Annotated in this window: 47 protein-coding genes, 4 tRNA genes and 4 pseudogenes (2 of these 55 only partly in view); 34 read left to right on the top strand and 21 right to left on the bottom strand. The window is 59.3% G+C overall.

The genetic code is table 11. The annotated features are described in order from the left end of the window. The 11 genes and pseudogenes from ACTG2W_RS18890 to ACTG2W_RS18840 all read left to right on the top strand — a co-directional run. Positions 1–784, top strand: a pseudogene (locus tag ACTG2W_RS18890) (ATP-binding protein) (it extends 2,653 nt beyond the left edge of the window). 415 nt (positions 785–1,199) lie between these two features. After that, positions 1,200–2,885: an ABC transporter substrate-binding protein gene (locus tag ACTG2W_RS18885; RefSeq protein WP_005353816.1), complete on the top strand. Its 1,686-nt coding sequence runs from the start codon at positions 1,200–1,202 to the stop codon at positions 2,883–2,885. A 118-nt stretch (positions 2,886–3,003) separates the two neighbouring features. Then, positions 3,004–3,987, top strand: a complete 984-nt coding sequence (locus tag ACTG2W_RS18880; RefSeq protein ID WP_005353818.1) for an ABC transporter permease — start codon at positions 3,004–3,006, stop codon at positions 3,985–3,987. Position 3,988: 1 nt separating this feature from the next. After that, complete coding sequence (locus ACTG2W_RS18875) at positions 3,989–4,909, top strand: ABC transporter permease (RefSeq protein WP_005353820.1); 921 nt, start codon at positions 3,989–3,991, stop codon at positions 4,907–4,909. Next, on the top strand, positions 4,906–5,925 hold the full coding sequence (locus tag ACTG2W_RS18870; protein ID WP_005334876.1) for an ABC transporter ATP-binding protein: 1,020 nt from the start codon (positions 4,906–4,908) through the stop codon (positions 5,923–5,925). Before ACTG2W_RS18875 ends, ACTG2W_RS18870 begins: the two co-directional genes overlap by 4 nt. Before the next feature lie 11 nt (positions 5,926–5,936). After that, on the top strand, positions 5,937–6,929 hold the full coding sequence (locus tag ACTG2W_RS18865; RefSeq protein ID WP_005353824.1) for an ABC transporter ATP-binding protein: 993 nt from the start codon (positions 5,937–5,939) through the stop codon (positions 6,927–6,929). 114 nt (positions 6,930–7,043) lie between these two features. Next, positions 7,044–8,759: a glycoside hydrolase family 9 protein gene (locus ACTG2W_RS18860; RefSeq protein ID WP_106842759.1), complete on the top strand. Its 1,716-nt coding sequence runs from the start codon at positions 7,044–7,046 to the stop codon at positions 8,757–8,759. Beyond that, a complete protein-coding gene (locus tag ACTG2W_RS18855; protein WP_106842760.1) occupies positions 8,752–9,624 on the top strand; it encodes a BadF/BadG/BcrA/BcrD ATPase family protein in 873 nt (290 codons plus the stop codon). Before ACTG2W_RS18860 ends, ACTG2W_RS18855 begins: the two co-directional genes overlap by 8 nt. Further along, the gene (locus ACTG2W_RS18850) at positions 9,609–11,474 is read left to right on the top strand and encodes a beta-N-acetylhexosaminidase (protein ID WP_106842761.1); all 1,866 of its coding nucleotides are present in this window, start codon (positions 9,609–9,611) and stop codon (positions 11,472–11,474) included. Before ACTG2W_RS18855 ends, ACTG2W_RS18850 begins: the two co-directional genes overlap by 16 nt. Before the next feature lie 213 nt (positions 11,475–11,687). Continuing rightward, complete coding sequence (locus tag ACTG2W_RS18845) at positions 11,688–13,241, top strand: methyl-accepting chemotaxis protein (protein ID WP_106842762.1); 1,554 nt, start codon at positions 11,688–11,690, stop codon at positions 13,239–13,241. Positions 13,242–13,307: 66 nt separating this feature from the next. Continuing rightward, complete coding sequence (locus ACTG2W_RS18840; RefSeq protein ID WP_106842763.1) at positions 13,308–13,664, top strand: MGMT family protein; 357 nt, start codon at positions 13,308–13,310, stop codon at positions 13,662–13,664. A 16-nt stretch (positions 13,665–13,680) separates the two neighbouring features. Here the strand turns inward: ACTG2W_RS18840 and ACTG2W_RS18835 are convergent, their stop codons facing one another. Together ACTG2W_RS18835 and topA are read right to left on the bottom strand one after the other, a co-directional pair. Then, positions 13,681–13,845, bottom strand: coding sequence for a hypothetical protein (locus tag ACTG2W_RS18835; protein WP_005334891.1), 165 nt, complete (start codon positions 13,843–13,845; stop codon positions 13,681–13,683). A gap of 108 nt (positions 13,846–13,953) precedes the next feature. After that, positions 13,954–16,575, bottom strand: coding sequence for a type I DNA topoisomerase (gene topA, locus ACTG2W_RS18830; RefSeq protein ID WP_106842764.1), 2,622 nt, complete (start codon positions 16,573–16,575; stop codon positions 13,954–13,956). A 358-nt stretch (positions 16,576–16,933) separates the two neighbouring features. Between topA and astB the strand changes: the two genes are divergently transcribed. From astB to ACTG2W_RS18795, 7 genes are all read left to right on the top strand, one after another. Continuing rightward, positions 16,934–18,271 (top strand): N-succinylarginine dihydrolase, encoded by a 1,338-nt coding sequence (gene astB, locus ACTG2W_RS18825; protein WP_106842765.1) that lies wholly within the window; start codon positions 16,934–16,936, stop codon positions 18,269–18,271. 241 nt (positions 18,272–18,512) lie between these two features. Continuing rightward, positions 18,513–18,597 (top strand) — tRNA-Tyr (locus ACTG2W_RS18820). A 38-nt stretch (positions 18,598–18,635) separates the two neighbouring features. Next, positions 18,636–18,720, top strand: a tRNA-Tyr gene (locus ACTG2W_RS18815). Positions 18,721–18,764: 44 nt separating this feature from the next. Next, positions 18,765–18,849 (top strand) — tRNA-Tyr (locus ACTG2W_RS18810). Between the two features lie 142 nt (positions 18,850–18,991). Then, positions 18,992–19,282, top strand: coding sequence for a hypothetical protein (locus ACTG2W_RS18805; RefSeq protein ID WP_106842766.1), 291 nt, complete (start codon positions 18,992–18,994; stop codon positions 19,280–19,282). Between the two features lie 277 nt (positions 19,283–19,559). Next, entirely contained in the window at positions 19,560–20,921 is a 1,362-nt protein-coding gene (gene trhP / locus ACTG2W_RS18800; RefSeq protein ID WP_106842767.1) for a prephenate-dependent tRNA uridine(34) hydroxylase TrhP, read from the top strand. A gap of 1 nt (position 20,922) precedes the next feature. Next, positions 20,923–21,171 (top strand): YfhL family 4Fe-4S dicluster ferredoxin, encoded by a 249-nt coding sequence (locus tag ACTG2W_RS18795; protein ID WP_005334896.1) that lies wholly within the window; start codon positions 20,923–20,925, stop codon positions 21,169–21,171. A 56-nt stretch (positions 21,172–21,227) separates the two neighbouring features. Here the strand turns inward: ACTG2W_RS18795 and ACTG2W_RS18790 are convergent, their stop codons facing one another. Then, complete coding sequence (locus ACTG2W_RS18790; RefSeq protein WP_106842768.1) at positions 21,228–21,620, bottom strand: DUF1090 domain-containing protein; 393 nt, start codon at positions 21,618–21,620, stop codon at positions 21,228–21,230. A gap of 158 nt (positions 21,621–21,778) precedes the next feature. Between ACTG2W_RS18790 and ACTG2W_RS18785 the strand changes: the two genes are divergently transcribed. Both ACTG2W_RS18785 and ACTG2W_RS18780 read left to right on the top strand, forming a co-directional pair. Then, a complete protein-coding gene (locus ACTG2W_RS18785) occupies positions 21,779–22,132 on the top strand; it encodes a DsrE/DsrF/TusD sulfur relay family protein (protein ID WP_005334901.1) in 354 nt (117 codons plus the stop codon). Between the two features lie 174 nt (positions 22,133–22,306). Next, positions 22,307–23,389, top strand: a complete 1,083-nt coding sequence (locus tag ACTG2W_RS18780; RefSeq protein ID WP_257701303.1) for a diguanylate cyclase — start codon at positions 22,307–22,309, stop codon at positions 23,387–23,389. A gap of 34 nt (positions 23,390–23,423) precedes the next feature. Here ACTG2W_RS18780 and ACTG2W_RS18775 read toward each other — a convergent pair whose 3' ends face one another. Together ACTG2W_RS18775 and sohB are read right to left on the bottom strand one after the other, a co-directional pair. Beyond that, complete coding sequence (locus ACTG2W_RS18775) at positions 23,424–24,647, bottom strand: MFS transporter (protein ID WP_106842770.1); 1,224 nt, start codon at positions 24,645–24,647, stop codon at positions 23,424–23,426. A 187-nt stretch (positions 24,648–24,834) separates the two neighbouring features. Next, on the bottom strand, positions 24,835–25,842 hold the full coding sequence (gene sohB / locus ACTG2W_RS18770) for a protease SohB (protein WP_106842771.1): 1,008 nt from the start codon (positions 25,840–25,842) through the stop codon (positions 24,835–24,837). Between the two features lie 222 nt (positions 25,843–26,064). On the opposite strand from sohB, the gene ACTG2W_RS18765 reads away from it, so the two are divergent. Next, positions 26,065–26,820, top strand: coding sequence for a YciK family oxidoreductase (locus ACTG2W_RS18765; RefSeq protein WP_040069067.1), 756 nt, complete (start codon positions 26,065–26,067; stop codon positions 26,818–26,820). Positions 26,821–26,952: 132 nt separating this feature from the next. Beyond that, entirely contained in the window at positions 26,953–27,867 is a 915-nt protein-coding gene (locus ACTG2W_RS18760) for a LysR family transcriptional regulator (protein ID WP_106842772.1), read from the top strand. 14 nt (positions 27,868–27,881) lie between these two features. On the opposite strand, the gene ACTG2W_RS18755 is transcribed toward ACTG2W_RS18760, so the two are convergent. Further along, positions 27,882–29,054: an MFS transporter gene (locus tag ACTG2W_RS18755; protein ID WP_005334914.1), complete on the bottom strand. Its 1,173-nt coding sequence runs from the start codon at positions 29,052–29,054 to the stop codon at positions 27,882–27,884. A 182-nt stretch (positions 29,055–29,236) separates the two neighbouring features. Here ACTG2W_RS18755 and ACTG2W_RS18750 point away from each other — a divergent pair, with 182 nt between their 5' ends. Both ACTG2W_RS18750 and ACTG2W_RS18745 read left to right on the top strand, forming a co-directional pair. Further along, the gene (locus ACTG2W_RS18750; RefSeq protein ID WP_128835187.1) at positions 29,237–30,382 is read left to right on the top strand and encodes a MalY/PatB family protein; all 1,146 of its coding nucleotides are present in this window, start codon (positions 29,237–29,239) and stop codon (positions 30,380–30,382) included. Positions 30,383–30,463: 81 nt separating this feature from the next. After that, entirely contained in the window at positions 30,464–31,909 is a 1,446-nt protein-coding gene (locus ACTG2W_RS18745; RefSeq protein WP_106842774.1) for a TAXI family TRAP transporter solute-binding subunit, read from the top strand. Positions 31,910–32,033: 124 nt separating this feature from the next. Here ACTG2W_RS18745 and ACTG2W_RS18740 read toward each other — a convergent pair whose 3' ends face one another. Then, entirely contained in the window at positions 32,034–32,948 is a 915-nt protein-coding gene (locus ACTG2W_RS18740) for a LysR family transcriptional regulator (RefSeq protein WP_042658174.1), read from the bottom strand. Between the two features lie 170 nt (positions 32,949–33,118). Here ACTG2W_RS18740 and ACTG2W_RS18735 point away from each other — a divergent pair, with 170 nt between their 5' ends. Beyond that, positions 33,119–34,375, top strand: coding sequence for an adenylosuccinate synthetase (locus ACTG2W_RS18735; RefSeq protein ID WP_128835183.1), 1,257 nt, complete (start codon positions 33,119–33,121; stop codon positions 34,373–34,375). Positions 34,376–34,537: 162 nt separating this feature from the next. Here ACTG2W_RS18735 and ACTG2W_RS18730 read toward each other — a convergent pair whose 3' ends face one another. Genes ACTG2W_RS18730 through ACTG2W_RS18720 form a run of 3 tightly spaced genes read right to left on the bottom strand, consistent with a single transcriptional unit; the run spans position 34,538 to position 38,750 of the window. Beyond that, positions 34,538–35,374, bottom strand: a complete 837-nt coding sequence (locus ACTG2W_RS18730) for a hypothetical protein (protein WP_245147615.1) — start codon at positions 35,372–35,374, stop codon at positions 34,538–34,540. Next, positions 35,371–37,179, bottom strand: coding sequence for a hypothetical protein (locus ACTG2W_RS18725; protein WP_421309416.1), 1,809 nt, complete (start codon positions 37,177–37,179; stop codon positions 35,371–35,373). The genes ACTG2W_RS18730 and ACTG2W_RS18725 overlap by 4 nt, the downstream gene beginning before the upstream one ends. Positions 37,180–37,190: 11 nt before the next feature. Next, on the bottom strand, positions 37,191–38,750 hold the full coding sequence (locus tag ACTG2W_RS18720) for an OmpA family protein (RefSeq protein WP_245147616.1): 1,560 nt from the start codon (positions 38,748–38,750) through the stop codon (positions 37,191–37,193). A gap of 494 nt (positions 38,751–39,244) precedes the next feature. On the opposite strand from ACTG2W_RS18720, the pseudogene ACTG2W_RS18715 reads away from it, so the two are divergent. Beyond that, a pseudogene (locus ACTG2W_RS18715) lies at positions 39,245–39,643 on the top strand (MGH1-like glycoside hydrolase domain-containing protein); the annotation flags it as partial. A gap of 54 nt (positions 39,644–39,697) precedes the next feature. Here ACTG2W_RS18715 and ACTG2W_RS18710 read toward each other — a convergent pair. The 4 genes and pseudogenes from ACTG2W_RS18710 to ACTG2W_RS18695 form a co-directional block, all read right to left on the bottom strand. After that, positions 39,698–40,921: pseudogene (locus ACTG2W_RS18710) on the bottom strand (IS3 family transposase). A gap of 146 nt (positions 40,922–41,067) precedes the next feature. Further along, the gene (locus ACTG2W_RS18705) at positions 41,068–41,619 is read right to left on the bottom strand and encodes a hemerythrin domain-containing protein (protein ID WP_005362195.1); all 552 of its coding nucleotides are present in this window, start codon (positions 41,617–41,619) and stop codon (positions 41,068–41,070) included. Between the two features lie 70 nt (positions 41,620–41,689). Beyond that, entirely contained in the window at positions 41,690–42,367 is a 678-nt protein-coding gene (gene ung / locus ACTG2W_RS18700; protein WP_005334934.1) for a uracil-DNA glycosylase, read from the bottom strand. 69 nt (positions 42,368–42,436) lie between these two features. Continuing rightward, positions 42,437–43,177, bottom strand: coding sequence for a substrate-binding periplasmic protein (locus ACTG2W_RS18695; RefSeq protein ID WP_042054533.1), 741 nt, complete (start codon positions 43,175–43,177; stop codon positions 42,437–42,439). Between the two features lie 369 nt (positions 43,178–43,546). Between ACTG2W_RS18695 and grcA the strand changes: the two genes are divergently transcribed. Further along, positions 43,547–43,927: an autonomous glycyl radical cofactor GrcA gene (gene grcA, locus ACTG2W_RS18690; protein WP_005334936.1), complete on the top strand. Its 381-nt coding sequence runs from the start codon at positions 43,547–43,549 to the stop codon at positions 43,925–43,927. Between the two features lie 116 nt (positions 43,928–44,043). Here grcA and ACTG2W_RS18685 read toward each other — a convergent pair whose 3' ends face one another. The 7 genes from ACTG2W_RS18685 to hemA all read right to left on the bottom strand — a co-directional run bounded on the left by ACTG2W_RS18685 (position 44,044) and on the right by hemA (position 51,138). Further along, complete coding sequence (locus ACTG2W_RS18685) at positions 44,044–45,324, bottom strand: dicarboxylate/amino acid:cation symporter (RefSeq protein WP_440016453.1); 1,281 nt, start codon at positions 45,322–45,324, stop codon at positions 44,044–44,046. A gap of 301 nt (positions 45,325–45,625) precedes the next feature. Further along, positions 45,626–46,480: a 3-deoxy-8-phosphooctulonate synthase gene (gene kdsA / locus ACTG2W_RS18680; protein WP_005334937.1), complete on the bottom strand. Its 855-nt coding sequence runs from the start codon at positions 46,478–46,480 to the stop codon at positions 45,626–45,628. 97 nt (positions 46,481–46,577) lie between these two features. After that, positions 46,578–47,378, bottom strand: coding sequence for a SirB1 family protein (locus ACTG2W_RS18675; RefSeq protein WP_005362204.1), 801 nt, complete (start codon positions 47,376–47,378; stop codon positions 46,578–46,580). Between the two features lie 12 nt (positions 47,379–47,390). After that, complete coding sequence (locus ACTG2W_RS18670; RefSeq protein ID WP_421309419.1) at positions 47,391–47,780, bottom strand: SirB2 family protein; 390 nt, start codon at positions 47,778–47,780, stop codon at positions 47,391–47,393. A 57-nt stretch (positions 47,781–47,837) separates the two neighbouring features. After that, a complete protein-coding gene (prmC, locus tag ACTG2W_RS18665; protein WP_421309420.1) occupies positions 47,838–48,677 on the bottom strand; it encodes a peptide chain release factor N(5)-glutamine methyltransferase in 840 nt (279 codons plus the stop codon). A gap of 61 nt (positions 48,678–48,738) precedes the next feature. Continuing rightward, a complete protein-coding gene (prfA, locus tag ACTG2W_RS18660) occupies positions 48,739–49,827 on the bottom strand; it encodes a peptide chain release factor 1 (protein ID WP_042061304.1) in 1,089 nt (362 codons plus the stop codon). A gap of 51 nt (positions 49,828–49,878) precedes the next feature. After that, positions 49,879–51,138: a glutamyl-tRNA reductase gene (hemA, locus tag ACTG2W_RS18655; protein ID WP_005362209.1), complete on the bottom strand. Its 1,260-nt coding sequence runs from the start codon at positions 51,136–51,138 to the stop codon at positions 49,879–49,881. A 126-nt stretch (positions 51,139–51,264) separates the two neighbouring features. Here hemA and lolB point away from each other — a divergent pair, with 126 nt between their 5' ends. The 7 genes and pseudogenes from lolB to ychF all read left to right on the top strand — a co-directional run. Next, the gene (gene lolB / locus ACTG2W_RS18650) at positions 51,265–51,843 is read left to right on the top strand and encodes a lipoprotein insertase outer membrane protein LolB (protein ID WP_005353907.1); all 579 of its coding nucleotides are present in this window, start codon (positions 51,265–51,267) and stop codon (positions 51,841–51,843) included. Continuing rightward, positions 51,843–52,713 (top strand): annotated as a pseudogene (gene ispE / locus ACTG2W_RS18645) (4-(cytidine 5'-diphospho)-2-C-methyl-D-erythritol kinase). The gene lolB and the pseudogene ispE overlap by 1 nt, the downstream one beginning before the upstream one ends. Continuing rightward, positions 52,693–52,767 (top strand) — tRNA-Gln (locus ACTG2W_RS18640). The pseudogene ispE and the gene ACTG2W_RS18640 overlap by 21 nt, the downstream one beginning before the upstream one ends. A 195-nt stretch (positions 52,768–52,962) precedes the next feature. Beyond that, on the top strand, positions 52,963–53,910 hold the full coding sequence (locus ACTG2W_RS18635; RefSeq protein WP_005343846.1) for a ribose-phosphate pyrophosphokinase: 948 nt from the start codon (positions 52,963–52,965) through the stop codon (positions 53,908–53,910). Between the two features lie 116 nt (positions 53,911–54,026). Next, on the top strand, positions 54,027–56,015 hold the full coding sequence (locus ACTG2W_RS18630; protein ID WP_106842786.1) for a bifunctional metallophosphatase/5'-nucleotidase: 1,989 nt from the start codon (positions 54,027–54,029) through the stop codon (positions 56,013–56,015). Positions 56,016–56,233: 218 nt separating this feature from the next. After that, the gene (gene pth / locus ACTG2W_RS18625; protein ID WP_058059203.1) at positions 56,234–56,830 is read left to right on the top strand and encodes an aminoacyl-tRNA hydrolase; all 597 of its coding nucleotides are present in this window, start codon (positions 56,234–56,236) and stop codon (positions 56,828–56,830) included. Between the two features lie 116 nt (positions 56,831–56,946). Beyond that, a protein-coding gene (ychF, locus tag ACTG2W_RS18620; RefSeq protein WP_005353921.1) for a redox-regulated ATPase YchF crosses the window boundary here: on the top strand, positions 56,947–57,671 show its 5' portion. Its footprint extends 367 nt past the window's final position; only the first 725 of its 1,092 coding nucleotides appear in the window; it begins with the start codon at positions 56,947–56,949; the stop codon falls past the right edge of the window.

The following is a 57,671-nucleotide window of genomic DNA, read 5'->3' as shown; positions in this document are numbered from 1 at the left end:
TCAGCAGCGCCTGCTGGCCCTGCTCGGCGAAGGGGCCGACCCCATGATCTTTATCGACGAGCAGGGCACAGTGCTGTTTGCCTCCCGGGTGATGGCACGCCTGCTGGGACAGGAGCCGGAAGCCATGGAGGGGCAGCCCCTCAATGAGTGGCTCGCCACCCCGCTGCAACAGCAGTGGCCCGACCTTGCCAGCGAGCGGGAACACAATCTGGAATTTCTGGTGGCCGGGCAAAAAGATGTACTCAACGCCCGCGCCCTGCCTATCACGCTCGGAGGACAGGCTGCTTTCGCCCTCACTCTGAGTACCGAGCTGCGTCAGGATGAGAACCGGGTAATAGCGCTGGAGAACGCACTCAAGAACCTCTCGCGGCAAGCCATCATCGAAGATGAACAACTGCTGGGCGAGCTGAGCCGCCTGGGTGGCGAGTTCCGTTCGCTGGCCGACGACCTCATTCGCCAGCAGGATGACGAGCCGCTGCGCCGGGCGCTGGTAGAGACCATGCAGCTCACCCTGGATGCCTGGCAGCAGGGGACCGGCAAGGGCAAAATCGTGCTGGCGGAGAAGAGCAAGCTGTGGCGGGTCTATATGGACAGATCCAGCCCGCAGACCCGCACCCTCGACAAATACCTGAGTCTGGACACCCTGCCCAAGTCGCCACGCTGGAAGACGGTAGTGGCCACCACCGAGTATGTGCTGGGCCACTGCCCGCTCAATGACCACCAGCGCCAGCAGTTGCAGCACAGCGCCCAGACCCTGCGTCAACTCGCCAACCGCAAGCCGTGACACGGCGCCCTAAACGGGCGCCGGCTCACAATTGGCAATCTGGTTTCTTTTTGCGCAAAACAAAGCCCCGTACAACCCCGAAACCGAGAGCAGATCCAATTCACAAATTTGTCATATACGCCATTTTCACAGCCACTTTTTACGCGAGAGCAAATAACGCAAATCAATGATTTTAAACAGATAAAAAAGCATTTTGACGAGATTGACGTAACACCGTCAATTTTTACGAAAACAACGAAATCAATAGTTGTTGTTTTCCTGTTAATTCTGGTTTGCTTAGGGCGTTGGAAAACAGAACGACAAAGGTTAGACACCTGACCAACACAGAGGGCCGATTTCATCAGCATGCGAAACCGGTGCTCACACAAAACAAGGCAAACCCTCGGGAATGCCAAAAAATAAGAAAGGAAAACATATGCTTGCCAAAGTATCCAAAATCTCTACCGCTGTAATGCTGGGAACCATGATGCTTGCCGGTGCCGCCGGTAACGCCATGGCCGCAGAAAACAAAACCGTGCTGACCATGGTCGCACAGCAGGAAACCGCCTGGGTCAAGAACTTCAACCCCTTCCTGCAAGCGGGCTTGCTGCACACCACCCGTCACTTCATCTATGAGCCGCTGGTGATCTTCAACGATATGCAAGGGGGCAAACCCGTCTATCGTCTGGCCACCAACTATGCGTTCAGCGATGACCTGAAATCCGTCACCTTCGATCTGCGTGACGGCGTGAAGTGGTCTGACGGCGAAGCCTTTGATGCCGATGACATCATCTTCTCTTTCAATCTGGTCAAGGCCAACAAGGCGCTGGATGAGCGCTCAATCTGGACCCAGATCAAGAGCGTCGAGAAGCTGGCCCCCAACAAGGTCAAATTCGACCTGACCGAGGTCAACACCAACGTGGTGAATGATCTGGTGCTGGTACCCATAGTGCCGGAGCATCAGTGGAAATCGGTGAAAGATCCGGTTGCCTTCACCAACGACAAGCCGGTTGGTACCGGCCCCTTCACCGAAGTGGACAACTTCTCTGCCCAGCTCTATACCCAGTGCCGCAACCCGCACTACTGGGATAACGCCAACCTCGCTATCGACTGTATCCGCATGCCGCAGATGGCCACCAACGACCAGGTGCTGGCTGCAGTCATGAAGGGCGACATCGACTGGTTCGGCTCCTTCGTACCGGATATCGAGCGCCTCTACGTCGGCAACGATCCGAAGAACAACAAATACTGGTTCCCGGCCTCCGGTACCGTGGCTTTCAACGTCAACTTCCAGACCAAGAACCCGGGCAATAACGAAGCCTTCAACGACATCAACTTCCGCCGCGCCTTCTCCATGGCGATGGACCGCCAGTCCATGGTGGATATCGCAGGCTACGGCTACCCCACCGTCAACGAGTACCCGTCAGGTCTGGGCAAAGCCTTTGACTCTTGGAACAACCCGGAAGTGGACAAGAAGTACGGCAAGTACAACAAGTTCGATCTGGAAGGGGCCAAGGCCCTGCTGAAAGAGGCAGGCTACAAGGATTGTGACGGCGACAAGTTCCTCGACACCCCGAGCTGCAAAAAGATCGAGTTCAAGGTACTGGTACCGAATGGCTGGACCGACTGGGTCAACACTGTTCAGATTGGTGTAGAAGGGCTGCAGGCGCTGGGCCTGAACGCCAAGACCGCTACCCCGGAAGCAACCGTCTGGACCGAGAACCTGATCACCGGTGACTTCGATGTCGCCCTGCAGGGTTACTTTGCCGGTGCCAACCCGCACAAGTACTTCGAGACTGCTTTCCACTCCCGCAACATGGGTGACCGTGGCAACCGCTTCGCCGCGCCCCGTTACAAGGATCCCGAGCTCGACAAGCTGATCGATGACTTCACCCAGACCGCTGATGCGGCCAAGCAGAAGGAGATCATGTTCGCCATCCAGGATCGTGTTGGAGCCAACCAGACCATCATTCCGGTCTTCAACAACCCGACCTGGTATGAGTACAGCACCAAGCGCTTCAACGGCTGGTTCAGTGCTGATAACCCGGTAGCCAAACCTCAGCTCCACCCGGACACCCCTGAGCGTCTGCTGCACGTGTTGTCCCTCAAGCCAAACAGCTAAACAATCCCGGCCCCCTGCGGGGGGCCATCTTCCCCGTTAATCCCCTTCTTGCCCGGCACCGCCGGGGTTGGGGTAGCTATACCCGACGCGGGGCAGACTTGCAGTAAAAGGTACTATCATGGGATTCATACTGAGACGCTTTTCCTTCTATCTGGTTGCCTTTCTGGTAGCCGCCACCATCAACTTCCTGTTACCCCGTGCCATGCCAGGGGATCCTGTCTCCGTGATGTTTGCCCGCGCTGGCGCCATGATGGAACCCGCCGCCCTGGAAGCCCTCAAAGCCACCTTCGGCTTTGTCGACGGCCCCATCGGCACCCAGTTTCTCACCTATGTGAAGAGTGTCTTCACCTGGGATCTCGGCACCTCGGTGCGCTTCTACCCGCAGCAGGTCTCTGACGTGCTGGGCCGTGCCATCGGCTGGACCCTGTTTCTGGTCGGCACCTCCACCATCCTGAGCTTCTCCATCGGTTCCATCGTCGGCATCTTTGCCGCCTGGTATCGCGGCGGCCGGATGGACAGCATTCTCTCCCCGCTCACCCTGGTGATGCAGGCCATTCCGCCGGTGGTGGTCTCCCTGCTCGCCCTGTTCCTGTTCGGGGTCAGCCTCGAATGGCTGCCCATCGGCTACGCCTACAGCCCGGAGATCAAGGCTGACTGGGGCTGGGAGCACATCAAGAGCATCATGACCCACGCCATCATGCCGGTGCTGACCCTGGCTGTGGTGCAGGTGGGGGGCTTTCTCATCACCATGCGCAACAACATGATCAACCTGCTGGGCGAGGATTACATCACCATGGCCAAGGCCAAGGGGCTCTCCAGCAACCGGGTGATCTTCAACTACGGCGCCCGCAACGCCATTCTGCCCAGCGTCACCGCCCTCTCCATGGCGCTCGGTTTCGTCATCGGTGGCTCTCTCATCACCGAAGTGATCTTCAACTATCCCGGCCTGGGCCTGACCCTCTATCAGGGCATTCTGGCCCGCGACTACCCGCTCATTCAGGGGCAGCTGCTCATCATGACCATCACCATGCTCAGCTTCAACTTCCTGGCCGACGTGCTCTACGTCTTCCTGGATCCCCGTCTGCGTACAGGAGGCAAATAAGATGCGTATGCCGACCATTCTCAAAATCCTGCTGGGCAACAAGAAGGCTGCCTGTGGCCTCGCCATCGTGGTTGCCTTCGTACTGATGGCCCTCTTTGCCCCCATTCTGGCCAGCAACGAGCCGACTAAACGGGTGGCTCGCCCGCACCAGCCGCCCAGTGCCGAGTTCGTGATGGGTTCAACCCGCATGGGCCACGACATCTGGGCCCAGTTCACCAACGGCGCCCGTATTTCGCTGCTGGTGGGCTTCAGCGCAGGCCTGCTGGTCTGCACCCTGGCCGTTGCCATCGGCATCACCGCCGGTTACTTCGGCGGTCTGGTGGATGAGTGCCTCACCTTCCTGATGAACGTGGTGCTGGTGATCCCCAACCTCCCCTTGCTACTGGTGCTGGCGAGCTTTATCGGGGAGGCGTCACCGGCAGTGATTGCCGTGATAATAGGGTTGACCTCGTGGGCCTATGGCGCGCGGGTCATCCGTGCCCAGACCCTGGCCCTGCGCGAGAAGGAGTTCGTCATCGCCGCAGAAGTGCTGGGCGAGCCGGCCTGGCGCATCATTCTGGTGGAGATCCTGCCCAACCTCATCTCCATCATCGGGGTGAGCTTCATCGGCTCCATCATCTACGCCATCGTCACCGAAGCGACCCTGGAGTTCCTGGGGCTTGGCGACCCGACTGTGGTGAGCTGGGGCATCATGCTCTACAACGCCCAGACCTCCAGCGCCATTCTGGTCGGCGCCTGGTGGGAGATCCTGGCTCCCTGCTTTGCCATCGCCACTCTGGGTGCCGGTCTGGCCCTGCTCAACTTCGCCATCGACGAGATTGCCAACCCGCAGCTGCGCTCCCACAAAGGGTTGAGCCGCTGGAAGAAACTTGCCACCCCGGTCGCAACACCACTCTCTGCCGCACAGGAGAAGACAGCATGAACAAGCATCCCCTGCTGTCAGTACGTAACCTTTGCGTCGACTACATCACCGAAAATGGCGACGTGCGCGCCGTCAACTCGGTGAGCTTCGATATCAGACAGGGCGAGATCTTCGGTCTCGCCGGTGAGTCGGGTTGCGGCAAATCCACCGTCGCCTTCTCGGTGGCCCGGCTGCACAAGCCGCCCGCCTACATCAGCGGTGGCGAGATCCTGTTCAAGGGGGAGAACATCCTCCATTACAACGACGAGCGGTTGCGCTCCTATCGCTGGCAACAGGTGTCGGTGGTGTTCCAGTCCGCCATGAACGCCCTGAACCCTGTGCTGCGGATGGAGGAGCAGTTCTGCGACGTGCTGCTGGCCCACAACCCCGGCATGACCCGTTACGAGGCGATCAAGCGCGCCCAAGAGCTGCTCACCATCGTCGATATCCACCCGAGCCGGCTCAAGGATTACCCGCACCAGTTCTCCGGCGGCATGCGCCAGCGCTTGGTGATTGCCATCGCCATGGCGCTCAACCCCGAGCTGCTCATCATGGATGAGCCAACCACGGCGCTCGATGTGGTGGTACAGCGGGAGATCCTGCAGAAGGTCTATGCCCTGAAAGAGAAGTTCAACTTCTCCATTCTGTTCATCACCCACGACCTCTCCCTGATGGTGGAGTTCTGCGATCGCATCGGCATCATGTATGCCGGTGAACTGGTGGAGGTCGCTCCCTCCAAGGCGATCCTGACTGCGCCGCTACACCCCTATACCAGAGGGCTCGGCAACTCCTTCCCGCCCCTGCACGGGCCGAAGAAGGTGCTGGAAGGGATCCCGGGCACCCCGCTCAACCTGCTGGAGGTGCCGGTCGGCTGCCGCTTTCAGGCCCGCTGCGGCAAGGTGCACGATCGCTGCCGTCAGGAGTACACCAGATTGGCCGAGATCCGCCCCGGGCAACAGACCGCCTGCCACCTCTATGAGGAGCAGGGGCTGCAACAAGATTCCGTGATCTATCTGGACAAGGCCGCTGGCTGTTAAGGATGTCTGTCATGCAAATCGCCAAAACCGATGCACCCATCATCGAAGTCCAGCACCTCTACAAGGACTTCCCCATCAACTCCAATGCCATCAAGAGTGGCAAGATGCGGGCGCTCTCCGACATCACCTTCAACCTGCACCGGGGTCGCGCCCTGGCGGTGGTCGGGGAGTCGGGCTCCGGCAAGAGCACCATCGCCAAGATCATCGCCAAGATGTACAAGCTCAGTGCCGGGCGCATTCTCTATCGCGGCCACGATCTGGAGGAGTTCAACAAGGGCACTGCCCTGCTGGACTATCGCCAGAGCGTGCAGATGGTGTGGCAAGATCCATTCGGTTCGCTCAACCCGACCCACACCATCTATCACCACATCGCCCGCCCCCTGCTGCTGCACAGCAAGGTGATCGACAAAAAAGAGCTGCCCGACATGGTCTACGCCCTGCTGGAGAAGGTGGGGCTCACCCCCGCCAAGGCGACGGCGGCCAAGTATCCGCACCAGCTCTCCGGCGGCCAGCGCCAGCGGGTCAACATCGCCCGCAATCTGGCAGTGGAGGCGGAGGTTGTGCTGGCGGACGAGCCGACTTCCATGCTCGACGTCTCCATTCGCATCGGCATCCTCAACCTGATGGAGCAGATGAAGAATGAGCTCGGTGTCTCCATGCTCTACATCACCCACGACATCGCCACCGCCCGCTATGTGGCGGAAGATCTGGCTGTGATGTATGTAGGGCACATGGTGGAGTGGGGCGAGGTGGACGAGATCCTGCACCACCCGCAGCACCCCTACACCCAGCTGCTCATCTCGGCGGTGCCCGATCCGGAGAAGAGCATCCACGCCGAGCTGGAGGGCGGCCGCAAGGGGGAGATCCCGCTCTGGACGCCGGAATCCTGTGGTTGCCCCTTTGCCGGGCGCTGCAATCAGGCGATGCCCCGCTGCAAGGAGGCGCTGCCCCCCATCACCAAGCTTGCCGACAACCACTTCGTGCGCTGCTACCTCTACGAGTGAGGGTGAGCCTTAGACCGGCCGGACAACCCTGTCCGGCCATGCCTCGATACGGGGCGGCCACAGCCCCGTGATGTGCCTCACCGCCCGGCGGTGAACCACAGGAGTAATACCTTGATGGAACTCTTGATCAATCAGGTGGGCTACGAGTGCGACGGACACAAGGTCGCCCTGTTGCAAACCTCCCCCGCCCCTGATCTCGGCGGCTATGTCAGGCTGCAACGCCTCGACGATGGCCAGATCCTGTTTGAAACCCCGCTGCAACCGGCGGGCAGCGTCCCCGGCTGGCAAGGCCGCGCTTACTGGCGTGCCGACTTCTCCGCCTTCAAGGAGCCCGGCCACTATCGGCTGGAGGCGATCACTGCCCAAGGCATAGCCCGCTCGACCCGCTTTGCCATCGGCCAGGATCTGCTGGCCAGCCGCTGCCTCTCGGACGTCATTCACTACTTCAAGGGGCAGCGCGCCAGCGGCACCTTCGATCGGGCCGACCGCAGCGCCCGCCTGTTTGGCACCGACCAGCACAAAGATGTGCACGGCGGTTGGTTCGATGCCAGCGGCGACATGAGCAAGTACCTGAGCCACCTCTCCTACGCCAACTACCTCAACCCCCAGCAGACCCCCATGGTGGTGTGGGCCCTGCTCAAGTGCCGGGAACTGCTGGCCCCGCGCCGCGATATCGACGGGGTGAACCTCTGCAAGCGGCTCAATGACGAGGCGCTGCACGGCGCCGATTTCCTCTGCCGGATGCAGGATGAGTCGGGCTTCTTCTACATGACCCTGTTCGACAAGTGGAGCAAGGATCCCGCCCAGCGCGAGCTGTGCGCCTATGCCACTCAGCAGGGGCTCAAGTCCGCCAACTGGCAGGCGGGTTTTCGCCAAGGGGGCGGCATGGCCATCGCCGCGCTGGCCCGCGCTGCCCGCGAGAGCGTCAGTGGCGACTTCGATGCCAGCCGCTACGCCGAGGCGGCCAAACGCGGCTACCTGCATCTGCGTGAGCACAACCTCTCCTATCTGGATGACGGGGTCGAGAACATCATCGACGATTACTGCGCCCTGCTGGCAGCGGTGGAACTGACCCGCACTTTCGGCGCCGAGTGGCTGAATGAGGCGAGAGCCCGTGCCAGCAAGCTCTGTGCCCGCCAGCGCCCTCATCCTGAGCTGGGTCACTACTGGTCGGCCAACGAGGATGGCTCGCGCCCCTACTACCACGCCGCTGAGGCGGGTCTGCCGGTGCTGGCGCTGCTGGAATATCTGGGCGTAGAGCCGGATCAGGGGCACCAGGCCCGGGTACAAACCGTGGTGGAGCAGGCACTGGCCGCCGAGCTGGCGCTCTGTGCCCGCGCAGGCAACCCCTTCTCCCTCGCCCGCCAATATGTGAAAGGGGTAGATGAAGCGCCGCGCGTCAGCTTCTTTATGCCCCATCACAATGAGTCCGGTTACTGGTGGCAGGGGGAGAATGCCCGCCTGGCCTCGCTGGCTGCCATGGCCTTTGCTGGCGCCCGCCACTTCCCCCGCCAGAGCCAGCCGCTCATCACTTACGGTCAGCGCCAACTCGACTGGATCCTCGGGCAGAACCCGTTCAACGCCTGCATGCTGGCGGGCCACGGCATCAACAACCCCGCCTATACCGCCGGGTATCCCAATGCGCAGGGAGGTATCTGCAACGGCATCACCTCAGGGTTTGATGACGAAAATGAGGTGGCCTTTATTCCGGAGGAGTACAGGGAACGGCTGGATCAGAACTGGCGCTGGGGCGAGCAGTGGATCCCCCACGCCGCCTGGTTTGCCCTGGCCATCAGCTGGCAAAATGCCGCAGGAGGTCGCCATGATTGAGTACTGGGTCGGGGTCGATGGCGGGGGCACACACACCCGCGCCCGCATTCGGGATCGGGCTGGCAAGCTGCTCGGAGAGGGGCGCGCGGCTGGCTCCAATCTGGAGCTGGGCATCCCCCATGCCCACGCCAATGTGCTGGCCGCCATCGCCAGCGCCCGCCTTGCCGCCGGGCTCGGCATCGAGAGTGAACAGCAGATGGGGGTCGGGCTGGCGCTCGCCTCCGCCGAGCTGGCCGACTGCTATCACGCCCTGCTCGAGATGCCCTTCCCCTTCGCCAGCGTCAGGCTCACCTCCGATGCCTTCGGTGCCTGCCTCGGCGCCTTTGGCGGCCGTGAGGGGGCCATTCTGATCGCAGGTACCGGCTCGGTGGGGCTGGTCTATCAGGAGGGGCAGATCCGCACCTGCTCCGGCCGCGGCTTCCCCATTTCAGACATAGGTAGCGGCGCCTGGCTGGGGCTGCGCGCCATCCAGCAATCCCTGCTCTGCCACGACGGCATTCTGCCCCCCAGCACCCTCACCATCCGCCTGATGGACCGCTTCAAGCGGGATCAGGCCGAAGTGGTACGTTGGGCCACCCGCGCCATTCCGGCGGACTATGGCCACTTTGCCCCCTGGGTATTCGATGCCGCCAGCGATGGTGACGAGCTCGCCAATCAGCTGCTGGACGAAACCTGCGAACAACTGCGGATCCTGCTGGAGGGGATGACCCAGCTCGGTGCCAGACAGATCGCCCTGCTGGGGGGGATTGGCACCCGCCTTGCCCCCCGTCTCGGCCAGCTCAACCTGATCCCCCCCCAGGCAGATGCGCTCGATGGCGCCATCCTGTTTGCCCAATCAGAGGATTTTCCATGTCTACACCCCTGATCCACACCCAGGTCGCCCGACGTGACGGCGAGGATGTCTGGTTCACCTTCACCCTCTCCCGCATGCCGGATACCAAGTGGAAGCTGCACTTCTGTCTGGCTCGCCATATCGACCCCGACTCCTTGCAAGGGGGCGAGCTGGAGCGCCAGAGCGGCAGCTACAAGGTGATTGTCCCGAACGCTGACAGCTGCGAGCTGCGCTTTTGCTGCCGCCAGACGCCCATCAAGAAGCTCTCCGACATGCCGCAGGGCTTTTTCCTCAGCTTGCCGGAGGCGACCACGGGTGCCCAGCTGCTGCCGGTGACGCTGGCAGCTCAGGATCTCGGACTGGAGAACCCGCCGGTAGCCCGCCCAGATCTGCCGGATATCGAGCCTCTGCCCGGTATAGTGCCGCAACCGGCCCATCTGGTACTGCTGGAGGGGAACTTCCGGCTGGCCGAGCGGGCTCATGTCAGCGCCCCTCACGATGTGCCGAAGCTGCTGGCCCACTTCAACGAGCTGACGTCGCTGGCACTGGAGCAGGATCACGACGCTGAAATCCGGCTGACCGAGGCCAAACTGGCCCCCGAAGCCTACCAACTCACCATCACGCCGCAGGAGGTGGTGATTGCCGCCACCGACGAAGCGGGCTGGCGTCATGGGCTGGTGACGCTAGCCCAGTGGTATCTGCAACATGGGGAGAGCCTGCCCTGCGTCACGCTGGAGGATGCCCCGCGCTTTGGCTTTCGCGGCATTTTTCTCGATTGCGCCCGCCACTTCCACACTCCGGCCACCATCAAGCGCCTGCTCAAACTGATGAGCCTCTACAAGTTCAACCGCTTCCACTGGCACCTGACCGATGACGAGGGGTGGCGACTCGAGATCAAGGCCTTCCCGGCACTGACAGACGTGGGTGCCTGGCGCGGCCATAATCTGGCGATCGACCCCCAGCTCAGCGGCGGCGCCGAGCCCTATGGCGGCTACTACACCCAGAGCGAGGTGAAAGAGCTGGTGAGCTATGCCGGTGAACTCGGCATCACCGTCATTCCCGAGATCGACATTCCGGGCCACTGCCACGCCGCCATCAAGGCGCTGCCCGAGTTGCTGATCGAAACGGCGGATCACTCCCGCTACCGCTCGGTCCAGCATTTCGATGACAACGTGCTCAACCCCGCCCTGCCCGGCACCTACCGCTTTCTGGAGGCTGTGCTGGACGAGGTATGCGAGCTCTTTCCCGGCCCGCAGATCCACATGGGGGGTGACGAGGTGCCGACCGGGGTCTGGACCGACAGCCCCGCCTGCCAGCAGCTGATGGTCGAGCAGGGCTACGCCGACTGCCGCGAGCTGCAGGGCCATCTGCTGCGCCACTGCCAGCGCTATCTGGCCGCCAGAGGCAAACAGATGATCGGCTGGGAGGAGATCCTGCATGGCGACAAGGTGAGCCGCAAAGCGGCCATCTGTGCCTGGACCAGCTTCCAGGCGGGGCTGGACGCTGCCGCGGCCGGTTATCCGGTGGTGATGGCGCCCGCCCAGTTCCTCTATCTCGATCTCGCCTGGAGCGCCGATATTCATGAACCCGGCCTCTACTGGGCGGGTACCCTCAATCTGGAGCAGGTTTATGCTTGCGATCCTGCCCCAGCCGATTTCCATGCCAACGATAACATCCTCGGGGTGCTGAGCCCCTTGTGGTCAGAATTGATCACCAGCCGTGATCGTCTCGACTACATGTTGTTCCCGCGTATGCTGGCCACGGCCGAGGTGGCCTGGAGCGATCCCGCCCACAAGGGCTGGGAGCACTTCGCCGCCCGCCTGCCGGGTCAGCTGCAGATCCTCGATCAGTTGCAGGTGCGCTACCGGATGCCACAGAGGTAATGTTGTCTCTACTTTGGCGGCCAATTGGCCGCCTTTTTTACGATTAGCCAACAAAACATCAACTTCCCCCCTACCATTCATCCGCCATTATTGGCAAAATCCAGCCCCCAATGAAGCTGGTCTGCCTCCTGCTGGCGCGAGCCTGCGGCCACCTCCAGATCTGCCACAATAACAACGACAACATTATCAACAAGAACATCGGAGCGTATTCCTATGGCCCGCAGAGATGTCCATACCCTGGATAGCGAAGTGGAGTTTCCTGCCGACGTACAACTGGTCTCCACCACTGACCTGCGCGGGGTGATCACTTATGCCAATCCGGCTTTTTGCACCATCGCCGGCTATAGCGCCGACGAGCTGGTCGGTCACAACCACAATCTGGTACGCCACCCCGACATGCCCAAGGCCGCCTTCGCCGATCTCTGGGCCCGCCTCAAGGAGGGCAAACCCTGGCGCGGCATCGTCAAAAATCGCTGCAAGGATGGTCGTTACTACTGGGTAGATGCCTACGTCACCCCCATCTACGAAGGCAACAGGATCAGCGGCTACCAGTCGGTACGCTGCAAGCCCGAGCCCCAATTCAAGCGCATCGCCGCTCAGACCTACCAAGCCCTGCTCAAGGCCGAGCGCGGCAACAGCAGCAACCTTCCCTCTCTTGCCAGAGTGCGCACCCCGGCCATTACCCTGTTGCTGCTCGGCATGATGGGCTGGGCCTTCGCCAGCCAAGGGGCCATGACCGTCCTGCTGATGCTGCTGCCCCTGTTGCTTCTTGGCGGAGCCTACTGGCGCGAGCTCTTTGCCCTGCCCCACTATCTGCAGCAACTGGGCCGTGAATATGACAGTCTGACCCGGTTGGTCTACTCCGGTGACAACCCCGGCGCCATTGCCGATTTTCATATCAAGATGCTGCAGGCCCGCATCCGAACCGTTTTGGGGCGGATCAACGATGCCACGGCACCTCTGCAAACCCTGGCCATCAATTTGAAGCAGGCCTCTCATCAAGCCTGTCTCGATATCAACGAGCAAGATGCCCAGACCCAGCAGATGGCTACGGCTATGACTCAGATGGCCAGCACGGCCCACGAGATCGCCCGCAACATTCAGGACTCCAACGGTCAGGTCAACGAAGCTCGCAATCGTTGTGAACAAACCAACCAGCAGTTGAACCAGACCGAGCAACAGATCGAACAACTCGCCAAACAGGCAGAGCTGGCGTTCAACTCGGCGGTAGAGCTCGCCAGCGAATCCGAACGGATTGGCAGTGTGATGGGCGAGATCCAGGGCATCGCCGAGCAGACTAACCTGCTGGCCCTCAACGCCGCCATCGAAGCGGCTCGCGCCGGAGAGCAGGGCCGTGGTTTTGCGGTGGTGGCCGACGAGGTGCGAACTCTATCGACCCGCACCCACAAGGCGACCGAGCAGATCCAGGGCAGCATCAAGCAGATCCAGCACACGCTGGGACGCTGGAAGGGGATGATGCAGGAGAACCTGCAACAGACCCGCGCATGTGCCGAGATGACCCGCCAGGGCGCCAGCAGCCTCCATACCGTGCTGGCAGAGATAGAGCTGGTCACCGAACACTCCACCCAGATCGCCACCGCTGCTGAGCAGCAACAAGCGGTCGTGGAGGAGATCAGCCGCAGCATCCACCAGATATCCGCATACTCCCACGCCAACAGTCAGAAGATGCTGGATGTCGATCACTCCAGTCAGGCTCTGCTGGAACGGGCCAAGCAACTGAAGGGGCTTAGCCAGACCTTCGGCTGAATCATTGCCAGCCCCATGACAGAAGCGCCACAATGGCGCTTCTGTTGTTTTTGACGAATCGGGTTTATGAGCATTGAACCAAGTCCATCCCCATTGAACAAAACTGCCCGTATCGAAGTGATCATCGCCTTGATCCCGGCAGGCCGGGTGGTCAGTTACGGTCAGGTGGCCGATCTGGCCGGGCTGCCAGGACGGGCAAGACTGGTAGGCAAGGTGCTGCGGGAAACCGACAAGGTACTGCCGTGGCATCGGGTGCTGGGCGCAGCGGGCACTATCTCGTTACCGAAAGGATCGCAAGGCTTTGCCGAACAGACGGGACGCCTGCAGCAAGAAGGGGTCGTGGTGATCGGTGGGCGGGTCAGAATGAAGGAGTGGCAATGGCAGCCCGATCTGGCCGAGCTGCTTTTTCTACTGCCGTTTTGAGGGGATCACCGCTGGATCACTCCAGCGGCGCCAGGATCTCGTCGCTGCGCACCTGCACCGGTATGGTCTCATCCGCTCGCTGCAGCAGCACCAGCAGGCTCTGCCGGTCAACCTCCAGCACATAGGCCGCCCCTTCACGGGTCATGCAGCTCATGCCCGGCCGGATCTCGTTAATCTCCATCTCAACCTCCTTGTCTACTTCGCGATTGATGACAGCTGCACTCCTTGCAGCTGTCTCAGTATACCGCTATCCATAAGCAAAGAGGCCCCTTGTCGGGGCCTCTTTTCATCAGGCTTTTTTAGCCTTTGGCAAACTCTCTTGCCAGGTACCGTTGTCGTAATGAGCGGTCCAACCGGTCGCCTTACCGTTGACCTCGCTCATCACGTACTGCTCCTTGGTCTTGCGACTGAAGCGTACGATGGCAGGGTTGCCGTCCGGATCGGTGAGCGGGGCACCGGCCAGATACTTGTGCTTGGCGGAGATGCGATCCTTGAAGCGCTTGAGCTCTTCCACCAGCGGCGCGCGGGTCTCGCGGGATTTGGGGAAGTTGCTGGCCGCCAGGAACAGACCGGCAGCACCGTCACGCAGCACGAAGTGGGCATCGGACTGGGTGCACTTGAGCTCCGGCAGCGGCACAGGATCCTCCTTCGGCGGCGCGATGTCGCCGTTTTTCAGGATCTTGCGGGTGTTCTTGCAGGTCTCGTTGGTGCAGCCCATGTACTTGCCGAAACGGCCGTTCTTGAGCTGCATCTCGGCTCCGCAACGGTCGCACTCGATGCTCGGCCCTTCGTAGCCCTTGAGCTTGAACTGGCCCTTCTCGATTTCGTATCCATCGCAATCCGGGTTGCGACCACAGACGTGCAGCTTGCGGCTGTCATCGATGATGTAAGCATCCATCGCGGTACCACAGACGCCGCAGCGGTGCTTGGCGCGCAGCGCTTCGGTTTCCGCCTCTTCGCCGTCAGTGGCGGAGACAAACTCGTCGGCAGAGACCAGGTTGATGGTCTTCTTGCAGCGCTCTTTCGGCGGCAAGGCATAGCCGGAGCAGCCGAGGAACACGCCGGTGGTGGCAGTACGAATACCCATCTTGCGGCCGCAATCCGGGCAGTCGATGTCGGTCATCACCATCTGGTTGGCACGCATGCCGCCCTCTTCGGGCGCCTTGTCCGCCTTCTCCAGCTCCTGGGTAAACTCGGCGTAGAAGGCGTCCAGCACCTTCTTCCACTCAAGGCTCCCTTCGGCGATGCCATCGAGCTTGTCTTCCATCTTGGCGGTGAACTCGTAGTTCATCAGCTCGACGAAGTTCTCCACCAGACGATCGGTGACAATCTCGCCCATCTTCTCGGCGAAGAAACGGCGGCTCTCGACCCGCACATATCCGCGATCAACGATGGTGGAGATGATGGAGGCGTAGGTAGAGGGACGGCCAATGCCGCGTTTTTCCAGCTCGCGCACCAGCGCGGCTTCGGTGAAACGGGCAGGCGGCTTGGTGAAGTGCTGGCGCGGATCCAGCTTGATCAGCTTCAGCACCTCGCCAACGGTCACCGCCGGCAGCTGACTATCTTCGCCCTTGCGACCCATCGGCGGCAGCGCCTTAGTCCAACCGGCGAAGCGCAGGGTACGACCACGGGCCTTGAGCTCGAACTCACCCGCCTTGACGGTCAGGGTGGAGGAGTCGTACTGAGCAGGGGTCATCTGGCAAGCAACGAACTGACGCCAGATGAGGTCGTACAGACGCATGGCATCCGGCTCCATCCCTTCCAGCATCTCGGCAGTCACCTGTACGTTGGAGGGACGGATCGCCTCGTGCGCTTCCTGAGCATTGGCCTTGGCGCCATACAGATTCGGTTCGGCTGGCAGATAGGCCGCGCCATACTGCTCGCCGATATATTCACGCACCGCCTCAACCGCCTCTTTGCTGAGGTTGGTGGAGTCGGTACGCATATAGGTGATGTAACCCGCTTCATAGAGACGCTGGGCCATCATCATGGTCTTCTTGACCCCGAAGCTCAGACGGGTAGAGGCCGCCTGCTGCAGGGTAGAGGTGATAAACGGCGCGGACGGTTTGGAGCCGGTCGGCTTGTCTTCCCGGTTCACCACCTTGTAGTCGACCCCTTCCAGGGCTGCGACAGCGGCAAAGGTCTCGGCCTGGGTCACCGGCTTGAAGTCGGCACCATTACGGCTGACCACTTCCATCCGCAGATCAGCCTTGTCACCGGTCAGCAGATCGGCATTGAGATCCCAGAACTCGACCGGTACGAACGCCTTGATTTCGCGCTCTTTATCGACGATGAGGCGCACCGCAACGGACTGCACCCGACCGGCGGAGAGACCGCGGGCCAGCTTTTTCCACAGCAGCGGGGAGACCATGTAACCCACCACGCGGTCGAGGAAACGACGGGCCTGCTGGGCATTTACGCGGTCAATATTGAGTTCGGACGGCTGGGCAAACGCCTCCTTGATGGCGCTCTTGGTGATCTCGTTGAACACCACGCGCTTGTAGCGGCTGTCATCGCCACCGATGATCTCGCGCAGGTGCCAGGCGATCGCCTCTCCTTCTCTATCCAAGTCGGTTGCGAGATAGATGGTGTCGGCTTTCTCGGCCAGACTTTGCAACTCGCTGACCACCTTCTCCTTGCCGGGCAAAATCTGGTAGTTGGCCTGCCAGCCAGCGGTCGGATTGATACCCATCCGGGCAAACAGGGCCTTGCGATCCTTGGCAGCCTTCTCGGATTCGCTCAACTTGATGCCGCGAATGACAGGTTTCTTGGGCTCGGTGCTGGCGCTGCCGCTGGTGGGCAGATCGCGAACATGACCAACGCTGGATTTCACCACGTAGTCCTTGCCCAGATATTTGTTGATCGTCTTGGCCTTGGCCGGAGACTCCACTATGACCAGTGATTTGCCCATGCTGTAACTATTATCCTCATTGCACCCGACGGGGTTGGTGTGCGGTTTTGTGGGGCTGTATAAGAGATTTGGCGCGAAAAAGCAATCTTGTGAGCAAATTTGCCTGACCAGCCCGAACCACACGGCTTCTTTTATTGCTTCAATTTTATTTATTAATGCGAAGGCAACAGGCCGGACGCAACCGCTTTTTCAATTTTCTGCCATACCGCCCCTCTTTTTATATCTGAAACGACATAAAAACGTCTGCTGGTTACCGGCTTGTTACAAAAACATAAAATCTCTTTATAATGGCCCAACCCCGACGCATTGCGCGCGGAAGGAACCGCTACCCATCATAAAAATCGAAAGGATGTACTCAATGAAGCACTTCGAGGTCAATTTCGACGGTCTGGTCGGCCCGACTCATAACTATGCCGGCCTCTCCTACGGCAACGTTGCCTCCCAGAGCAATGCCCAGGAGGCTTCCAATCCGAAAGAGGCCGCCAAACAGGGGCTGCGCAAGATGAAGGCGCTGACCGAGCTTGGCATGACCCAGGGGGTACTGGCGCCACAAGAGCGTCCCGATCTCGCCACCCTGCGCCGCCTAGGCTTCACCGGCAACGATGCCCGGGTGCTGGAGCAGGCCGCCAAACAAGCTCCCGCCGTACTGGCTGCCTGCTATTCGGCTTCCAGCATGTGGACCGCCAACGCCGCCACCGTCTCTCCCAGTGCCGATACCCAAGATGGCCGCATTCACTTCACCCCCGCCAACCTGACTAACAAGTTTCACCGCTCTCTGGAGCCCGACGTCACGGGCCGTATCCTGTGCGCTGTGTTCAACAATGATCGCCACTTCAGCCACCACCTCCATCTGCCGGAAAATGACCACTTCGGCGACGAGGGGGCAGCCAACCACACCCGGCTCTGCCGCGCCTATGGCGAGGCGGGGGTCGAGCTGTTTGTCTATGGCCGCAGCGCCTTTGACTACTCCCGCCCGGCGCCGAAGCGCTATCCGGCCCGCCAGACTCTGGAGGCAAGCCAAGCCATCGCCCGCCTGCATGGCCTTGGCGAGGAGAGCGTGGTGTTTATTCAGCAAAACCCGGAGGTGATCGATCAGGGGGTGTTCCATAACGACGTGATCGCGGTGGGCAACCAGAACGTGCTCTTCTTCCACCAACAAGCGTTCCTCAACACCGAAGCGGTGCTGACCGAAATCCGCGGCAAGTTTGGCGAGGGGGAGCTGCACTTTATCGAAGTGCCGACTGCCGAGGTATCCGTGCTGGATGCGGTGAAATCCTACCTGTTCAACACCCAGATCCTCACCCTGCCGAGCGGTGAGATGGCCATCATCGCCCCCACCGAGTGCCGCGACAATCCGGCGGTGTCGGCCTATCTTGGCAAGCTGCTGACGCAGGAGACCCCGATCAAGGCGGTCCACTATATGGATGTGAAACAGAGCATGCGCAATGGCGGCGGCCCGGCCTGCCTGCGACTGCGGGTTGCCATGAACGATCAGGAACTCGCTGCGGTCAATCCGGCCTGCCTTATCAACGACAGCCAGTTTGCCCGTCTCGATGGCTGGGTCGATCGCCACTACCGTGACCGGCTGACCCTCGACGACCTGCGGGATCCGGCACTGGTGCAGGAGTCCCGCAGCGCACTGGACGAACTGACCCAGATCCTGAAACTGGGTTCGGTCTACCCGTTCCAGCGCTAAATGTGATGCCCGGGAAGACCGCCAACGCTGGCGGTCTTCTGCTATCGGCCTTCTCTTCAGCGCGATAGCCAACTTGCACGGATGCTGTTTTGTGCAGAAAAGCAGCGCACAACTTGCTGATAAGCTTGAATTTTGAGCTGTATGTATCAAAAAATCGACGAACAGTCATTTTTTACTGCCAGATGCCTCATCAAGGGGTTCACAAAGCCTCTGGATCTGATAGTATGCGCCTCGCACTTGGGGAGGGGTTCCCGAGCGGCCAAAGGGATCAGACTGTAAATCTGACGGCTCTGCCTTCGAAGGTTCGAATCCTTCTCCCTCCACCATTCAAGTGCAAAGTAGTGACAATCAGGAAATACCTCGTGGAGGGGTTCCCGAGCGGCCAAAGGGATCAGACTGTAAATCTGACGGCTCTGCCTTCGAAGGTTCGAATCCTTCTCCCTCCACCATTTCCCTGATTGCAATGGCTGAATACAATTTGCTTTGCCCCTGTGGAGGGGTTCCCGAGCGGCCAAAGGGATCAGACTGTAAATCTGACGGCTCTGCCTTCGAAGGTTCGAATCCTTCTCCCTCCACCATCATTCAAGAAAACCCGGCCTCGCGCCGGGTTTTCGCTTTTTTCCATTCTCATCACATTTTTCCGGCCTTGTCAGATCTGACAGTTGCAATTGCGTCCGATATTGATGATTGTGGCACCATCAATAACAGGGTATTCACATCATGTTTGAAGTCTGGGACGAGCACGGTCACGCCACCGGTCTGACACTGCTGGCGCTCAAAGTCAGAATCAGCAACGACTATCAGGGCGACCTGATGGTGCGCTACAGCAACAAGCTGGGACTCCCCACGACCCTCTTTCTGACCATTCATCAGGGCGTTGCCTATCAACGCTTCAAAGCGGGCTCGCCAAAACTGGATTGGGAATGGCTGGCCAGCGCAGGCAATGGCCACAGCCCCCGCAATTTTATGAGCGAACAGTTTCCCGATTTTCAACTCGCACTGGATAATTGAACATCGGCAAATATCGCTAACCCACCATCACAGATTACCCAAAAACTGATTTTCCATTCGCATGATATTCCTGCCAAATTGCATGATGACGTGGGGGCGAGTACAATCTCGCACCCCGAATATCCGGCGCTTCTTCTTTAGATAACTCCGGATATGCCGTCATCGGATCGCGCTGCATTGAGCCTCCTCTCGGAGGGCATCTTGCACCGCAGCTCAACCACTACGATGCCATCAGGTGGCATCGTCCTGATTTGCAATCAGATATAAAGAGTCCACCATGTTTAAACCAGAATTGCTCTCCCCCGCAGGTTCCCTCAAGAACATGCGTTACGCCTACGCCTATGGCGCCGATGCCGTCTATGCCGGTCAGCCCCGCTACAGCCTGCGGGTGCGCAACAACGAATTCGATCACGAAAACCTGCAGCTGGGCATCAACGAAGCCCATGCGCTGGGCAAGCAGTTCTATGTGGTGGCCAACATCCAGCCCCACAACTCCAAGCTCAAGACCTTTATCCGCGACATGCGCCCTGTGGTGGAGATGAAGCCCGATGCGCTGATCATGTCCGACCCCGGTCTTATCATGATGATGCGTGAAGCCTTCCCGGATATGCCCATTCACCTCTCGGTGCAGGCCAACGCGGTCAACTGGGCCACGGTGAAGTTCTGGCATCAAATGGGCCTGACCCGCGCCATCCTCTCCCGCGAGCTGTCGCTGGACGAGATCGAAGAGATCCGCATGCAGGTACCGGAGATGGAGCTGGAAGTGTTCGTTCACGGCGCGCTGTGCATGGCCTACTCCGGCCGCTGCCTGCTCTCCGGCTACATCAACAAGCGTGACCCCAACCAGGGCACCTGCACCAACTCCTGCCGCTGGGAGTACAAGGTGCACGAAGGTAAAGAAGATGACGTGGGCCAGATCGTCCACCGTCAGGAGCCCATCGCCATTCGCCCGGACAACACCCTGGGCCTTGGCAAACCGACCGATGCGCTGGTGCTGCTGGAAGAGTCCAACCGCCCGGGCGAGTACATGAGCGCGTTCGAGGACGAACACGGCACCTACATCATGAACTCCAAGGACTTGCGCGCCGTCGAGCACGTCGAGCGACTGACCAAGATGGGCGTTCACTCCCTGAAAATCGAAGGGCGCACCAAATCCTTCTACTACTGCGCACGTACCGCTCAGGTTTACCGCAAGGCCATCGATGATGCGGTAGCGGGTCGTCCGTTCGACCGCAGCCTGATGGGCACCCTCGAAAATCTGGCCCACCGCGGTTATACCGAGGGCTTCCTGCGCCGTCACAACCACAGCGAATACCAGAACTACGACTACGGCTACTCCGTCTCCGACACCCAGCAGTTTGTCGGCGAGATCACCGGTCGCAAAGGTGACATGGTCGAGGTCGAGGTGAAGAACAAGTTCCTGGTGGGCAACAACCTGGAGCTGATGACCCCGCAGGGCAACGTCCGTTTCAATCTGGAGCAGATGGAGAACCGCAAGGGCGAGCTTATCGATACCGCGCCGGGCAACGGTCACGTGGTCTATGTGCCGGTCCCGAAAGATCTGGATGTGAACTACGGCATCCTGCTGCGCAATCTGGGCGACAGCCAGGATACCCGCAACCCGCACACGGCGGCCTGAGATGGCGCTGCTCATCACCGACAAGTGCATCAACTGTGACATGTGCGATCCCGAGTGCCCCAACCAGGCTATCAGCCTGGGTGAGGAGATCTACGAGATCGACCCCAGTCGCTGCACCGAGTGCGTCGGTCACTATGAGAAGCCGACCTGCATCAGTGTCTGCCCTATCGACTGCATCATCTGGGATCCCGCTCATGTGGAGACCGAAGATCAGCTGATGGAGAAGTTTGTGCGGATGCACAGGCAATAAAACGAAAAAAGGCCGAGCAATCGGCCTTTTTTGATCCTGCGTTCAGCGGCTGGCCATCACTTGCCGACCAGCCGGATCAGTTTGTCCAGCTCACGCTGGGCCTCCAGCATCCGGGTCTGGGACTCCTCCAGCCTGGCCTGCCGCTTGGCAATCTTCTCCGGTTTGCCACTGACTCTCGCCTCCTGCAGCTCGAGCAGACGCTCATCCACCTCGCCACGCAGTTTGTTAACCCGCTCTTTCTGCTCCTTAAGCAGACCTTCATCGGTACAGTTGGCCTTGATATTGCGCGCGGCCTGTTCGAGCCCGGCAATCTGCCCGGCATTGTTGTGTGCTTTGGCAAACACCAGCTGGTCGTTGACGGCCTGCAGACGAGCCTTGCAACCGACCGCCTCACTACCAAAGGCCTGACCCGCCACTAGCAGCAAGCCGGCTCCCAATACTTTCCACATCTCGATTCATCCGGTCTTGTTTGCGAGCTGACCATAAAAACCTCGATCGGCGACAGGGTCAAGCAAGCGGGAAAAAGGTGCGACAGAAGTTGTGCAACATCACGCAATTGCCACCCTGTTGGTTCTACAATGGCGCTCTTTCCAATCGGGAGTCTGTTATGAATCAACAAATTGTGGTCATTGCCAACGGTGCCCCCTATGGCAGCGAATCCCTGTTCAACGCCCTGCGTCTCGCTATCGCCCTCAACGAACAGGGTGGTGCCAGCCTGAAGCTGTTCCTGATGTCCGATGCGGTGAGCGCGGCGCTGGCCGGTCAGGCACCGGCCGAGGGATACAACCTGCGCCAGATGCTGGAGATCCTGCTGGCCCAGGGCGTCACCATTCGCCTGTGCAAGACCTGCACCGATGCCCGTGGCATCACAGCCCTGCCGCTGATCGAGGGCATTGAGGTCGGCACCCTGCCGATGCTGGCCCAATGGACCCTGGCTGCCGACAAGGTGCTGACCTTCTGATCTCCCCCTCCGGATCTCTTGCCCCTTTAGCCTTCACCTGACCCTCCATAGCCCCCGCCACGCGGGGGCATTGCGCGCGCCCCAGCCTCACTGACTACACTATCAATTGCCACACCTGCTTGTTTGTCCCACCTCACGGACAGCGTAACGCCCAGTAATAAACCGAGGACGACGATGAATCCGACCGAACAGACCCTGCTTGAGCAGATGAGGATCACCGACTTTGAAATTGCCCATCGCAAGGAGTTATTGCTGCTCAATGAACAGGATGTGGCGCGGCTGGCAAGTTATTGCAGCAAGATAGAACCACGGATCGACGCCCTGGTGGATCGCTTCTACCAGCAGCAGACGGCCATCACCGAAATCGCCCTGTTGATCGGGGATGCCGATACCCTCATACGGTTGCGCACCGCGCAACGGCGCTATGTGCTCGATCTCTTCAGCGGCCATTACGATTTGGAGTACGTCAACAACCGGCTTCGGATCGGGCTGGTTCACAAGCGGATCGGGGTCGAACCCAAGCTCTATCTGGCCGCCATCAACACCCTCAAAGCCCTGCTGATCGAGGATATGTTCGAGCAGATCCGCGATGAACCGGAGCGTCTCGTCATGCTGGCCGCACTGGACAAACTCTTTCTGTTCGACATCACTCTGGTCTTCGAAACCTACATTCGCAGTCTGGTGTCGGAAATAGAGTCCTCCAGAGAGAAGTCAGAGAACTATGCCAAGAGTCTGGAGCAGAAAGTACGCGAGCGTACCAAACAACTGGAGGAGCTGAACCGCACCGATGCCCTGACCGGATTGCTCAACGTTCGCCACCTCAACGAGCTGTTGCTGCTAAGCCTGCGCACCTGTCAGCGCCGTGCCGAACCCATGGCCATCGCCTATCTCGATATCGACAACTTCAAGAAAATCAACGATACCGAAGGTCACCAGCGCGGAGACGAGATCCTGCGCATCGTCGGCCACTGCATCCGTCAGGTCTTTCGCGCCGAAGACAGCTGCTTTCGTTATGGCGGAGATGAGTTCTGCCTGATCCTGCCCAACTGCAACGAGAGTCAGGCGCGGGATATCTATCTCAAACGATTGGTCAACACCGTCAAGGAACAGCTGGGCGATCTCACCCTCAGTATCGGCATAGTGCAGACCGGGCCGGAGCACTACGACGACGGGCTAAACCTGATCCGGCTCGCCGACGAGAGGATGTACGCAGCCAAGAAGGCGCTCAAAGAGAAGACTCCGGGTAGCACGCACTGAACATTCAGCATCACAGATCCCCGCATTAACCGGGTCAGCTCCGCTCAACCACAGACGTGGCCACAGCGGGACGCTGTACTCTGGCACCCCACTCATAAAGCGCAAAAATCGCCACACAAAGCAGCGCCATCAGCACATAGAGCAACTGACCGCTCCACTGCTCGAGGATCCAGCCTCCCAGCAGGGCGCCGGCAGCCCCTCCCAACCCGGCCAGTGCGCTGGCACCAAAGTAGCTCCCCTTGAGGTGGGTGGGGGCCATCTGGTCGATCAGCACGTTGAGCAGGGGGAACAGGATGGTCTCGCCAATGCTGAGCAACAGCACGGCGCCAAACCAGTAGCTGCGCACCGTCGGGTCCCCCAGAGCAAAGAGCAATTGGGCCGCCAGAAAGAGCGCCATGCCGATATGAAGCCGTACCCGCACCGGCCAGCGTGACAACAACCGCAGCAGCGGAAACTGCAGCAGCACCACGGTCAGGGCATTGGTCGCCACCAGCAGGGCAACCAGCTCGGCCACCTGCGGCATACCGGCTCGGGTCAGGTATTGCACCAGCGGCGAGTGAAACTGGGAGTAGACCAGCACCATCAGGAGATTGGCCATCACCAGCAGCAGGAAGGCGCGATCCGCCAGCAACACCTTGATGGCATCCCGCAAGCCGGGCCCGGCAGTCCCCGGCTTGCCTGTGCTGCCAGCCCGGCGAAATCCCCAGCCAAAGGCCAGCGCCAGCAGCAGATAGCTCACCACCAGAAACAGGAAGGTCTCCTGCTGGGCGTTGATCCCGAGGGTCACCCCCAGTAGCGGCCCCAACGCCGCCCCCAGGTTGAGCAGAAAATAGCGCAGGTGCAGTGCCAACTCCCGCGCCTTGGCCGAGGCCAGACTGTCGGCCATCAGCGCCTTGCCGGGCGCATCGATGAGCCCCGACGAGAGGCCGCTGCCCATCACCCCGACCCCGAGCCAGAACACCTCGTGCGAAAAACCGAGCAGGCCGAAACAGATCATCGCCACCAGACAACCGGCCAGCAGTATGCTGCGCCGCCCGAAGCGATCAGAGAGCCAGCCGCCGTAGAAACTGACCAGGGTAGAAAGGGCCATCGAGCCACCCAGCAACAGGCCGATGAAGGTGGCCGAAAGGTCATACTCCCGATAGAGCAGAATGGAGAGGAAGGGCCACACCATGTAGTAGCTGGTACGCACCATGAAGGTACCCAGAATGACGATCCAGACCAGCGGGGTAAATTGCCTGAAGGTGCTCCATGACATCGCTATGCTCCATGCCCCGCAGCTCTTACCACAAGATCCTGTCATAAACGGGGAAAGCATTCAGTTGTAACAGAGGGCCTCAATAGAAACAACCTTTGCTCACCAGCAAGGTGCAACCGGATGCAAAAAGGCCAGCCGATGGGCATCGGCTGGCCTTGTTATCACGGGATTTCCCTCAGGCTAGCGCTTAGCGCCAGGGGCTCTGTTGCCACAGCCGCCCTAATCCCGCCTCGAGCGCCTGCGCGCCCTGCTGCCCCAGCTTCTGGGTCAGGCTTTTTGGCTTGCGATAGCTGATGCCGATCACCTTGTGGTGGCTGGCCTGCGCCAGCAGATAGTCATCGCTGGTGCAGAGGGTATCCACCAACCCCAGCCCCTTGGCCTGACTTGCCAGCCAGTGCTCACCGGTCGTGACCCGATCGATATCGAGTTGCGGACGGTGCTCGGCCACAAAGGCCTTGAAGCGATCGTGGATCGCCGCCAGCTCCTCGCGAAACTTCTCGCGCCCCATATCGTCGTTCTCGCCGAACATGGTGATGGTGCGCTTGTACTGGCCGGCGGTGTGCATCTCGAATTCGATGTCATGCTTTTTCAACAACTTGTTGAAGTTCGGCATCTGGGCGATCACCCCGATGGAGCCGACGATGGCAAAGGGGGCAGCCAGGATCTTGTCCGCCACGCAGGCCATCATGTAGCCACCGCTCGCCGCCACCTTATCGATAGCCACGGTGAGCTTGATGTCACGATCGCGCAGTCGCTGCAGCTGGGAAGCGGCCAAGCCATAGCCATGCACCACGCCGCCACCAGATTCGAGTCGCAGCAACACCTCGTCGCCGGGCTGGGCGACGCCGATCACCGCGCTCACCTCCTCGCGCAGGGAGGCCACCTCTTTGGCATCCATGCTGCCGTTGAAATCGAGCACAAACAGGCGACTGCGCTCATCCCCCGCCTTGGCGCGTTTTTTCTGCTCCTCTTTTTGCTGCTTTTCCAGCACCTTGCGCTCGGCCTTGCTAACGAGCGCGCTCTTGAGGGCAAATTGCCCCTGCTCCAGTTCGCTCGAGAGATCGGTCACCACCAGCTCCCCCTTGCGCGCTTTCGGCTGGCGAGTGCTCACAATCATCAGGATGATGGCGCCGATGGCCAGCAGGAAGGTCACTGTCTTGGCCAAAAACAGGCCATATTCGGTCAGAAATGTCACGATGGACTCCAGAATGGATCGGTTTTCGTCACATTCTAGGGAGTTTGGCGAATGCGCGCAAAAAATCGCAGCCAGTGCCCGGAAAAACCAACCCGAGCATCACAACCTCTCTATTTTCTTCACATTTTTCTTGCCGCTGGCTGGTCAAACAGGCGCGCGGATCAGTACACTTGGCGCCGATTGCCATGCACTTATGGCCGGAATTTGTTAACAGGAGTTGTCATGCTCGATTATCAGGCACCCCGCGATCTGCTCAAGGATAAAGTCATTCTGGTCACAGGTGCCGGCGACGGGATCGGCCGCGAAGCCGCCCTCACCTACGCCGCTCACGGTGCCACCGTGATCCTGCTCGGCCGCACCAGCGCCAAACTCGAAGCCGTGTATGACCAGATTGAAGCGGCCGGTTATCCGCTGCCCGCCATCGTGCCGGTGGATCTGAAAGGGGCCACCGCCGCCCACTACCGCGGCATGGCCGAAACCTTCGCCCAGCAGTTTGGCCGCCTCGACGGCGTGCTGTTCAACGCCGGTCTGCTTGGCACCCTCTCTCCGTTTGAACACATTCAGGAGAAGGAGTGGGATGAGGTGATGCAGGTCAACGTCAAATCGGAATTCCTGCTGACCCAGGCGCTGCTGCCGCTGCTGCGCCAGACCGCCAAGACGCAGGGCGATGCCTCCATCGTCTACACCTCCTCCAGCGTGGGGCGCAAGGGGCGCGCCTACTGGGGCACCTATGCCATCTCCAAGTTCGCCATCGAGGGGATGATGGAAGTGCTGGCCGACGAGCTGGAAAACACCGGTGTGCGGGTCAATACCCTCAACCCGGGCGGTACCCGTACCAAGATGCGCGCCAGCGCCTTCCCGGCGGAAGATCCCATGAACCTCAAGACCCCGGCCGACCTGATGCCGCTCTACCTCTACCTGATGGGGTCGGACAGCCGTGGCAAAACCGGCCAGACCTTCGTGGCTCAGCCAAAATAAACAAGTTGCGTGGCCCAGCCCAAATAAATCAATAAAATACCCAGAGTGTTGTGCGGCAGGGGTTAAATTGAATAGGGGGCACAGGCTCCCTGTTCGAACCACTGACCATCCTATCTCCAATCAGGTTGAACTATGTTTCGTCCCAAGAGCACGTTTGAGCAATGGCGGATCTTTCAGGCGGTGGTCGACTGCGGCGGCTACGCCCAGGCGGCCGAGGCGCTGAACAAGAGCCAGTCCTCCCTCAATCATGCGGTTGCAAAGTTGCAGCAGAGTCTGGGGGTGCCCTTGCTGGAGGTGCGCGGCCGCAAGGCGGTGCTGACGCCGGCGGGCGAGATCTTCCTCAAGCGGGCCCGTCAGTTGAGCCAACAGGTGGAGGAGCTGGAGAATCTGGCCAACAACCTGGAGCGGCAGTGGGAGCCGCAGATCAACCTCTATGTCTCGGCGCTGCAACCAAGGGATCGCCTCTATCGGGCCCTGGCCAGCTTCTATCCCCGCAGCCGGGGTTGCCGGGTCAACCTGCACGAACGCATTCACTGCCACTTCAACGCCCTGCAACCGGGGGATCTGATGCTCTCCGAGCACCTGCCCGGCGATCGCACCGGTCTGCTGCTGGACGAGGTATGCCTGCTGCCCCTCTGCGCCGCCAGCCATCCGCTGGCGCAAGAGGAGGGGCCCATCCGCAGCGATGTATTGACCAGCCACAACCAGATCAGCCTTCATCCCCCCATTCACCGCTCGGTGGACTGGAACGATGCGGATGACACCGGCTGGAAGGCAACCCACTACCACGAAGTGCTCGCCATGCTGCGCCTCGGCCTCGGCTATGCCTGGCTGCCGCGCCATCTGGTTGAGCGAGAGCTAGCGGAAGGTTCACTCATACAGCTGGATCTGGAGAGCGGCAACGAGCGCCACCTCTACACCTATCTGCTGACCCTCTCCCCCGAATCCCTCGGCCCAGCGACCGAGCTGCTGCTGCGCTGCCTGCGCAACGAATATCAGGGCGAATCATCGCTGCTCCCGCACGCCCAGCCCCAGCACGACAAATAACAGCCAGCCCCCCGTCAGACGTTGGGCACCCGCCAGCTGGCGGCCAGTGCTACCAGTGCCAATCCCAACGCCACCATAAAGACCCCGTGGAAACTCCACACCTCCGCCACCACACCGGCGATGGCCCCCGCCATGATGGAGCCGGTGCGGATGCTGTTGGCAAACAGGGTGGTCGCTACCCCGGCCCGCCCCGGCATCAGATCCTGAAAATAAGACATGCCGATCCCCGCCACGATACCGATGAAGATGGCGTTGAACAGCTGCAAGGCGATCAGGGCGTATTGGTCGGTGAGGGTCACCAGACCTGTGTAAAAGGCCGCGCCAGCCAGCACCGCCAGCAACATCATGGGGCGCTTGCCAAAGCGCGCCGTGTAGTAACCCGCCAGCAGCATGAAGGGGATCTCCAGCGCCGCCGCCGTGCCCATCAGGATACCGGCAAGCTTCTCATCCATCCCGAGCTCCCGGGTGATATAGAGCGGCATATTGATGAGGTACATGCTGTTACAGGTCCACATCAGGGTGGAGGCGATAAAGAGCGCCCGCACCGCCGGATCCCGCCAGCTGCTGACCCGCTCTGTCTCTTCGGCCATCTTGGGCAAAGGCAGAGAGGGGAGCCAGCGCCACACCACCAGGGCGCAGAGCAGGTAGGCCAGTGCCGAGGCCAAGTACATCAGTTCGAAGCCGTAGCCGATGGCTAGCGCGAAGGCGATGGGCGGGCCTATGACCCAGGCCAGCGAAAATTGGGCTCGCATCACCGAGCTGAACATGTCAGCCCGCCGGTTGCGGCTGTCGGAGTACTCCCGCGCCAGCGCAAACAGCTGCGGACTGGCAGTGGCCGCCAGCGCCGCCAGCATCACCCCTAGACTCGCCAGCAACCAGTAGTTGCGGTTCCAGGCAAACAGCAAGGAGAGCGCCACCCCGGCAAAGCAGCAGCGCAGGATCAGTCGCTTGCGATCCCCCTTGTTGTCGGAGCGATGGCCCAGCCACTGGCTGACCAGAATGCCCACCACAGCGTTGATGGTATAGAAGAGTCCGACCAGAAAGGGGCGCACCTGCACCTCTTCGGCCAGAAACAGACTTAAGGTAGGCACCTGCAGTGCCACCGCGACGCCGGTCATAAAGGTCACGGCAAGAAACGAAAGAGAGACGGGGTCCGGGCGTTTGACCGCCGCTATCGACAAGCTCATAGGGTTACCACTGATTGGAAGGACGATACGGGCTAACGGGCGGCAGCCGTATGAAAATTCGGCGCCTATCTTATGTCACTATCAAGAGCGGGCTCAAGGATGGCATAAGCAGGTGTGCGCCTTGCGAGGGAGGCCGCGACCCCGTAGAGTGAAAGCCCATCCTGCCAGCACAAGGAGTTCGCATGTTTGATTTTGATCAGGAAGTAGACCGCAGTGGCACCATGAGCCTGAAATGGGACAAGTACAAGGGTCAGGATGTGCTGCCCATGTGGGTTGCCGATACCGACTTTGTCTCCCCCCCGTCCGTGATTGAGGCGTTGACCAAACGGGTCGCCCACGGCATTTTCGGCTATTCACGCCCCTCGCCGCGCCTGATCGAACTCATTATCGAACGGATGGCGACCCGCTATGGCTGGGCAATCGAGCCCGAATGGCTGGTGTTCCTGCCCGGCGTGGTGCCGGGGCTCAACCTTGCCTGCAAGGCGTGGAGCCAGCATGGCCGCGGTATCATCACCCCCAAGCCAGTCTATTACCCTTTCCTGCAGGCGCCGGGCTTCAATGATCGTCCCCTGCTCACCGTGCCGATGATTGAGGAAGCCGGTCGCTGGGTGCTGGATCTTGAAGAGCTGGAGCGTCAGGCTCCCGCCGCAGATCTGCTGCTGCTCTGCAACCCTCACAACCCGGGCGGCACCATCTTCACCCGTGACGAGCTGCTGGCCATCGATGCCATCGCTGCGCGCCACAATCTGGTGATCTGCTCCGATGAAATCCACTGTGATCTGCTGCTGGATAAGAATGCCCGCCACATTCCCTACGGCGCCATCAGTGCACAAGCAGCCGAGCGCTGCGCTGTGATGATGGCCCCGAGCAAGACCTTCAATATCGCCGGTCTCTGCTGCTCCTTCGCCATTATCCCCAACGCCCGTCTGCGCTTCAGGCTGCAACAGGCGATGCGCGGCATCAGCGCCGACGTCAACCTGCTGGGCTTTGTCGCCGCCGAAGCGGCCTATGAGGGTGGCGAACAGTGGCTGACCGAGCAGCTCGACTATCTGGCGGCCAATCTGGCCCTGATCCAGCAGGCGGTTGCCCGCTGGCCCGGCGTCAAGCTGGCCAACCATCAGGCGACGTATCTGGCCTGGATTGATGTGAGCGCCCTTGGCCTTGCCGATCCCATCGCCTTCTTCGAGCAGGCCGGCGTTGGTCTCTCCCCCGGCACCCAGTTTGGCGACGGTCAGTTCGTGCGGCTCAACTTCGGCTGCACCAGGGCACGGCTGACCGACGCGCTGGCGCGGATGGAGCGGGCAATCCTCAACCACAGCAAGCCCTGATCAGCCAGCAACGGGATGGGCAAGCCCCATCCCTTTTTGCCTGTGTCATCAGCCAGCGGTCAACTCAGTCAACGGTCAATTATGTCTCTACGGATCTTGCATCACCTTCTGCTCCCACTCTGTGCACTCTCTGCGCTGCTCCCCTTTGGCAGCCAGGCGCTGACTATCGGAACGGGCCCGCTCAACGGGGTCTACTACCCGACCGGTGGCGCCATCTGCCGGGTGCTCAATGCCGGCCATGCCCTGCATGGGGACAGCTGCACCGTGCAGAGCACCCGTGGCTCGATGGCCAACCTCAAGGCTCTCGACAAGGGGGACGTACAGCTGGCACTGGTGCAATCCGATGTGTTGCACCACGCCCTGCACGGCACCGGCCCCTTCAGCGGGCAGGGGGCCAACAATGAGCTGCGCAGCCTGTTTCGCCTCTATCAGGAGTCGTTAACCCTGCTGGCTGCCCCCAATAGCGGCATCACCACCCTGGCAGATATCGAAGGGAAACGGGTCTATCCGGGCAACAACGGAGCCGGTGAGCAGATCACCAGTCAGGCCCTGATGGCAGCCATGGGATGGCAACCCGGGCAGTTTGCTGCCTATCAACTTAAATCGGACAGCGAACCGCTGGAAGGGCTGTGCGATGGCTCGCTGGATGCCGCGTTTGTGGTTGCCGGTCACCCCAGTCTGGCGGTCGGCGACCTGATCAGCCGCTGCAAGGTGCGCCTCATCCCCATCGAAGGGGAGCAGATCGACAGGCTGCTCAAGCAACACCCCTACTACCAGCGCAGCCGTATCGCCGCCAACCTCTATCCGGGGCAGACCACCGCCATCAACAATATCGGGATGAGTGCCGAACTGGTGGCGCTGGCCAGCCTGCCGGACCCCATCGTCCGAACTGTGCGCGATACTCTGCTGGCCCGGGTCAAACAGTTCAGTCGGCTGCATCCTGCCCTGAGCAAGGTGACCCCCGAGCAGTTGCAGGCGCAAACCGAGCTGCCCCTCCATGCGGGAATGTCGGATCAACCGCCAGCCCCCTTGCCACTGACCCCCGAGCAGTTAACCGCGGAACAGCTGATGCCGGAGCCGTTAACACCAGCGACCTCGGAGGCGGCGCCCACGACAGAGCAGGTGAGTGCCGCCGACGGGACGACAACGCCCATTGAGGCGCCCTCCAACGCGACCGCCACCAGCAGTGCCGCAGTGGCCACAGAAGCCACAGAAGCCACAGAAGCCACAGAAGCCACAGAGGTTAATCCCTTGCCCGAAGAGGCGCTCGAGGTCACCCCCGAGCTCACTGCTACGCCGACCACAGAGGGGGAAATAGTGGCTCCCTCTGCCGCAGCGTCAACGGTTCCATCACCATCGGCTGCCGTTTCGACTCAGTTGCCACAAGGCGCCTCTGCGGCCACTGCGCCGCAAGAGCAAGCAATCCAGCCTGCCAGCAGCGCGGTGACTGGCGAAACCCCACCGCAGGATAAAACCGATACACTGCCCTCCCCTGCCGCCAGCACAGCCACGCCGCTGCAGCCCTGAGTGGTCAGCGCCAACAAATGCATCAGGGCAGCCTCGGCTGCCCTGATTGTTTACGCGCGTTCGATAGTGACGCAATTGATGGCGGCACAGTCACCCCGATAGGCCTGCTCACCTTGCCGTACTGCTATGGCTCTATCACCCGGGTCAGATAGGGGTTGGGCTTCTGGATCTCCTCCTCCACCCAGTGCAGCAACTGCTTGATGGCCCGCGACAACACCTGATTCTGACGCACCACATAACCCAGACTAGTCCCGGGAAAATCGCCGAGGCTGGTGACCGGCGCGGTGAGGTTGAGGCGCGGATGCAGGGAAAAGTCCGGCACGATGGCGACACCAAAGCCCGCCTCGGCCCAATCGAGCTGGGCGTCCACGCTGCCCACCTCCATGATGCGGCAGGGGGGCAAGGCCAGTAGCGGCAGGGACGGGTCGATCAACGCCCGGGTGCGGGTGTCGTGACCGAGCAGGATCAGGGTCGGCTCGTCGAGGGGGTCGCTCTCCCCCGCCACCGCCCGCGCCTGCCAGCGGGCAAGGCCGTGGCCCAGCGCGCACCAGGTCACCTGTTGCAGCTCGGTATAGAAGAGCGGTTCGCTGCGCTTTTGCGCCATGACAAAACCCAGATCCGCCTTGCCCGCCTTGACCAGCTCGGCCGCCTGATCCGAAGTGGTGTTGAACAAAGTGAGGTCGATGCCGGGGAACTCCCGCTTGAAGCGCTGGAACGGCTGGATAAGCAGCAGGCGGGAGATGATGTCGCTGGCGGCGATGGCCAGCGTCCCCTGACTCAGCTGGTTGAGGGCATTGAGATCGGACTGGCAGAGCTGCAACTCGGCGATGGTGCGCTCGGCGCTTTGCAGCAGCCGCTCCCCCGCCTGCGTCAGGCGAAACGGACTGCGCTCGATCAGCCGCACCCGGGTCGCCTGCTCCAGCCGCTTGATATGCAGGCTGACATTGGGCTGGGTCATGTGCAGCTCGGTGGCGGTCTGGCCAAAATGTTGCAATCGGGCCAGGGTGACAAAGGTTTGCAGCCAGTGAATATCCAGCATAAGAGTCCCTCAACCCGCGATGTGCGGGGCTTGCCAGGCAAAATCGGACGGTTTGCCGCTTAATTGGCCATAATTATATGGTTCTCTTATCGGAATTATAAAGATAATTAATTTTTCTAATCCGCATCAGGCTCCTAGGATGGACGCCTAACGTCTTAGGAGAAAGAGTCATGTCGTCTATCGTAGTCGTAGGTGCTAACTGGGGTGATGAAGGCAAAGGCCGCATCGTGGATTATCTGGCAGGTCAAGCTGGCGCCAGCATTCGCTTCCAGGGCGGCAACAACGCTGGCCACACCGTGGTCAACGACCTTGGCACCTTCAAGCTGCACCAGGTTCCGAGTGGCGTATTCAACCCGGATTGCCTGGTTGTCCTCGGCCCGGGCATGGTGATCAGCCCCGAGAAACTGACCGTCGAGCTCGAGGAAGTCAAAGCCTCCGGCGTGACTCCGAAGCTGGCCATCTCTGACCGCGCAACCCTCTGCCTGCCGCTGCACGCACTGGAAGATACCCTGGAAGAGCAACGTCTGGGTGACGGCGCCTATGGCTCCACCCGTCAGGGCATCGCCCCTGCCTACGGCGATCGCGTGATGAAAAAAGCGATCCTGGTCGGCTGGCTGAAACAGCCGGACGTACTGGTCGAGCGCATCCAGTTCATGCTGGACTGGAAACTGCCGCAGATGAAGGCTATCTACCCCTCCTTCGAATTCACCCAGACTGCCCAGGAGATGGCTGACTGGCTGCTGGAAGTCTCTGCACCCTGGATCGACGCCGTGTGCAACGTCAGCATGCCGCTCAAAGCGCTGCAGGCTGAAGGCAAGACCCTGCTGTTCGAAGCCCAGCTGGGCGCTGGCCGTGACCTGATCTACGGCGAATACCCCTGGGTCACCTCCTCCCACGTATCTGGCGCCTACGCCGGTATCGGTGGCGGTCTGCCAGGTCTGCGCCCGGAGCGCGTCATCGCTGTAGCCAAGGCATTCAGCTCCTCTGTCGGTACCGGCACCCTGCTGACCGCCATGGATAACCAGGACGAGTTCCGCAAGATCACCAACGAGTTCGGTGCCACCACCGGCCGTCCCCGTGATGTCGGTTACTTCGACGCCGTCGCCACCAAGAACGGTGTCGAGCTGCAAGCCGCCACCGAAGTAGCTCTGACCAAGCTGGACTGCCTGACCGGTCTGCCGGATCTGAAGATCTGCGTGGCTTACGAAGGTGCCCACACCGAGAACCCGATTTGGCCGCAAACCGCTGCCCTGAAGCCGGTTTACGAGCAGATGGAAAGCTGGAGCGAAGACATCACCGGCTGCCGCACTTTCGAAGAGCTGCCCAAAGCGGCCCAGCAGTACGTGCTGCGTATCGAAGAGCTGCTCGGCGTACCGGTTCCGATGGTTTCCGTCGGCCCGGGCCGTGACGAGATGATCCTGCGCTAAGCCGCACCTCTCATCGTCCAACAAAAACCGGCATCCATGATGCCGGTTTTTTTATATGGCCCATGCCGCGAGTAAAGTCAGCACAGTAAAAATAATGACAGTCAGATTTAACAGACTGGCATTAACTGGTGGTGCTTTTACCCCAACCAGCTTAGCGCTGCGTTACTGCACAGAGACCGTGAGCTCTGGATGCCCAAATGCGATGAGCTGGCCGTTTGACCGTTGGAAATATTGACTCCAGAAGGATTCTAGATTCTGGATCATCTTGCCACTTCGATAGCCGTTCTTTGTATCGGTTGGCACAAAGGCAGCCCCATGCACATAAACCCTGGCACCGTTGAAGTCAGCGACTAGATTAGCCTTTTCGACCTTGGCTAGCTCCACTGCTGGGGAAATATCACGGATCCCTTTGGCTTGATAGAAGCTACCAAAGTCGCTGTATTCCAGCATGTCAGACATCAGCAGAATGATGTTTTCCTTCACGCCATCAGCCGCTCGGATGTCGTCACTCACCGCCTTGAGGCTAAACAGGATCTCGCTGCGCGGGATATCGGTGGAGGATTTGCCCATGGTCTGCACGAAACGCTGACCAAACTGCTGCAACATCTGCTTCGGCTGGGCCGCGAGGCATTGGTCGAGCTTCTTGGCACTCATCATTGGCACATCACCCAGTGTCGACTGGTCGAGCCCTTTCTCCAACTGTCCTGCATATTTGAGCTGCATGTAGTGACCTTCCAAATAAGCGGAGAAGGAGTACAGACGCAACTGATCGCCCGGCTGCAGGAATCGCTTGATATGATCCCAAGCGGTACGCTGCAGATCCGGCGTGAGCGGCGTGGTCTGATCCACCACAACCGACAACATACGACCCGAGGGCGCAGGCTTGAACTCGGTAATCCTAGCCTGTTGATAGCAACTGCTCAGGTCGTTGCGCTCCGCTGCCATTACGACCACAGGCAGTAACATTGCCAAAGTCAGGAAGTGTTTCAGAGTTATCACGCTTCCACCTTGTCCAAGAGCTGCAGGCGACGAGCCCGTTTAAGATCTTCCACTAACGCACCCTTCTTGTTGGCAACGTATTCCATATCATCCTCATCGAACTGAGTCAGGTCACCCCAGGCATGAGGATTAAAACTCGCCATCTTGCTGTTGACGGCAAGTGCCTCTCGCTCTTTTTCTGGCTGTTCTATTGCGACAACCGGTGTAGTTATTACTGGCTCCGACACCGGCTTGGGGAAGAGCTGTATGGGCTGGGGAGTCTGGACGGGGGGCGCTTTGGCACTGAAGAAATTGACCACGGCGTAGAAGCGCTCCTTCTCACCATTGAGCTCCGGGTCATTGATAGCCTCGAAGCGAGGTCCGGCAATAGCGATGATCTCTTCGATCCGCTGGTTATCCCCAGCTTTTGTGGCGGCGTCCAAGTCGTCTAGGGTCTTCTTGACATAGTTGCGGATCAGATTGGTACCTTGCTTGCCAATCTCACGGTTTTTCTTGATATGATCGATACTCTCCTGCTCTTCCACGTAGCGCAGGAAAGTACGACTGTCTTTGTTATGACTCAGGTTGTCCTTCGTCTTGCCGCTCACTCTGAACACCTTGTCCTGCAACGACTGCAACTTCGCCAAGGAAGATTGAGCGTCTTGGGCAATAGCGTCAGCTTTGATCTTGTGGTGTCTTACAAACTCGGAGGCACTATTGTACTTATGAGTCATCTCCCAAGCCCCACGAGAGTACGTTCCAGCAAAGCTGTGCCTAAATGCAAGGAAGGTTGAAGTAAATTGAATAAAAACGAACAACCCCGATAACACAGCAAAGGTCACCAGCGAAGCACGATGGATGGCATCAATCTGGTCTTGTGCGGACTTCTGGCTGGAACTGGCGGACAACTCTGCCATATCGGATGGCAAAGGAATCTCGTCCTCACCAGATGCAACCGGGAAGTCATCAGTACTCTGGATGACAGCAGTCGGATTCTCGACCAGCAATGCTTCCTGCTGGTTCAGGGTTTCGGTTCGAACCCAGAACGCGGCGACTGCCAGCCCTATGATAAAGATCCCGTACCCGGCAATGATCGAGAAGCGGCGCTGCGGCTGCCCGTATTTATCGATTGGCACATTGATCCGGTTCAGTAATTGCTGGAAGGGTTTAGCGCCATTGTCGTCATAGGTATTGTCGATGGTGGCGTTGAGAGTCTTGGTCATGTCTGCACCATCGCGGATCGACTCGTAAGAGAGGATTTTGTTCACTACCCCGTTACGGTAAAGCTGGCGACCTGCAAGCTCAGACAGAGCCAAGGCAATGATTGAGATAACCAAACCTAGGAAAAAAGCGCCAACAATAGCGGTGTTGGGGGTCGCCATGGTGAGGGCAAACGGCGCTAACGCATAACCAAAGGCAGATGCTTCTATCACCATCAGGACGATCATGAGTAGCCAGATCCCTAACCCTTTCTCAGACCGATCCGCCTCATCCGCTTTTCCCAGATAATCCAGATTGCGTTTGAAGTTCTCTTCCGAGGGCTGATACATCTTGTAGAAGGTGTCATATGCACTACATACACCTTTCTCACCCGGGTTGAAACCTACCGCATTGGGGTTGTCCTCGGATGACTTCTCGTTTTCGCCGGGGTTCCTTACCCAAGCCGCGATGCGGCCAAACCACGGCATACGAAGCCGCATCTCCATGTGCCAGTATTTTACTTCGTACCAGTAAACGATGGCTGTCACGACTGCAACCATCAAACCGATCACCAGACTGATGATGTGCCAGGCACCCGACAGGGCGTGAATAATATTTTCAAACATATCTAGTTCCCTTAACGACGCTTGGGCAGGTATTGGGCCACGTAGGCGTCACCCTGCTTCGGATAATAAATTTCGCCCGCAACCGCGGAACCAGTTCGTTTGTCGAACACAACGTCCATGCATGACACTGGCGAAGCAGCCTGATTGACGGCGAACACCCGATAGAGGATTTGAGTCTCCCCTTCGTAGGTATTGGCGACTGATTCAACCTTGGCGGTCTGCTTTTTGGATTTTTTGTAATTTGGGATGAACTGCATTGCGGGCTGCTTAGCCACTTTCGCTTCGTCACGCAGGACCGCAACCGGTCCCACCGATGCCACATGACCATTCACGGCAGCAACCCATGGCTTGCCATTGAGGCCAGGGAAGTATTCTTCTGTAGAATGTTCCGCCAGCGGTTGGCCATTCGCCAGGTTCTTAACCTGGCCCTCCACACGAGGCAGATCGCCGATACAAGAACTGATAGGAGCGCTTGCGTAAGCCGGAGTGATAATGGAGAAGGTGGGGGTTTTGGGCGCAATGCTGCCGGTCAGCAGTGAGGAATTGTCAGTAACCAAATGGCCACCAAAGTCGATGGTTCCCTTGCCGGCCAGTTTGACCGTTACAGAACCACTGGCATTCGATGAAGGGGGGAAAACGTCATCCGACTTAGGCTGAGCGACCGGCTTATCCTTGAGGGGGGCTGCAGCAGTAGTCATCGACTCGGCCGTGTTAGCAGACTTAGCGGGTATTGTTTCAGCCTTCATAATCTTTTGGGTCACCGCAGTGGTAGTGGCAGCCAATACGACCTTACTCGCAGAACCAGTGCCATGAGCTAAATATTTGGGACTGGCACGTTCCTCACTCACACGCTTGACCAGCAAGGCCTCATTTTGCACCTCGACCAACTCGACCCTGCGGTTCTGTGCTCTACCATTTTCGCTATCATTGCTGGCTATCGGTCGGGAAGAACCTGCCCCCTGGTAGTAGATATCGCTACGAGGCACCCCGGCTGCAGCCAGTATCTGGCCCATCGCCCGAGCTCGTTCTTCAGAGAGGCGCTGATTGAACTGAGCAGCGCCAGCAGAATCGGTATGGCCGACCACCAGCACCTTTCTACGTTGATTCTCGGGTAGTTTGGACTGATCTTCCCGCTTGCTGGCAAACTCTTGCGCCACACGGGTCATTTTCCGATAGCCTTCGGTGGTAAGGGTCGCGGAGCCTACCGGGAACATCTCGGCGTACTCTATAGACGCTTCAAGTCCCACGGCTGTAGGTTTGTCCTTCTGTTTCTGCTGCTCTTGGGCGGCAGCCACTTGCAGTTCACGAACCTGCATTTTTAAGCCTTCTTCTTTGGCTATTTTTTGCAACCGATCAACTCGATCTTTGTACCAAAGGCCGCCGCCACAACCCACAGCAGCACCGGCAACTGCCCCAATGAGCACCTTGTCGTTACCGCCTTGAGTGGCACCAATCGCAGCACCAGCAAGAGCGCCTAGCAGGCCACCACCGGCACAGCTTACCCAACTATCATTCTCGGCCACTTGCTTATCGATGGTTGCACACCCCGTCATCGACAAGGTTATGGCCATCGCCAGCACCGTTGGCCTACATATAGGCATCCTAATCATTACTTATCCCTTTTTTTGTTATGTTTACCTGAAATAGCAAGATTTATTGCCAGCCCCTCAAATCACCGCAAGTCAATAGACAAAACGCTAAGGACCACGTTGATAAACAATTCCATGATAAATACCAGCACATCAGGAATATCTCGGGACTGGTCTTAATATTGAGTTGGGCAAAAATCATCATCACACCACGTGCGGTCACACGCATACCCAGGCCATTCAATAAGCAACCAGTTACTTTTATTTGAGTTTTGAGGCAGTTTTCCCTGGGGAATACTGTTTCTCTCTAGGCATTTTTCAGCAAAAGACAGGCTCTCTTATCCAGCTATCCAATCGCCTCACCATTGAGAAAATGTCCACAAACCAAGGCTCTCCAAATGGAGTCATACAATCAATATTTCGGCCCATATTGTGCCTCATTCGAGAATTCAATGCAGCCTCATTATGTTGACTGCGAAGGGTGGAGCCCGCTCTGGGCAGAGATCGCCGACAAGGAGAAAGCGGCGCGGGTGCGCGAGGTGATGCTCAACACCCAGGAGTTCAACACAAAGATCCCGCTGGGCACAGCCGCGCTGACCAACCCGGCCTACGACCCCAATATCTACTGGCGCGGCTGGGTATGGCTCGATCAGTTCTACTTCGGGGTGAAGGGGCTCGAAAACTACGGCTATCGCAGCGATGCCGAGGCACTGGTCAACAAGCTGTTCAACAATGCCGAAGGACTGGCGGGCAGCGGCCCCATCCGCGAAAACTACAATCCGGAGACCGGCGCCATGCAGGGGGCCAGTAACTTCAGCTGGAGCTCGGCCCACCTCTATATGCTCTATCGCAACTTCCTGAAACCACAGGCGTAAGCTTGCTCCATGTCTAGTCCTGAAATAGGTTTACACTTTTCAACTAGCATTTCTCTACTCAGACCCCCTATGTACCGCATCGGGGGTTCTGTATTTCAACGCATGATGCGGCCGCTCCTCGTTGTAAATATCCACCGCTTCACGCACCATTTCCCGCGCTTGCGTCAAATCCTGCGGGCTTTGCAACAATAACTCTCCTTTCAAAATCCCGTTCACCCGCTCCGCCAACGCATTCTGGTAACAGTCATACCCATCCGTCATCGAGCATTTCACCCCGTACCGTTCATGTAGTGACTGATACAGCCCCGAGCAATACTGCACGCCGCGGTCCGAGTGGAGGATGAGTTCACCGCTGCCACGCCGTTGCTTCAGGGCTTTCTTGAACGCCATCGCCACCGACTCCGCGTGCATCCCTTCGTGCACGTGATGGCCCACTATCTTGCGTGAGTACGCATCCGTCACCAGGCTCAGGTACAGCGGCCCGCTCCTGGCTGGCAGATAGGTGATATCTGCGACCCAGACCTGCTTCGGGGCCACCGGCGTAACCTGCTCTGGTCCCGCCTTGAGCAAGTTGGGATGACGGTAGAAACGGTGAAAACTGTGGGTGGTCTTGTGATACGCCCGCTTAGGCGGCACCAGCAGGCGGTGCTCGGCCAATATCTGAAACAGCCTGTCCCGCCCGACCTTGAGCCCGCCATCATCCTGACCCTGCAGCAGATAATGCAGCTTGCGGGTGCCCACCCGAGGTTGTCGCAGTCGAACCTGACGCACAAAACGCACCACCTGCAATCCCTGTGCATGGCGCTCGTCGGCGACCCGATTGCGCTTGTAGTAAGCCTGCCGGCTTATCCCCTGAAACAGGCAAGCCCTGACGATGGTCAGCCTCTCGACTTGCCGCTGCGAGAGGACTTGCCGGGTCGCTTTTTTACGATGGAGACGCCGTAGTCATTCTTCAGTACATCGACGACGGCCTCAAAGAACTGGGCCTTCTGGCTCATCAGGGCCAGCTGCTGCTCGAGTTCCTTGATGCGCTGTTCTGGCGTCTGGTTGTCGGGGTCAGGCATGGTGATGCTCCTGCCGGCACGTACAGAAGCCCCCCTGGCTCCAATCTTGCCGACCATGTTTACGCAACCATACCAGAACGGTGGAGCGGCCCTGAATGCCATAACGCACCTGAGCCTGTTTGTAGGTGAGCTCGCCTTTTTCAATCTGCTCGACCAGTGCCAGTTTAAAAGTCAGCGAGTAATCGCGCTGTGTCCGTTTCACACCTTGTCCCATCGGGTTCTCCATTTATTGGGGGGACAGGTGTAAACCATATTCAGGACGGGACACCACCATGCAAAAGGCCTCCGGATGGAGGCCTTTCTGTTTTCACTCAAGTTGCACTCACACAATACCTGCCACGCGGCGGGTACGGGCTCGTCTTAGCCGTTAGTGAGCGGCAGAGAGAGGCGTTTGGCCAGTGCCTGGAAGTGCTGGCTCACCTCGGCCCCGAACAGGGGGTCGCCAATGGCGCGGTTCTGCCAGTTTTGCTCAAGATGACGCCAGTCATCCTCGGTCAGGGAGTCACGCAGATGGGGGAAGATCACCCCCTCTTCGTAGTTCATGTGCGCCTCTTGCAGTTCCACGAAGCGCTCCAGCTTGGTGGTGAACTGATCGAGGGGGATCACCGCATCCATCAGGATCATCTCCACCATCTCCTTGAGATCGGCCCCGGCCTCCAGCAGCTTGACGTGCTCCTCCTGCAGGCGGTTGGCGACCTCACCCTCCACCACCCGATATTTCAGGTAGTAGTCATAGATGAGGTCTTCCTTGGGATGGTGGTACTTGTCAGAGACCTCCCGCAGGTAGTCGATGACATCGCGCACCAGAAAATAGCTGATGGGCTCTTCGGCACGGATGGCTGCCAGCTTGTGCTTGAGCAGCTCCAAAAGTCGGGCGATGTTGAGATGGTCCTTGTGCAGACTGGATAACATGGGCACTCCTTGGCTCTGAATAAATCTTATGTCCCTGAGTATACGGTCATTTGTCGCCCGAACTTTGCACTCAATCAAGTGGGATGCAGACAGATTTCCACTCTATCGGACTCTTGTCCTGTTGTTCCAGCAAGCGATTGGTCTCGCTAAAGTGACCGCAACCGATGAAACCGCGGTGGGCAGAGAGGGGGCTCGGGTGCGGCGCGGTCAGCACATAGTGGCGCTGGCGGTCGATGAAACGTCCCTTCTTCTGGGCGTGGGCACCCCACAGCAGGAACACCACACCCTGACAACTGGCATTGATCTGCTCGATGACCCGATCGGTAAAGGTCTCCCATCCCAGATGGGCGTGGGAATGGGCCTGACCGGCCTGCACCGTCAGCACGGTGTTGAGCAGCAAGACACCTTGTTTGGCCCAGGATTCGAGAAAGCCGTGATTGGGTGTGACGAAACCTGGCAGGTCACGCTGCATCTCTTTATAGATGTTGACCAGTGAGGGAGGCGTACGCACGCCGGGCAGAACGGAGAAACAGAGCCCGTGCGCCTGATTGGGGCCGTGGTAGGGGTCCTGGCCCAGGATCACCACCTTGACCTGATCCAGCTCGGTCAGCTTGAAGGCATTGAACACATCGGTAGCTGGCGGGTAGATCACCTTGCCCGCTTCCCGCTCGGCTCTGACGGTTGCCAGCGTACTCTTGAAATAGTCCTGCTCTTTCTCAGAGCCAATTACATCACTCCAGGTCAGCACCCCGGCCTCCTCACTTGATACGGCGAAGGGCTCAGGATAGGGGGCCAGCCCGCAAGACGCAACCGTGGCTCACGCTTTCCAGAGCCTGGCTAGGCGCCCCGAGCGCTCCAGCTTGCGCAGCCCGGTATTGAACAGCAGCATCAGACGGCGCGCCTCAGGGTCAGCCTTGCGCATCAGCAGGTATCCCGGTTGCGACCAGATGGGGTCGGCGGCACCGGTCAGTGACAGCGATTGGGGATGACGAACGAGCGCCTGCTGGAACAGAGTCTGTGCCACCTGCTCATCCATCACCAGATAGTGGATCCGCCCGTCAAGCAGCTTGCCCATGCTCTCCTCATCAGAATCTGACCACTCGAGGGTGAGCCCGGCTTGACGGGCGGCAAAACCATCGCCATAGAAGTAGCCACGGGTCACCCCGACCGGCTCGTGTTTCAGCTCACCCAGATTGACCGCGGGCGTACCGGTCAGCGTCATCAGGCGAGTGGTGAAATGGCCGAGCGAGGCGGAGAGATAGAAAAGCTGCTCCCGCTCACGGGAGCGAAACCAGGGCATGGTGACCACATAGCGCCCCTCCAGAGTCAGTCGGTAAGCCTCGGCCCAGGAATAGAAGTGAAAGCTGACATCGAGCCCCTCTTCGGCAAAGGCCTGGCGCACCACCTCACAGAGAAAGCCCTGATTGGGCAGCGCCTCACTGATATAAGGTGGCCACTCGCCCACAGCAATACGCACTGTCTCGGCCCGCACCGCAACACTGCTTGCCCAGCAACAAAACAGGGCCAGCCATGCCCACTTTCGCCACCCATTATTCACCCGGCACTCTCCTCGCTTTTTTTGCTGAGTGTAGCCAACCTCTCAATTAACCTCAGAAAAAAGCACAAAAGATGTAGTTAAATTACTAGATTAACGAGATAAAAGATGCATAATTCGGATATCTTACAAAATCAGAAAAATGACCTATTTTTGATTCAACTCAAGAATTTAATCCCATTGAAATGGTGCTTTGTCGGATTTTCTTGATCTAGATCAATTTTGGTAATATTACCACCGTGGTATATATGACCCCATCAAAGAAAAGGTGTAAGGCAAGGGCCCTTTAAGTCGTCGATATTCTCGGTTGCTTAAATACATCAGGGTAATTTCCTTACAGTTGGATTCGCGTTCCCATTGAGGAGTCATACCATGATCAAAGGCATTCAAATCACCCAGGCCGCCAATACCGCTCTGCTGAACTCTTTCTGGCTGCTGGACGAAGAGAAGCAACAAGCTCGCTGCATCTGCGTCAAAGGCGATGCTTTCGCTGCCGATCAAGAAGTGCAACTGGCTGACCTGGGTCAGTTCGAATACCGCGAACTGCCGGTTCAGGCTGAGCCTGCTGTTGAAGGTGGCCAGCACCTGAACGTCAACGTGCTGCGTCGCGAAACTCTGGAAGATGCTATCGAAAACCCGGAGAAGTACCCGCAGCTGACCATCCGTGTATCTGGCTACGCAGTGCGTTTCAACGCCCTGACCCCGGAACAGCAGCGTGACGTGGTTACCCGTACTTTCACCCAGAGCCTGTAATCAGCGCCCTGCAGTGAAGAGCTGATACTTGCGGTATCAGCACAAAAAAACGGCCGATTGGCCGTTTTTTTATTGCCCCCGCACCAGCCAACGCGGCCGTGCGGGGGAAACAGCGCTTACGCCCTGTCCGCTTCCAGTTGCCCGACCTTGCCGCCGAGCACTGCATCCATTTTCTTCTCGTCCAGCTGCTTGCAGTATTTGGCGACCACCACGGTGGCAACCCCGTTACCGATCAGGTTGGTCAACGCCCGCGCTTCGGACATAAAGCGGTCGATCCCCAGGATCAGCGCCAAACCAGCCAGTGGCAGATGGCCCACCGCCGAAATGGTCGCTGCCAGCACGATAAAGCCACTACCAGTCACCCCCGCCGCTCCTTTCGAGGAGATCAGCAGTACCACCAGCAGGGTGATCTGCTGGAACAGATCCAGCGGCGTATTGGTAGCCTGGGCGATAAAAATCGCCGCCATGGTCAGATAGATGGAGGTGCCATCCAGGTTAAAGGAGTACCCGGTCGGAATGACCAGCCCCACCACCGATTTCTGGCAACCCAGCTTCTCCATCTTGTCCAGCATCCGCGGCAGTACCGACTCGGAAGAGGAGGTCCCCAGCACGATCAGCAGCTCCTCGCGAATGTAGGAGATGAAACGCAGGATGCTGAAGCCTGAGGCTTTAGCGATGCTGCCCAGCACAATGAAGATAAAGAAGAGGCAGGTGAGATAGAAGCAGGCAATAAGCTGGCCCAGCTGTACCAGTGAACCTACTCCATATTTGCCGATGGTAAATGCCATTGCCCCGAATGCACCGACCGGCGCCAATCTCATTATCATATTGATAATGCCAAATATGACTTTGGAGAAACTGTCGATGACGCCGAAAAAAATCTGTCCCTTTTCACCGATATGATGCAGGGAGAAGCCGAACAGCACCGCAAACAGTAACACCTGCAAGATATTACCGCTGGCAAAGGCACCGATCACACTGCCCGGAATAATATCCAGCAAAAAGGCGATAATGCCCTGGGACTTGGCCTGCTCCGCATAGGCGGAGATGGCGCTGGCATCCAGCGCAGCCGGATCGACGTTCATACCGGCACCCGGTTGCAGCAGGTTGACCACACACAGCCCGATGATCAAGGCGATAGTGCTGACCACCTCGAAGTAGAGCAGAGCAATGGCGCCGGTCTTGCCGACCGCCTTCATGCTCTCCATCCCGGCAATGCCGGTAACCACGGTACAGAAAATAACGGGGGCGATGATCATCTTGATCAATTTGACGAAGCCATCACCGAGGGGCTTCATATCGGCGCCCAGTTCCGGATAGACATGCCCCAGAAATACCCCGAGGGTAATCGCGAGCAATACCTGAAAATAGAGGCTGCTAAATAGTTTCTTTCGCATTATTAACGTCCTGTTAATTTAATTGCACATTGTTATGGCAGCAATAAACATGCAGATAGCCGGACGAGATATCTGCGTACCTCACCCGATCCATGCTGTTTCTGCATTACTACGGGGACCACTTTACATGTAATAAAAAACAATTAAGAGACATTAATCACACAACAAAATTAACACCATTAACACCACAGCAACCAACAATTGTTTGCTCGCGGATTAATTTGAGTCTTCAACTAAATATGGCAGATATAAAAATACCCCGCATTGCGGGGCATTTTCATCAGGCATGACAGCGTCGGTATCAGGCCGAGGTATCAAGAGGTTCGAAGCCCTTGATCAGGTCATCGATGGCCTTCATCTGTTTGAGGAAGCCTTCCAGCTTCTCCAGCGGCAGGGCACTCGGGCCATCGCAGCGGGCAATTTTCGGATCCGGGTGGGATTCGATAAAGAGACCGGCCAGACCGACCGCCATGCCGGCACGTGCCAGCTCGGTCACCTGTTCGCGACGACCACCGGAGGCGGCCCCCAGCGGATCACGGCACTGCAGGGAGTGGGTCACGTCAAAGATCACCGGATAGCCGCCGGTGCTCTTCTTCATCACCCCCAGGCCCAGCATGTCCACCACCAGGTTGTCGTAGCCGAAATTGGCACCGCGCTCACACAGGATCAGCTGATCGTTGCCACACTCCTCGAACTTGTCGGTGATGTTCTTCATCTGACTTGGGCTGAGGAACTGCGGCTTCTTGATGTTGATAACGTTGCCGGTGCGGGCCATGGCTTCCACCAGATCGGTCTGGCGTGCCAGGAAAGCGGGCAGCTGGATAACGTCAACCACCTCGGCAACCGGCTTGGCCTGATGGGGTTCGTGCAGATCGGAGATGACCGGCATGCCGAAGGTCGCTTTCAGCTCCTGGAAAATCTTCATCCCCTCTTCCAGACCCGGACCGCGGTAAGAGTGGATGGAGGAGCGGTTGGCCTTGTCCCAGCTCGCCTTGAAGACAAACGGGATGCCCAGCTTGCTGGTCACTTCCACGTACTTCTCGCACACCGCCATCGCCATGTCGCGGGATTCCAGCACGTTCATGCCGCCAAACAGCACGAACGGTTTGTCGTTGGCTACGTCGATCTGGTTGATCTTGATATTCTTCTGTTCCATCTAAGACTTCCTTAATGAAGGGGCCTGAAGCCAAGTTACTCCGTTGCAGCCGAGCGCTGCGGCCTTGATATTCTTCTGTTTCAGTTTCAAGCCGCCCTTAATGGAGGGGCTTGGGGCTCAGATCCAGCGCGGCCAGCTGCACTTTCAGCACATCGGCCACCGGATCGTCCGGGCATTGTTCAATAAAATATTCAAAATCGTCGGCGGCCTGGCGCGGGCAATCGAGCTGCTCGTAGATAAAGCCGCGATCCCGCGTCTCCAGCGGATCGCCGGGCTTCATCCGCAGCAACAGCTCGCTGCAACGCAGCGCCTCGGGCATTCGGTCTTCCCGCAGCAGGGCTCCCTTGCTGACGTTGAGCAGCCGTTCGATGATCTCCCACTGGCCGGAGGGCTGCAGGTAGTCGGGGGTCAGAGTCGCCAAGTCCCCCAACGCACCGCGCAGCAGCAGCTCGATACGGGCCAGGCTCAGCTCGTCGCCGGTAAAGGGGTCGACATAGACCTCGCCCTCGCCACCGGCAAAGCTCACCAGGAAGTGGCCGGGGAAGCAGATCCCCTCTACATCGAGCCCGAGCTTGCGCCCCAGCTGGATGATGAGAATGCCGAGGCTGACCGGGATCCCTTTGCGCTGAACCAGCACCTGATTGAGATCGCAGTTGTTGGCAGAGAAATAATCCTGCCAGTCGCCATGAAAACCGAGGCTGTGGTAGAAGCCTTGCAGCAACTGCTGGCGCACCTCGTCGCAGGTGCCCTCTTCGATCTGCTCGTCCAGCCACTCGTCCAGCAGGTTCAACTCGCGGATCCCCTCCTCGACCGAGCCATAAATCTCGTCGCTGACTGACAACGCCAGCTCGGTGATGTCGTGGGCTTCGAAATCGGTCCATTCGTCTATGTGTAACATTCTCTTCATGCCTTAGCCGAACACACTCGTCTGTTTGAGCACTGCCAACTTGGCAATAAAGTAGATCCAGCCGAGCGCCCCCAGAAAGGAGCACCAGCGCACCAGATTGCTTTTGGCCAGCCGCAGCGCCATCGCCGCCAGAAATACCAGCACCAGAATGGCCATCAGCTTCTCGCTGAGCCAGGGCGTTCCGTTATTGAGCGGGTTGAGATCCAGCGCCATGCAGAGCAATACGCCGGAGAGCACCACCAGACCGTTGAGCCAGCCGCTGACCTTCATCACCGGCGCGCTATAGGCTCGGCCAGTGGCGGTCTGTACCCAGTAGAAGCGGAGCATAAACATCAGCACGGCCCCGGCTATCAGGGTGAGGTGCAGATGCTTGAGCACAAGATAACTATTCAATATCAATCCTCGATGCAGAGGCCGCGCCTCTGCCCGTCAAACCGGTAGTTAAGAGATTCAGCAGGCCGGACACATACCCAGAGTGACCCGCTCGTTCTCCCCGTAATCGCGCACCGTGGTTACGCTGCGATAGCCGAGACCCAGCAACAGCTGGCGCACCGCCATCCCCTGATCCCAGCCATGTTCCAGTAGCAGCCACCCTTCGCTGTGCAGATGGGCCGGGGCATGGGTCGCGATGTGGCGGATATCCGCCAGTCCCGCTTCGTCCGCCACCAGCGCCGAGCGCGGTTCAAAGCGTACATCACCCTGCTCGAGATGGGGATCGGCGCCATCAATATAGGGGGGATTGGAGACAATCACCGCAAAGCGGGGTACCTGCTCATCGAGCGGGGCAAACCAGCTGCCGTCACGCACCTCGATGGGCAACCCCAGCGCCGCACTGTTCTCGCGCGCCAGTGCAGCAGCGTCCGCCATCCGATCCACCGCCCAGACATCGAGCTCGGGTCGCTCGGACTTGATAGCCAGCGCGATGGCACCGGTGCCGGTACCGAGATCCAGCACGGCACACGGCCCCTGCGGGATTCTGGTCAGCGCCTGCTCGACCAGCACCTCGGTATCGGGGCGCGGGATCAGGGTCGCCGGGCTAACTTTCAGCGGCAGCGACCAGAACTCCCGCTCGCCCACCAGATGGGCGATGGGTTCGCCATTGAGACGACGGACCAGCCACCCCTGCAGGGTGGCCTGCTGGGCGGCATCCAGCTCACGCTCGGGCCAGGTCATCAGATAGCTGCGCCGGCAGTCGAGCAGATGGCAGAGCAGTACATCGGCGTCGGCGCGGGGGGATTCTCCCCCAGCCAACACAGTCATGATATGGGCGCGGGCCTGCTGGATCTGCATCAATGCCACTCCACCTTATGGGCACAACACTTAATGCGAGCTTGCCGGATCACCATTTGCATCAGTTGTTCTCGGCCAGCGAGGCGAGCTGATCGGCCTGATACTCCTGCACCAGCGGGGTGATGACGCAGTCCAGATCCCCTTCCAAAATTTCGGAGAGACGGTAGAGGGTCAGGTTGATGCGGTGCTCGGAGAGGCGGCCCTGCGGATAGTTGTAGGTGCGAATGCGCTCGGAGCGATCACCGGAGCCTACCAGATTGCGGCGGGTGCTCTGCTCGGCGGCGCGGTGACGCTCATCCTCGGCCGCTTGCAGGCGGGCTGAGAGCACCGACATCGCCTTGGCGCGGTTCTTGTGCTGGGAGCGCTCATCCTGACACTCCACCACCAGACCGGTCGGCAGGTGGGTGATGCGAATGGCCGAGTCGGTCTTGTTGACGTGCTGACCGCCGGCACCGGAGGCGCGGAAGGTGTCGATCTTCAGATCGGAAGGGTTGATCTCGATCTGCTCGGCTTCCGGCACTTCCGGCAGCACGGCGACGGTACAGGCGGAGGTGTGCACCCGGCCCTGAGACTCGGTCTCCGGCACCCGCTGTACCCGGTGACCACCGGATTCAAACTTGAGACGGCCATAGACGCGCTCGCCGTCGATCTTGGCGATCACCTCCTTGTAGCCACCGTATTCACCATCGTTGCAGCTGACGATGGAGACGCGCCAGCCCTGACGCTCGGCAAACCGTGAATACATGCGGAACAGGTCACCGGCAAAGATGGCCGCTTCGTCGCCACCGGCACCGGCGCGGATCTCCAGATAGCAATTGTTGTCATCCTTGGGATCCTTGGGCAGCAACATCAGTTGCAGCTCCTGCTCCAGCGCCTCCAGATTGGCCTTGGCCAGCGGCAGCTCCTCCTGCGCCATCTCGCGCAGGTCGGCATCCTCCTCCTCCAGCATCATCTGGGTGGTCTCAAGATCATCCTGAGCCTGACGGTAACGCTGGAAGGCGTGAACGATATCTTCCAGCTGGGCATATTCGCGGGTCAGGGCGCGGTAGCGATCCTGATCCGAGACCACGTCTGGCTCGCCGAGCATGGCCTGTACTTCTTCGTGGCGCTCGATGAGGCCTTCCAGCTTTCTGATCAGTGACGGATTCATAACTCTTGCATTCTCAATGGAGGACGAAACAACCGGCAGGTTGCCCGAAAATTATGGCTCTTGTGACAACCCCAGCGCCTGCCGCAAGCGGGAGAGCTCGCTCTGATCCCCCTGGGAGGCAGCCTGGCGCAACGCCTGGGTCGGCGCGTGGATCAATTTGTTGGTGAGGCGATGGGCCATCGCCTTGAGCGCCTGTTCGGCACTCTCGCCCTGCGCCAATGCCAGCAGGGCCCGTTGCAACTCTTCATCAGCCACCTGTTGGGACTGATGGCGGTAATCGCGAATGAGATCGACCGAGCTCTGGCCGCGATACCAGCCCATAAACTCGTCGCGCTCTTCCTGCACGATCACTTCCGCCTGTGCGGCAGCCCGTTTACGGGTTTCGAGGTTCTGCTCGATGATCCCCTGCAAATCATCCACCGTGTAGAGATAGGCATCGGAGAGCTCATCAACTTCGGCTTCGATGTCGCGCGGCACGGCAATATCCACCAGAAACATGGGTTTGAAGCGGCGGGCCTTCAGCGCGCGCTCCACCATCCCCTTGCCGATGATGGGCAGGGGGCTGGCGGTCGAGCTGATGACAATATCCGCCTCGTGCAGATAGTCGGGGATCTCTTCGAGCGTCATCACCTGGGCGCCGAATTCGGCCGCAAGGGTCTGGGCGCGCTGCAGGGTGCGGTTGGCCACCATCATCTTGGTGACGTTCTGCTCGCGCAGATGACGGGCCACCAGTTCGATGGTCTCCCCCGCCCCGACCAGCAATACCTTGGTCTGGGAGAGATCGGAGAAGATCCGCCGACCCAGACTGACGGCGGCAAACGCCACCGACACGGCACTGGCGCCAATCTCGGTATCGGTACGCACTCTTTTCGCCACCGAGAAGGATTTCTGGAACAACCGCTCCAGCGCCCCCTTCACCGACTCCGCCTGCTGGGCATGGGCGTAGGATTGCTTGATCTGCCCCAGGATCTGCGGCTCCCCCAACACCAGCGAGTCGAGCCCGCACGCCACCCGCATCAGGTGGCGCACCGCCTCTTCATCGTGATGCTGATAGATGGCAGTGACCAGTTCGGCCGCGTCCAGCCCGTGGAACTGTTGCAGCCAGCGCAGCACTTGCTCCTGCCGCTCCTCCTCCAGATTGCAATAGAGTTCGGTCCGGTTGCAGGTGGAGACGATCACCGCCTCGCTGACACCGGGTTGGCTCACCAGCTCACGCAAGGCGCGATCGATGCAGTCCGGGCCAAAGGCGACCCGTTCCCGCAAGGCGACACTGGCGGTGTTGTGGTTGATTCCGAGGGCAAGCAAACTCATGAGTGGGCGACGATCATTTCATACGCTGGGTGCAAAGGCTGCCAATTGTACGAGAAAGGGTAAGTCTTTAAAAGCAATACGGCCGCCCCGTATACTGTGGCAAATTCCTCTCTCTGGAGCCGTCTCTTGCTGCTACGTATTTTTACCCTCACCTGCCTGCTGTTGCTGGCCGGTTGTGCCACCACCCAGCCCCAGCGTGACCAGGTGAACTGGAACCAGGAGCGGACCCGCCTCGAGCAGCTGACCCATTGGCAGCTATCCGGCAAGATGGCCATCATCACGCCACAGCAAAAGGGCAGCGCCCGTCTCAACTGGCAGCAGGATGGGGAGGATTATCGCCTCAACCTCACCAGCCTGATTGGCACCAGCATTCTGGAGCTCTCCCGCAGCAAAGGCGAGATCACCCTGCTCGACAGCGACGGCAATCGCCACCAGAGCCAGGATGCCGAAGCGCTCATCTATCAACTGACCGGCTGGAATATTCCGGTTGCAGGATTACCGGAGTGGATCAAGGGGCTGCCAGGTCAGGCAGAGTTTGAACTCAACCCCGACAGCAGTCTGGCCAGCGTGCGCGACGGCCAGTGGCAGATCGTTTATGGCGATTATCGGGATCAGGATGGCTACCGCCTGCCACACCAGCTGACCATGACCGGCCAGAACAGCCGCCTCAAGCTTCAGATCAACCAATGGACTCTTGCACGTTAATGGCTTCCACACGCTGGCCGGCACCGGCCAAACTCAACCTGTTTCTACACGTCAATGGCCGTCGTCCCGATGGTTATCACGAGCTGCAGACCCTGTTTATCTTCCTCAACCACAGCGACTGGCTCGAGTTTGAGGTGATACCGAATAGCGACACACTCACCCTGAGCCCGGCCATTCCCGGGGTGCCGGATGAGCAGAATCTGATTATTCGGGCGGCACGCCTGCTGCAAGCAACCCTGCCGAGCCCGCAAGGTGCCCATATCCGGCTGGAAAAAGTGCTTCCCATGGGGGGCGGTATTGGCGGCGGTTCATCCGATGCAGCGACCACGCTGGTGGCGCTTAACCACCTCTGGCAAGCGGGTTTGAGCGAAGATGAGCTGGCAGCGCTCGGCGTCCAGTTGGGGGCTGATGTACCGGTGTTTGTCCGTGGCAAGGCGGCCTTTGCCGAAGGGGTGGGCGAGCGGCTGCAACCGGTCAAACTGCCCGATGCCTGGTATCTGGTACTCAAGCCCGATTGCCATGTAGCGACCGCAGCCGTATTCCAGGATCCGGACCTGCCGAGAGCCACGCCGAAAATGTCGCTGGACAACCTGCTGGAAGGCGAGTGGAAAAACGATTGCGAATCACTGGTGAAAAAGCGCCACCCCGAGGTTGCCAATGCGCTCGGCTGGTTGCTAGAATACGCGCCGTCAAGAATGACGGGCACAGGAGCCTGCGTCTTTGCTCAATTTGAAGACGAAGTGACTGCTCGGGAAGTGTTGGCCTGCGTGCCGAAGGGACTTGATGGGTTTGTCGCCAAGGGCGAGAACATATCACCTCTCTTCTCCACATTGCAACAGTTCAAATGATTGGGGTATCGCCAAGCGGTAAGGCAGCGGGTTTTGATCTCGCCATTCCTAGGTTCGAATCCTAGTACCCCAGCCAATTTTACCGAACGGTATTGATGATGATTAACGTGGCCGGTTTTGCACTCGGCCACGGATTCGGGTTACCGATATCATCACAATCATTGGGCAGCAGAGACCTTGTACGTTATCTTGATAAATCGTTTGCCCCAAAACGATAGGGTCTGATTTCAGACTCCCCCACATACTGGATGCAACCCCGAGGTTTCAAACCGTGCCTGACATGAAGCTGTTTGCTGGTAACGCAACGCCGGAACTAGCCCAGAAGATCGCAGATCGCCTGTTTATCAAACTCGGCAATGCTGCCGTAGGTCGCTTTAGCGACGGCGAGATCAGCGTACAGATCAATGAGAATGTACGTGGTGGCGATATCTTCATCATTCAATCCACCTGTGCCCCGACCAACGACAATTTGATGGAATTGATCGTCATGGTGGATGCTCTGCGTCGTGCTTCAGCTGGCCGTATCACTGCCGTTATCCCCTACTTTGGTTATGCCCGTCAGGACCGCCGCGTCCGCTCTGCCCGTGTACCCATCACCGCCAAGGTTGTCGCTGACTTCCTCTCCAGCGTCGGTGTGGATCGCGTGCTGACCGTTGACCTGCATGCCGAGCAAATTCAAGGTTTCTTCGACGTTCCGGTAGACAACGTGTTCGGTAGCCCGGTGCTGCTGGAAGACATGAAGTCCAAGAACCTCGAGTCTCCTGTCGTCGTCTCTCCGGACATCGGTGGCGTCGTGCGTGCCCGCGCCATCGCCAAGCTGCTGGATGACACCGACATCGCCATCATCGACAAGCGCCGTCCCCGCCCGAACGTCTCCCAGGTCATGCACCTGATCGGTGACGTTGCCGGCCGCGACTGCATCATCGTTGATGACATGATCGACACCGGCGGCACCCTGTGCAAAGCCGCAGAGGCCCTGAAAGAGCGCGGTGCCAAGCGTGTATTCGCCTACGCTACCCACCCGGTCTTCTCCGGTTCCGCCGTCGAGAACATCAAGAACTCCGTGATCGATGAACTGATCATCACCGACTCCATCCCGCTCACTGCGGAGATGAAAGCGGTCGGCAAGGTCAAGCAGCTGACGCTGTCAACTGTACTGGCCGAAGCCATTCGTCGCATCAGCAACGAAGAGTCCATCTCTGCCATGTTTGAGCATTGATAGATTCAGCAATAACGAAAACCGCCATCAGGCGGTTTTCGTCTTTCTGGACCTTCTCTTTCCAACTTTCTGCTATCTGGTACGACCCTGCCCCCGGCAGGCTTAAGGATTTACCCATGAATTGCTTGCGTCCCCTCCTGCTCGCGACCCTCACCTCCGCCCTGTTCGCCTGTCAGCCCGCCAAAGAGAACCCGCCCTTTGTGCTGACCCTTGCTCACATGAACGACACCCACTCCCAGTTTGATCCGGTCAATGCCGAGATCAAAGGGCAGATTTTTGCCCAGCAGGGGGAGACGGACACCCTCTATACCCGCTTTGGCGGTTATCCGCGCCTGCTGACCATGGCGAAAGCCTATCAGGCCGATGCGCTGGCCAAGAACCAACCCTTGCTGCTGCTGCACGGCGGCGATGCCTGGCAGGGCAGCGGCTACTTCAAACTCAACGAGGGGATGGCCAACGCCGAGTTGCTGAGCCAGTTTGGCCTCGATGCCATGGCGCTGGGCAACCACGAGTTCGATCTGGATAACCAGAAGCTGGCCCGCTTCATCGAGGGGGTCAACTTCCCGGTGCTGGCCGCCAACCTCGACACCAAGGCCGATCCGGCCCTCAGCAAGGCTGACAACCTCAAGCCCTTCGTGGTCTACGCCTTTGACGGCAACCAGAAGAGTCCGGTCACCGATCTCGACAACCTGCCGCAAGGCAAGCAACTGGTCGCCGTCATCGGTCTGGTGCTGGAAGACATGGGCAATATCGCCCCCAACGTCGGCAAGCTGCGCTTTGGCAAGGAGGTCACCTCGGCTCAGGCCACGGTCGACATGCTGCAAGCCAAGGGGATCCATCAGATCGTGGCGCTCACCCACATCGGCAACGAGCGGGATCTGGCGCTGGCCGCCAAGGTAAACGGCCTCGATGCCATCGTCGGTGGCCACTCCCACAGCCTGCTCGGCGATTTTCGCAACATTGGCTGGGGCAAGACCGGCGATTACGCCAAGCTGGTGACCAATCCGGATGGCATCGGCAAAACCTGCGTGGTGCAGGCGGGCTCCTACGCCCAGGCCATCGGTCTGGCACAGGTGACCTTTGACAGCCAGGGTCAGGTGACCGACTGCCAAGGCCACAACAGCCTGCTGGCCAGCCGCGACTTCTTCGCCGATGCGGCGCGCAAGCAAGCGCTCGACGATGCCCGCAGCAAAGAGGCAAGCCAGTTTGTCGACAACCAGCCCAATCTGGTCACCGTGGATGAAGATCCGCGCCTGCGCGGCATCATCGACAGCCACTACAAACCGGCGCTGGAGAAAGCCTACGGCCCGGTGATCGGCACCATCCCCGAGCAGCTGCAAAATGCCCGTCGTCCCGGTGACAACGGCAGCGACAGCCACGGCTCAGATGTAGCGCCGCTGGTTGCCGAAGGGGAGTTCTACTGGGCCAATACCCCAGCAGTGCAAGCCCTGACCGGCGGCCCGGTCGATTTTTCTCTGGTTGCGGTGGGCGGCGTGCGCGCCGACCTGCCTGCTGGCGAATGGCGTGAGGGGGATAGTGCCCTCACCCTGCTGCCGTTCAAGAACCAGCTCGCGGTGCTGACCCTGACCGGCGCCGAGGTACGCGCCCTCTTGACCGAGACCATCACCGCCACCCTGCCCGCCAGCGCCCATGCCGGCAAGTTCCCCTATGGCGGCCACCTGCGTTACACCTTCCAGGAGACAGACGCAGGCAAAGCGGGCACCCTGACCCAATTGCAGCGCAAGACCGCAAGCGGTGAGTGGCAAGATCTGGTGGATAAGCAGCACTATCGGGTGGTGATGAACGCCTACAGCGCCAACGGCAACGATGGCTGGCAGGCACTGGCCAATGCCCAGCGTCAGAAGAGCGAGCGGGTCGATATCGCCAGCGTCAATGGCAAGCTGACCGCCTTCCCGGTGCTGAAGGTGGCACAAGACGGCGAGCTGCTCGGCGCCGTCTATGCCCCGGGCCAGCCACTCGATTGCAAAGCCAGCGGCGTGGATTGCGGCACCGATGCAGCCTCTTTCGTGGAGTATGTGCGCGATGCTCGTCCCACCCTGACCGCACTGGATGAAGAGACCGTCACCCTGCTGCGTGCCAAATAACGACGGTAGTCAACCGGGCACAATCCATCGGCAAGCTGAAACGGGCCTCTTGCAAGAGGCCCGTTTGCCCACCGTTAGCCACCCATTGGCCGCAATAATGCTGCAAATCCCGCCATAACATGCGCATTGGTTGAGTGATCGCCACTCGGCGGCTAGAATATTGCGTCCTATTGCCCTGGGTAGTGTGCCCACGGCAGCTGCGAGTGAAGACATCAAGCGTGACAAGCGAAATCAAACTGATCGTCGGACTGGGCAACCCCGGCCCGGAATATGCCAAGACCCGCCACAACGCGGGCGCCTGGTATGTGGAGCAACTGGCCCGCTGGCACAATGTCAGCCTGCGTGAAGAACCCAAGTTCTTCGGCCATACTGCCCGTATCCTGGTCGAGGGGCAGGATGTGCGGCTGCTCATCCCGAACACCTATATGAACCTCTCTGGCAAGGCGGTGGCCGCACTGGCGCGTTTTTATCAGATTGAGCCGGAAGCGATTCTGGTGGCCCATGACGAACTGGATCTGCCGCCAGGCATCGCCAAGTTCAAGCAGGGTGGTGGTCACGGTGGCCATAACGGCCTCAAGGACATCATCGCCAAGATGGGCAACAACAATAACTTCTTCCGGCTGCGTCTCGGGATCGGCCATCCCGGCAGCAAAGAGCAGGTGGCTGGCTTCGTCCTGACCAAGGCCCCCAGCAGTGAACAGAACCTGATCGACGCCGCGCTGGACGAGTCCCTACGTGCCACCGACATCCTGTTCAAACAAGATATGACCAAGGCCATGAATCGCTTGCACAGCTTCAAGGCAGAAAAGGGTTAGGTCGGTTTGACCCTGTACGGGCATTGTGCCGGTACATGAGCAACGACCAGAACAAGCATGACATGGGCCGCCTGCGGGCGACCCCCAACAGCATCCATCAAGTAAGGTAACAATCCATGGGTTTTAAATGCGGTATCGTGGGCCTGCCCAATGTAGGCAAATCCACCCTGTTCAACGCGCTGACCAAGGCCGGTATCGAAGCCGCCAACTTCCCGTTCTGCACCATCGAGCCGAACACAGGTGTGGTGCCGATGCCGGACCCGCGCCTCGATCAGCTGGCTGCCATCATCAATCCGCAGCGCGTTGTGCCGACCACCATGGAATTCGTCGACATCGCCGGTCTGGTTGCCGGTGCCTCCAAGGGTGAAGGTCTGGGTAACCAGTTCCTGGCCAACATCCGTGAAACCGAAGCGATCGGCCACGTAGTGCGCTGCTTCGATGACGAGAACATCATTCACGTTGCCGGCAAGGTCTCTCCCGCTGACGATATCGAAGTGATCAACACCGAGCTGGCCCTGTCGGATCTGGACGCCTGCGAGCGCGCCATTCACCGTCAGTCCAAGCGCGCCAAAGGCGGCGACAAGGATGCCAAGCTGGAAGTGGAAGTGCTTGAGAAGATCAAGGTTGCGCTGGAAAACGGCCAGATGATCCGCGGCATGAAGCTGGATAAAGAAGAGCTGGCCGCCGTGAGCCACCTCAACTTCCTGACCCTGAAACCCACCATGTATATCGCCAACGTGGCGGAAGATGGCTTCGAGAACAACCCCTATCTGGACAAGGTGCGTGAAATCGCCGCCGCCGAGAACGCGGTCGTGGTCGTGGTCTGCTGCGCCATCGAAGC

Source organism: Aeromonas sp. 96A, assembly GCF_051919165.1.
GTDB classification, from domain to species: domain Bacteria; phylum Pseudomonadota; class Gammaproteobacteria; order Enterobacterales; family Aeromonadaceae; genus Aeromonas; species Aeromonas veronii.
This window is presented reverse-complemented; position numbering and strand designations above follow the sequence as displayed.

Coding starts and splice junctions, on each gene's coding strand:
- ACTG2W_RS18785 (WP_005334901.1), top strand. CDS start 21,779: ATGAATCAACAAATTGTGGTCATTGCCAACGGTGCCCCCTATGGCAGC.
- ACTG2W_RS18735 (WP_128835183.1), top strand. CDS start 33,119: ATGTCGTCTATCGTAGTCGTAGGTGCTAACTGGGGTGATGAAGGCAAA.
- prmC (WP_421309420.1), bottom strand. CDS start 48,677: ATGCAGATCCAGCAGGCCCGCGCCCATATCATGACTGTGTTGGCTGGG.
- ACTG2W_RS18835 (WP_005334891.1), bottom strand. CDS start 13,845: ATGGAGATTAACGAGATCCGGCCGGGCATGAGCTGCATGACCCGTGAA.
- hemA (WP_005362209.1), bottom strand. CDS start 51,138: ATGAGTTTGCTTGCCCTCGGAATCAACCACAACACCGCCAGTGTCGCC.
- ACTG2W_RS18790 (WP_106842768.1), bottom strand. CDS start 21,620: ATGTGGAAAGTATTGGGAGCCGGCTTGCTGCTAGTGGCGGGTCAGGCC.
- ACTG2W_RS18865 (WP_005353824.1), top strand. CDS start 5,937: ATGCAAATCGCCAAAACCGATGCACCCATCATCGAAGTCCAGCACCTC.
- ACTG2W_RS18880 (WP_005353818.1), top strand. CDS start 3,004: ATGGGATTCATACTGAGACGCTTTTCCTTCTATCTGGTTGCCTTTCTG.
- ACTG2W_RS18745 (WP_106842774.1), top strand. CDS start 30,464: ATGTCTCTACGGATCTTGCATCACCTTCTGCTCCCACTCTGTGCACTC.
- ACTG2W_RS18885 (WP_005353816.1), top strand. CDS start 1,200: ATGCTTGCCAAAGTATCCAAAATCTCTACCGCTGTAATGCTGGGAACC.
- ACTG2W_RS18705 (WP_005362195.1), bottom strand. CDS start 41,619: ATGTTATCCAGTCTGCACAAGGACCATCTCAACATCGCCCGACTTTTG.
- ACTG2W_RS18740 (WP_042658174.1), bottom strand. CDS start 32,948: ATGCTGGATATTCACTGGCTGCAAACCTTTGTCACCCTGGCCCGATTG.
- grcA (WP_005334936.1), top strand. CDS start 43,547: ATGATCAAAGGCATTCAAATCACCCAGGCCGCCAATACCGCTCTGCTG.
- ACTG2W_RS18720 (WP_245147616.1), bottom strand. CDS start 38,750: ATGGCCATAACCTTGTCGATGACGGGGTGTGCAACCATCGATAAGCAA.
- prfA (WP_042061304.1), bottom strand. CDS start 49,827: ATGAATCCGTCACTGATCAGAAAGCTGGAAGGCCTCATCGAGCGCCAC.
- ACTG2W_RS18750 (WP_128835187.1), top strand. CDS start 29,237: ATGTTTGATTTTGATCAGGAAGTAGACCGCAGTGGCACCATGAGCCTG.
- ACTG2W_RS18875 (WP_005353820.1), top strand. CDS start 3,989: ATGCGTATGCCGACCATTCTCAAAATCCTGCTGGGCAACAAGAAGGCT.
- ACTG2W_RS18840 (WP_106842763.1), top strand. CDS start 13,308: ATGAGCATTGAACCAAGTCCATCCCCATTGAACAAAACTGCCCGTATC.
- ACTG2W_RS18870 (WP_005334876.1), top strand. CDS start 4,906: ATGAACAAGCATCCCCTGCTGTCAGTACGTAACCTTTGCGTCGACTAC.
- ACTG2W_RS18630 (WP_106842786.1), top strand. CDS start 54,027: ATGAATTGCTTGCGTCCCCTCCTGCTCGCGACCCTCACCTCCGCCCTG.
- astB (WP_106842765.1), top strand. CDS start 16,934: ATGAAGCACTTCGAGGTCAATTTCGACGGTCTGGTCGGCCCGACTCAT.
- kdsA (WP_005334937.1), bottom strand. CDS start 46,480: ATGGAACAGAAGAATATCAAGATCAACCAGATCGACGTAGCCAACGAC.
- trhP (WP_106842767.1), top strand. CDS start 19,560: ATGTTTAAACCAGAATTGCTCTCCCCCGCAGGTTCCCTCAAGAACATG.
- ACTG2W_RS18675 (WP_005362204.1), bottom strand. CDS start 47,378: ATGTTACACATAGACGAATGGACCGATTTCGAAGCCCACGACATCACC.
- ACTG2W_RS18755 (WP_005334914.1), bottom strand. CDS start 29,054: ATGAGCTTGTCGATAGCGGCGGTCAAACGCCCGGACCCCGTCTCTCTT.
- ACTG2W_RS18805 (WP_106842766.1), top strand. CDS start 18,992: ATGTTTGAAGTCTGGGACGAGCACGGTCACGCCACCGGTCTGACACTG.
- ACTG2W_RS18685 (WP_440016453.1), bottom strand. CDS start 45,324: ATGCGAAAGAAACTATTTAGCAGCCTCTATTTTCAGGTATTGCTCGCG.
- ACTG2W_RS18765 (WP_040069067.1), top strand. CDS start 26,065: ATGCTCGATTATCAGGCACCCCGCGATCTGCTCAAGGATAAAGTCATT.
- ACTG2W_RS18845 (WP_106842762.1), top strand. CDS start 11,688: ATGGCCCGCAGAGATGTCCATACCCTGGATAGCGAAGTGGAGTTTCCT.
- ACTG2W_RS18855 (WP_106842760.1), top strand. CDS start 8,752: ATGATTGAGTACTGGGTCGGGGTCGATGGCGGGGGCACACACACCCGC.
- ACTG2W_RS18860 (WP_106842759.1), top strand. CDS start 7,044: ATGGAACTCTTGATCAATCAGGTGGGCTACGAGTGCGACGGACACAAG.
- ACTG2W_RS18725 (WP_421309416.1), bottom strand. CDS start 37,179: ATGTTTGAAAATATTATTCACGCCCTGTCGGGTGCCTGGCACATCATC.
- ACTG2W_RS18780 (WP_257701303.1), top strand. CDS start 22,307: ATGAATCCGACCGAACAGACCCTGCTTGAGCAGATGAGGATCACCGAC.
- ACTG2W_RS18795 (WP_005334896.1), top strand. CDS start 20,923: ATGGCGCTGCTCATCACCGACAAGTGCATCAACTGTGACATGTGCGAT.
- ACTG2W_RS18775 (WP_106842770.1), bottom strand. CDS start 24,647: ATGTCATGGAGCACCTTCAGGCAATTTACCCCGCTGGTCTGGATCGTC.
- ACTG2W_RS18850 (WP_106842761.1), top strand. CDS start 9,609: ATGTCTACACCCCTGATCCACACCCAGGTCGCCCGACGTGACGGCGAG.
- ACTG2W_RS18760 (WP_106842772.1), top strand. CDS start 26,953: ATGTTTCGTCCCAAGAGCACGTTTGAGCAATGGCGGATCTTTCAGGCG.
- topA (WP_106842764.1), bottom strand. CDS start 16,575: ATGGGCAAATCACTGGTCATAGTGGAGTCTCCGGCCAAGGCCAAGACG.